The sequence below is a fragment of the Streptomyces sp. NPDC051105 genome, assembly GCF_040682795.1.
Classification (GTDB): domain Bacteria; phylum Actinomycetota; class Actinomycetes; order Streptomycetales; family Streptomycetaceae; genus Streptomyces.
Window position 1 is genome coordinate 1 of record NZ_JBFBBR010000026.1, and the last position, 57671, is coordinate 57671.

47 protein-coding genes and 1 pseudogene (1 of these 48 running past the window's edge) are annotated in these 57671 nt (G+C 71.0%); 22 read left to right on the top strand and 26 right to left on the bottom strand.

Features of this window, described 5'->3' with window-relative positions; genetic code table 11:
- Positions 1-219 (top strand): phosphopantetheine-binding protein (locus AB0N16_RS39260; protein ID WP_365805434.1); only part of this gene is annotated, 219 nt, incomplete at its 5' end.
- A gap of 95 nt (positions 220-314) precedes the next feature.
- Complete coding sequence (locus AB0N16_RS39265) at positions 315-1067, top strand: N-acetyltransferase (RefSeq protein WP_365805436.1); 753 nt, start codon at positions 315-317, stop codon at positions 1065-1067.
- A gap of 72 nt (positions 1068-1139) precedes the next feature.
- Here AB0N16_RS39265 and AB0N16_RS39270 read toward each other — a convergent pair whose 3' ends face one another.
- The 7 genes from AB0N16_RS39270 to AB0N16_RS39300 all read right to left on the bottom strand — a co-directional run bounded on the left by AB0N16_RS39270 (position 1140) and on the right by AB0N16_RS39300 (position 8632).
- Positions 1140-2168 carry a class I SAM-dependent methyltransferase gene (locus tag AB0N16_RS39270; RefSeq protein ID WP_365805438.1) on the bottom strand — a complete coding sequence of 343 codons (1029 nt, stop codon included), beginning with the start codon at positions 2166-2168 and terminating at the stop codon, positions 1140-1142.
- A gap of 29 nt (positions 2169-2197) precedes the next feature.
- The gene (locus AB0N16_RS39275; RefSeq protein WP_365805439.1) at positions 2198-3238 is read right to left on the bottom strand and encodes a TauD/TfdA family dioxygenase; all 1041 of its coding nucleotides are present in this window, start codon (positions 3236-3238) and stop codon (positions 2198-2200) included.
- Positions 3239-3272: 34 nt separating this feature from the next.
- Positions 3273-4112 (bottom strand): DUF6071 family protein, encoded by an 840-nt coding sequence (locus AB0N16_RS39280; protein WP_365805441.1) that lies wholly within the window; start codon positions 4110-4112, stop codon positions 3273-3275.
- Positions 4105-4329, bottom strand: a complete 225-nt coding sequence (locus AB0N16_RS39285) for an MbtH family NRPS accessory protein (protein ID WP_365805443.1) — start codon at positions 4327-4329, stop codon at positions 4105-4107. The genes AB0N16_RS39280 and AB0N16_RS39285 overlap by 8 nt, the downstream gene beginning before the upstream one ends.
- 3 nt (positions 4330-4332) lie before the next feature.
- A complete protein-coding gene (locus AB0N16_RS39290; protein ID WP_365805445.1) occupies positions 4333-6132 on the bottom strand; it encodes a non-ribosomal peptide synthetase in 1800 nt (599 codons plus the stop codon).
- Between the two features lie 85 nt (positions 6133-6217).
- On the bottom strand, positions 6218-7225 hold the full coding sequence (locus tag AB0N16_RS39295) for a cupin-like domain-containing protein (RefSeq protein WP_365805447.1): 1008 nt from the start codon (positions 7223-7225) through the stop codon (positions 6218-6220).
- A gap of 432 nt (positions 7226-7657) precedes the next feature.
- Entirely contained in the window at positions 7658-8632 is a 975-nt protein-coding gene (locus AB0N16_RS39300; protein ID WP_365805449.1) for a beta-ketoacyl-ACP synthase 3, read from the bottom strand.
- Between the two features lie 399 nt (positions 8633-9031).
- Here AB0N16_RS39300 and AB0N16_RS39305 point away from each other — a divergent pair, with 399 nt between their 5' ends.
- Complete coding sequence (locus AB0N16_RS39305; protein ID WP_365805451.1) at positions 9032-9352, top strand: helix-turn-helix transcriptional regulator; 321 nt, start codon at positions 9032-9034, stop codon at positions 9350-9352.
- Positions 9349-10128, top strand: a complete 780-nt coding sequence (locus AB0N16_RS39310; RefSeq protein ID WP_365805453.1) for a 4'-phosphopantetheinyl transferase superfamily protein — start codon at positions 9349-9351, stop codon at positions 10126-10128. Before AB0N16_RS39305 ends, AB0N16_RS39310 begins: the two co-directional genes overlap by 4 nt.
- A 93-nt stretch (positions 10129-10221) precedes the next feature.
- Here AB0N16_RS39310 and AB0N16_RS39315 read toward each other — a convergent pair whose 3' ends face one another.
- The 5 genes from AB0N16_RS39315 to AB0N16_RS39335 all read right to left on the bottom strand — a co-directional run bounded on the left by AB0N16_RS39315 (position 10222) and on the right by AB0N16_RS39335 (position 14725).
- Positions 10222-11142: an SDR family NAD(P)-dependent oxidoreductase gene (locus AB0N16_RS39315; protein WP_365805455.1), complete on the bottom strand. Its 921-nt coding sequence runs from the start codon at positions 11140-11142 to the stop codon at positions 10222-10224.
- 63 nt (positions 11143-11205) lie between these two features.
- Positions 11206-12216, bottom strand: coding sequence for an SDR family oxidoreductase (locus tag AB0N16_RS39320; protein WP_365805457.1), 1011 nt, complete (start codon positions 12214-12216; stop codon positions 11206-11208).
- Positions 12213-13538 (bottom strand): FAD-binding oxidoreductase, encoded by a 1326-nt coding sequence (locus AB0N16_RS39325; RefSeq protein ID WP_365805459.1) that lies wholly within the window; start codon positions 13536-13538, stop codon positions 12213-12215. Before AB0N16_RS39325 ends, AB0N16_RS39320 begins: the two co-directional genes overlap by 4 nt.
- A 63-nt stretch (positions 13539-13601) precedes the next feature.
- Positions 13602-14477 (bottom strand): cyclopropane-fatty-acyl-phospholipid synthase family protein, encoded by an 876-nt coding sequence (locus tag AB0N16_RS39330; protein ID WP_365805461.1) that lies wholly within the window; start codon positions 14475-14477, stop codon positions 13602-13604.
- A complete protein-coding gene (locus AB0N16_RS39335; RefSeq protein ID WP_365805463.1) occupies positions 14474-14725 on the bottom strand; it encodes an acyl carrier protein in 252 nt (83 codons plus the stop codon). Before AB0N16_RS39335 ends, AB0N16_RS39330 begins: the two co-directional genes overlap by 4 nt.
- A gap of 359 nt (positions 14726-15084) precedes the next feature.
- Between AB0N16_RS39335 and AB0N16_RS39340 the strand changes: the two genes are divergently transcribed.
- From AB0N16_RS39340 to AB0N16_RS39395, 12 genes are all read left to right on the top strand, one after another.
- Entirely contained in the window at positions 15085-15933 is an 849-nt protein-coding gene (locus AB0N16_RS39340; RefSeq protein WP_365805465.1) for an alpha/beta hydrolase, read from the top strand.
- Between the two features lie 617 nt (positions 15934-16550).
- Complete coding sequence (locus AB0N16_RS39345; protein ID WP_365805467.1) at positions 16551-22406, top strand: SDR family NAD(P)-dependent oxidoreductase; 5856 nt, start codon at positions 16551-16553, stop codon at positions 22404-22406.
- A 3-nt stretch (positions 22407-22409) separates the two neighbouring features.
- Positions 22410-26438, top strand: a complete 4029-nt coding sequence (locus tag AB0N16_RS39350) for an alpha/beta fold hydrolase (RefSeq protein WP_365805469.1) — start codon at positions 22410-22412, stop codon at positions 26436-26438.
- Positions 26420-27430, top strand: coding sequence for a 3-oxoacyl-[acyl-carrier-protein] synthase III C-terminal domain-containing protein (locus AB0N16_RS39355; protein ID WP_365805471.1), 1011 nt, complete (start codon positions 26420-26422; stop codon positions 27428-27430). Before AB0N16_RS39350 ends, AB0N16_RS39355 begins: the two co-directional genes overlap by 19 nt.
- Positions 27427-28824: an NAD(P)/FAD-dependent oxidoreductase gene (locus AB0N16_RS39360; RefSeq protein ID WP_365805473.1), complete on the top strand. Its 1398-nt coding sequence runs from the start codon at positions 27427-27429 to the stop codon at positions 28822-28824. The genes AB0N16_RS39355 and AB0N16_RS39360 overlap by 4 nt, the downstream gene beginning before the upstream one ends.
- A complete protein-coding gene (locus tag AB0N16_RS39365; protein ID WP_365805475.1) occupies positions 28821-29870 on the top strand; it encodes an AfsA-related hotdog domain-containing protein in 1050 nt (349 codons plus the stop codon). Before AB0N16_RS39360 ends, AB0N16_RS39365 begins: the two co-directional genes overlap by 4 nt.
- 3 nt (positions 29871-29873) lie before the next feature.
- Positions 29874-31205 carry an FAD-dependent oxidoreductase gene (locus AB0N16_RS39370; protein WP_365805477.1) on the top strand — a complete coding sequence of 444 codons (1332 nt, stop codon included), beginning with the start codon at positions 29874-29876 and terminating at the stop codon, positions 31203-31205.
- Positions 31202-32041 (top strand): SDR family oxidoreductase, encoded by an 840-nt coding sequence (locus AB0N16_RS39375; protein WP_365805479.1) that lies wholly within the window; start codon positions 31202-31204, stop codon positions 32039-32041. The genes AB0N16_RS39370 and AB0N16_RS39375 overlap by 4 nt, the downstream gene beginning before the upstream one ends.
- A gap of 7 nt (positions 32042-32048) precedes the next feature.
- Positions 32049-33056 carry an acyl-CoA desaturase gene (locus AB0N16_RS39380; RefSeq protein ID WP_365805481.1) on the top strand — a complete coding sequence of 336 codons (1008 nt, stop codon included), beginning with the start codon at positions 32049-32051 and terminating at the stop codon, positions 33054-33056.
- A gap of 50 nt (positions 33057-33106) precedes the next feature.
- Positions 33107-34732 (top strand): AMP-binding protein, encoded by a 1626-nt coding sequence (locus AB0N16_RS39385; RefSeq protein ID WP_365805483.1) that lies wholly within the window; start codon positions 33107-33109, stop codon positions 34730-34732.
- A 366-nt stretch (positions 34733-35098) separates the two neighbouring features.
- Entirely contained in the window at positions 35099-36136 is a 1038-nt protein-coding gene (locus AB0N16_RS39390) for a phosphatidylinositol-specific phospholipase C domain-containing protein (RefSeq protein WP_365805485.1), read from the top strand.
- 118 nt (positions 36137-36254) lie between these two features.
- The gene (locus tag AB0N16_RS39395; RefSeq protein ID WP_365805487.1) at positions 36255-36815 is read left to right on the top strand and encodes a glycoside hydrolase family 25 protein; all 561 of its coding nucleotides are present in this window, start codon (positions 36255-36257) and stop codon (positions 36813-36815) included.
- 127 nt (positions 36816-36942) lie between these two features.
- On the opposite strand, the gene AB0N16_RS39400 is transcribed toward AB0N16_RS39395, so the two are convergent.
- Together AB0N16_RS39400 and AB0N16_RS39405 are read right to left on the bottom strand one after the other, a co-directional pair.
- Positions 36943-37641 carry an NAD(P)-binding domain-containing protein gene (locus tag AB0N16_RS39400; RefSeq protein ID WP_365805489.1) on the bottom strand — a complete coding sequence of 233 codons (699 nt, stop codon included), beginning with the start codon at positions 37639-37641 and terminating at the stop codon, positions 36943-36945.
- An 81-nt stretch (positions 37642-37722) separates the two neighbouring features.
- The gene (locus AB0N16_RS39405; protein ID WP_365805491.1) at positions 37723-38724 is read right to left on the bottom strand and encodes a zinc-dependent alcohol dehydrogenase family protein; all 1002 of its coding nucleotides are present in this window, start codon (positions 38722-38724) and stop codon (positions 37723-37725) included.
- 101 nt (positions 38725-38825) lie between these two features.
- On the opposite strand from AB0N16_RS39405, the gene AB0N16_RS39410 reads away from it, so the two are divergent.
- Positions 38826-39794 (top strand): AraC family transcriptional regulator, encoded by a 969-nt coding sequence (locus AB0N16_RS39410; RefSeq protein ID WP_365805493.1) that lies wholly within the window; start codon positions 38826-38828, stop codon positions 39792-39794.
- Between the two features lie 153 nt (positions 39795-39947).
- Here the strand turns inward: AB0N16_RS39410 and AB0N16_RS39415 are convergent, their stop codons facing one another.
- Together AB0N16_RS39415 and AB0N16_RS39420 are read right to left on the bottom strand one after the other, a co-directional pair.
- Complete coding sequence (locus tag AB0N16_RS39415) at positions 39948-40160, bottom strand: EF-hand domain-containing protein (RefSeq protein ID WP_365805535.1); 213 nt, start codon at positions 40158-40160, stop codon at positions 39948-39950.
- Between the two features lie 59 nt (positions 40161-40219).
- Positions 40220-41149, bottom strand: a complete 930-nt coding sequence (locus AB0N16_RS39420) for a MerR family transcriptional regulator (protein ID WP_365805495.1) — start codon at positions 41147-41149, stop codon at positions 40220-40222.
- Between the two features lie 53 nt (positions 41150-41202).
- On the opposite strand from AB0N16_RS39420, the gene AB0N16_RS39425 reads away from it, so the two are divergent.
- Positions 41203-41835 carry a GNAT family N-acetyltransferase gene (locus AB0N16_RS39425; protein WP_365805497.1) on the top strand — a complete coding sequence of 211 codons (633 nt, stop codon included), beginning with the start codon at positions 41203-41205 and terminating at the stop codon, positions 41833-41835.
- A 160-nt stretch (positions 41836-41995) separates the two neighbouring features.
- On the opposite strand, the gene AB0N16_RS39430 is transcribed toward AB0N16_RS39425, so the two are convergent.
- The 6 genes from AB0N16_RS39430 to AB0N16_RS39455 form a co-directional block, all read right to left on the bottom strand.
- Positions 41996-43186, bottom strand: coding sequence for a hypothetical protein (locus AB0N16_RS39430; RefSeq protein WP_365805499.1), 1191 nt, complete (start codon positions 43184-43186; stop codon positions 41996-41998).
- A complete protein-coding gene (locus AB0N16_RS39435; RefSeq protein ID WP_365805501.1) occupies positions 43186-43977 on the bottom strand; it encodes a polysaccharide deacetylase family protein in 792 nt (263 codons plus the stop codon). Before AB0N16_RS39435 ends, AB0N16_RS39430 begins: the two co-directional genes overlap by 1 nt.
- A gap of 63 nt (positions 43978-44040) precedes the next feature.
- Positions 44041-44544 (bottom strand): ATP-binding protein, encoded by a 504-nt coding sequence (locus AB0N16_RS39440; RefSeq protein WP_365805503.1) that lies wholly within the window; start codon positions 44542-44544, stop codon positions 44041-44043.
- A gap of 290 nt (positions 44545-44834) precedes the next feature.
- A complete protein-coding gene (locus AB0N16_RS39445) occupies positions 44835-45602 on the bottom strand; it encodes an enoyl-CoA hydratase-related protein (RefSeq protein WP_360484459.1) in 768 nt (255 codons plus the stop codon).
- Positions 45603-45715: 113 nt separating this feature from the next.
- Positions 45716-46867: an Ig-like domain-containing protein gene (locus AB0N16_RS39450; protein WP_365805506.1), complete on the bottom strand. Its 1152-nt coding sequence runs from the start codon at positions 46865-46867 to the stop codon at positions 45716-45718.
- A gap of 255 nt (positions 46868-47122) precedes the next feature.
- Positions 47123-48358 (bottom strand): Ig-like domain-containing protein, encoded by a 1236-nt coding sequence (locus AB0N16_RS39455; protein WP_365805508.1) that lies wholly within the window; start codon positions 48356-48358, stop codon positions 47123-47125.
- Positions 48359-48664: 306 nt separating this feature from the next.
- Between AB0N16_RS39455 and glgX the strand changes: the two genes are divergently transcribed.
- Both glgX and AB0N16_RS39465 read left to right on the top strand, forming a co-directional pair.
- On the top strand, positions 48665-50833 hold the full coding sequence (gene glgX / locus AB0N16_RS39460; RefSeq protein WP_365805537.1) for a glycogen debranching protein GlgX: 2169 nt from the start codon (positions 48665-48667) through the stop codon (positions 50831-50833).
- A 564-nt stretch (positions 50834-51397) separates the two neighbouring features.
- Positions 51398-51520, top strand: a pseudogene (locus tag AB0N16_RS39465) (XRE family transcriptional regulator); the annotation flags it as partial.
- Positions 51521-51621: 101 nt separating this feature from the next.
- Here the strand turns inward: AB0N16_RS39465 and AB0N16_RS39470 are convergent.
- Genes AB0N16_RS39470 through AB0N16_RS39485 form a run of 4 tightly spaced genes read right to left on the bottom strand, consistent with a single transcriptional unit; the run spans position 51622 to position 55168 of the window.
- Positions 51622-52266 (bottom strand): response regulator transcription factor, encoded by a 645-nt coding sequence (locus AB0N16_RS39470; RefSeq protein WP_365805510.1) that lies wholly within the window; start codon positions 52264-52266, stop codon positions 51622-51624.
- Positions 52256-53500: a sensor histidine kinase gene (locus AB0N16_RS39475; protein ID WP_365805512.1), complete on the bottom strand. Its 1245-nt coding sequence runs from the start codon at positions 53498-53500 to the stop codon at positions 52256-52258. Before AB0N16_RS39475 ends, AB0N16_RS39470 begins: the two co-directional genes overlap by 11 nt.
- Before the next feature lie 28 nt (positions 53501-53528).
- Complete coding sequence (locus AB0N16_RS39480) at positions 53529-54263, bottom strand: ABC transporter permease (protein WP_365805514.1); 735 nt, start codon at positions 54261-54263, stop codon at positions 53529-53531.
- On the bottom strand, positions 54260-55168 hold the full coding sequence (locus AB0N16_RS39485) for an ABC transporter ATP-binding protein (RefSeq protein WP_365805516.1): 909 nt from the start codon (positions 55166-55168) through the stop codon (positions 54260-54262). Before AB0N16_RS39485 ends, AB0N16_RS39480 begins: the two co-directional genes overlap by 4 nt.
- A gap of 191 nt (positions 55169-55359) precedes the next feature.
- On the opposite strand from AB0N16_RS39485, the gene AB0N16_RS39490 reads away from it, so the two are divergent.
- Complete coding sequence (locus AB0N16_RS39490) at positions 55360-57261, top strand: ABC transporter ATP-binding protein (protein ID WP_365805518.1); 1902 nt, start codon at positions 55360-55362, stop codon at positions 57259-57261.
- Positions 57258-57671: the start of an ABC transporter ATP-binding protein gene (locus AB0N16_RS39495; protein ID WP_365805519.1), read on the top strand. The gene runs 1482 nt beyond the window's last position; 414 of the gene's 1896 nt are visible here — the first part of the coding sequence; the start codon lies at positions 57258-57260; its stop codon lies off the right edge, out of view. Before AB0N16_RS39490 ends, AB0N16_RS39495 begins: the two co-directional genes overlap by 4 nt.

A 57671-nucleotide genomic window follows, 5' to 3' on the forward strand; every position in this document is an offset into this window, starting at 1 on the left:
ATCGCCCACATCTGGTCCGAACTCCTCGGAGTATCACCCATCGGCACCGACGACGACTTCTTCGAACTCGGCGGACACTCCATGCTCGCCATCCAGGTCATCTCCCGCATCAACGAAGCCCTCGACACCGACATCAACCTGCAGGTGCTCTTCGACACGCCCAGCATCGCGGCGCTGGCCAAGCACGTTCAGCACCTGTCGGGCGGCGAGGGCTCCTGACCCCGTGGGACGCCGTCCCGACAGGCTTACGCCGGGACGGCGTCCCATGCGCTCCACGCAGGCTTGTGGTGATTCACGAGGAGAAGAGGGGGACCATGTCCGAGGACATACGGATAGTGACGCTGGCCGAGCGGCCCGACCTGGCGGGGCGCGTCGAGGCGCTCAAGGGCAACTGGCCGGAGTTCATGCGGCACGAGCCGATCGGCGAGAGGTTCTACCTCGACGCCCCTCAGGATTACGCCGAGTACACGCTCGTCGCCCTGTCGGCGGAGGATCCGGGACACGTGCTCGCGCGGGCGCATTGCGTGCCCATCGGCCTGAACGACACGCCTCCCAAGGGTCTGCCCGACACCGGATGGGACGGCGCGGTGCGTCAGGCCCATCTGGCTCGGCTGGCGGGATACAAGGGGGACGCGGTGTGCGGCCTCGAGGTCATGGTCCGCCAGGAGCTCCGCAGGGCAGGGCTCGGCACGGAAATGCTGCGCGCCATGCACCGGCTGGCCGCGGCCAGGGGCTTCCGTCACTTCGTCGCGCCGGTCAGGCCTCCCGGCAAGGCCGACGTGCCGGACCTGCCGATGAGCGACTACATCGAGCGGACCAGGAACGGACTTCCGGACGACCCCCTGCTGCGCGCACATGTCAGGCTCGGGGCGGAGATCGTGGGGGTGGCCCCCGCGTCGATGATCGTCGTGGGATCGCTCGACGAGTGGCGGGAGTGGACGGGGCTCCCCTTCGGCACGGACGGTCCGACGATCGTCCCCGGTGCTCTGACCCCGGTCCACAGCGACCTTCGCCATGGGACCGCGGTGTACGTCGAGCCCAACGTCTGGGTGCACCGGGCCCTGTGACCACGGTGAAAGCGGTGGCCCCCGGCGCACGGAGCGCGCCGGGGGCCACCGCTTGCTCAGGCTCTGCCGGGCTCACTCCGCCGTCGCGGGGACCAGTTCGAAGAGGTATCCGTTGGGCGGTGTGGTCGTGGGGTGGACCGCCGTGCAGTTCCAGCCGCTCTCGGTGAAGGCCTCCTGCCACTGGTCGTAGGTGGGGAGGTAGTCCCCCATCAGCGCGTGGATCGCCTCGAATCCGAGCGTGAAGATGGTGGTGTCCGGGCCGGGCAGCTCCGTCGTGCGTACGACGTCGCAGATGAAGAGGCGCTCGGCCGCGGGGAAGGCGGTGCGCAGGCCGCGCAGGGTGCGCACGCAGCTCTCGTACGGCCAGAAGTCGTGCCCCATGAAGACGCAGGTGATCGTGTCCACGTCGGCGAACTCGGGGAGCGGCTCCAGCGCCAGGGCATCGCCCTTGAGTACGGTGATCCGGTCGGCGAGTCCGGCCTCGCCGACGGACTCGGCGGCCAGTTGGACGGCCGCGCCGGAGATGTCCACGCCCACGCCGTGGACGCCGGTGTGGTTGCCGGCGATGCGGATCAGCCGCTGTCCGGAACCGCAGCCGAGGTCGGCGACCTTCCCGAGGTCCAGATCGGCGAGCACGGCGTCGAAGAGCTTCTCGACCTCCTCCTCGCCGATGAGGCGCGAGCCTATCGCCACCGCCCGCATGTCGCGGTGGTAGAAGTCGCCGGACCGCTGGTCCTCGTGGGCCACGTCCGGTGCGGTGCTGAACAGCTCGCCGCACCCCTTGACCAGCCAGTAGAAGTAGCCACGCGCAGCGTACGCCTCCTCGAAGCGCGCCCCCGGTACGACCAGGTCGTCCTCCTTTATCTCGACGACCTGAGCCCAGTGCAGGGCGCGGTGGATGGTCCGCACCACGTTCTCGTCGAGCTGCTGGTCGCTGCGGCCGCGGAACGGAGTCTCACCCTTCGAGGACAGCTCGTCGAGGAGACCCAACTGGTGTGCGGCGGACAGAGCCGAGGCAGCGACGTAGGACGAGAAGAGGTCCGCTGCCGGGCCACGGGTCCATTCGACGGGAAGCGGAGCACTGATCCTGGAAGAAGACATCGGGTGTAACCCTTCGGTTCGATCGACGGTCACAGTGCTCGGGCGTTGGCGGCAAACGGCTCGGTCATGCCGACGATGATCTGGCGCGGCGGGATGAACGACTCCCGGCCGTGGGCCACCAGCATGTTGTCGAGCATCAGGATGTCGCCCTCACGCCATGGGACCACGACCTTCTCCGCCAGGTACGCGGCACGCAGCTCTTCCACGATCTCGGGCTCGATGTCGGCGCCGTCGCCGTAGTACGTGTTGTTCGGAAGGCGGTCCTTGCCCATCGACATCAGGGCTTTCACCGTTCCGGGATCAAACAGCTGTACGTTAAAGAAAACCAGGTGGTTGAACCAGGTCGCGTCACCCGTGACGGGATGACGCGCGCTGACCGGACGGATCTGGCGGGTGGTCAGTTCCTCCTTCTCCCCCCAGCTGAAGCTGATGTCGTTGTCACGGCAGTACTTCTCCACCTCGCTCCGCTCCTCCGTCTGGAAGGCCTCGCGCCAGCTGAGCCCGAGCCTTCCTCCGAAGTGGCGTACGTAGGAGTACTTCCGCTCCTCCAGTCGCCGGCGCGTGTCGGCGGAAATGCGCTGGTATATCTTGCGGCAGTCGGCGATCGGCGTCCCGCCGCCGGCACCGGGTGCCTCGACGCAGTGGAAGAAGATGACCTGGGGCCAGGTCTGGTTGTACGACTGCTCGTTGTGCAGGAAGATCTCCTGCGCCGCCGGATAGTCGGTCGAGGTGTAGACCTTGTCACCCACCTCGTGGCGCGGAGAGGTCCGTTCCATGTAGTCGAGCGGCTCACCGGACAGGGCGGTCATGAGCGTGCGGAACGTCTCGGGCGTGGCATCGGCAAAGCCACGGAAGAGGATTCCGCCGTACGCGAGCAGTCGCTGCCGGATCTCCGACCGGTACTGCGTGACGAGTTCGATCAGGTCGGTGTCGGCGGCGCGCGGTTCGAGAATGAGGGGCAACTGCTGTCCGGGGGCCGCCCACTTCTGCACGATGTGCGGCACATCCGGAAGTCCGGCGGCGATGTCCGCCGACAGCGGATCGGTCGGGCGTCCCTTTAATTCTGGCATGCTCAGGTTTCCTCCTTTTGTTCTCGCGTGGGACTCAAAGGATTCCGCTCTCCGTCATCTCCGCGTGGAGCAGCCTCGCCCACTGCTGATGGGCTTCGGAGAGCGGATGCTGTGCGGATGCGCGAGGGGCGCCCGAGCGCACCAGCCACTCCTCGAAGGTGTGTCCGTCCTTGTAGCCCATCTCACCGTTGCCGATGGAGTGGACGGACCGGTGCGCGCCCGGCCGGATGAACTGGAGCAGGTGCTGCGTCAGCAGGGAGAACCGGTTGACGGGCTCGGCGTTCGTGGCCAGTGCGTCGTGGAAATGGAATCGCACCCCGAGTGACGACAGGAAGAACTGGACGTTCAGCAGCTGCTGGACGTAGGTGACCGTGGCCTGCTCCTCGGTGAACAGGTAACGGTAATAGAGCCGATTCGCCTTGAGCGCCCCGCGATCGGCGCCGTGCTTGGCGGTGGACAGGTTGGTCTTCATCAGGCTCCAGCCGTCGTCGAACGGCGCGTCGGACCTGACGTCGACCCCGGGCATGCTGTCGAAACGCTCGGTTCTGACCAGGTCCGTGAACCCGATGCAGACGAGGAGTTCGTCGGCCGAGCCTCCGGCGGCGAGGTAGCTGCACACGTAGTCGTAGGTCATGCGCACCGCGCGGGCGTTCGAGCCGCCGCTGCGTCCGGCGTTGATGACCGTCTCGACGTCCAGAAGTCTGCCCAGATGACTGGGCCACGCCTTTTTGTTCCGATAGGCGCGAACCTGGGTCTGCGTCCGGATGTCCTTGCTGCGTCCGGCCAGGCGCAGCTCAGGATCCTCCTCCTCGAGTTCCTTGCCCTCGGTGAAACTGCATCCGTTCGCATAGAGCGTACGAATAATGTCACTCACCCCCTCGGATCGCCGACGTCTTCGGGGCTCGCAGGCTCAGGGGCCGCATGTCGGTCCAGGTGCGCTCGATGTAGTCGAGGCATCCGGACTTGTCGCCACGGAAGTCGAGGGCCCGCCAGCCCTCGGGAATGTCCCGGTGCGCCGGCCAGATCGAGTACTGTTCCTCGGCGTTGACCACGACGACGTGTTCCATCACAGCTTCCACGGATTCCTCCATGTGTCATGTTCCTTGGACATCGGCGGTACGAAGCCTGGTGACCAGGTCGGTGATCGCGGAGATCGTGCGGCAGTCCAGGATCTCCCGCAAGCGGATCTCCACGCCGAAGGTCTCGTTGATCCGTGCGGCGATGCGCATGCCGGAGAGCGAGTTCCCGCCGAGGGCGAGGAAGTCGTCGTCCGGGTCGCAGGTCGCGATGCCGAGGGCCTGACACCAGATGGCCTGAACGCTGTCGTCGGTGCCGCCCGGCCCAGCCGAAGCCGTGGTGAGGGCGGGGGCGGCGGGCTGCCTGTCCGTCAGGGAACTGACATCGATTTTGCCGTTGGGCAGCACCGGCATGTCGCTGAGCACTTCCAGGGTGTTCGGCACCATGAATTCCGGAAGCCGGCCCTTGAGGAACGCCGTGATGTCCTCGGTGCCGTCCCGCTCGTCGACGAGCTCCACGAAGGCCACCAGTCCGGTGAGACCGGAGGGCTCGGTCCGGGTCACGACACAGGCTTTCCGGACCCGTGGATGGAGCGCGAGGGCTCCCTCCACCTCACTGGGGTTGACGCGGAAGCCCCTGATCTTGGCCTGCCGGTCGGCACGGCCCACGAAGTGCAACAGGCCGGACGGGTCCTGCCGCACCAGGTCCCCGGTCCGGTAGAGACGGCCGTGTCCGTCCGGATCGGGTACGAAGGAGAGCGCTGTCGCCCCGGGATCGCCCCAGTAGCCCCGTGCGACGCCCGGACCGCCTATGCAGAGTTCTCCGGCCTCGCCCGCCGGGACCCTCCGCATCGCGTCGTCGAGTACGGCCACGGTGACGCTCGGGCAGGGTGTTCCCAGCGGCAGACCCCCGAGCGGGTCCACGGGGGACTTCCTGTCGTCGAGGTGGACCGTGGAGGTCACGCAGGTCTCGGTGAGCCCGTAGCAGTTCCACAGGTCGACGTCCTCGGGAACGTACTCACGCCAGGTCGTCAGGTCGGCCGGGGACGCGGCCTCGCCACCGATCAGCACACTGCGCACACAGGACGGAAGCCGCACCGATCCCCGGCCCAGTTCGAGGCAGATCTCGTGCCAGTACGACGTCGGCAGATACAGGTGGGTGACCGACTGGTCCGCCAGCTCCCGCAGGAAGTGCGGTACGCCGTAGTCCGCCTCGTCGGTGCGCATCACCAGGGACGCACCCTTGCACAGGGGGAGGATGACCTCCTCGATGCTGGAGTCCCAGCCGAAGGCCCCGAAGTGCAGCGCCCGGTCCGCGGCCCCGAGGGTGTACGGCTCCGTCACGTTCGTCACGAGGTTGCGCAGCGCGCGATGGTCGATCATCACGCCCTTGGACGGTCCGCTCGAGCCGCTGGTGTGCACCAGGCAGGCGAGCTGGTACCCCTGAGGATCGGGCGGTGGCGCCGCTGCGGAACCGCTCGCCCCGACGGTCTGCTCGATCTCCAGCACCGGGCACTCGCTCCAGGCGCCCTTGAGATGCTCGACGTTGTTCCTGTCCGTCAGCAGCGCGGCCGGGCGGACGCGCCCGAAGATCTCCCGTAAGCGCTCGCGGGGTGTGCCCTCGGCCAGCGGTACGTAGACGCTGTTCGCCCGCCAGACGCCCAGCATCGCGACGACGGCCCACTCACCGCGTCCGGTGATCACGACCACGGGCCGTTCCTCGGAGTGCTCGATGCAGGAGCTCAGGGTCTCGGCCGTGGCGTCGACCAGGGCATCGAGCTCGCCGTAGGTCAGCCAGCGACCGCGGGAGGCGATCGCCTTCGCGTCGGGCCGCGTGACCGCGTGTGCGGCTATGGTCTGGTGGACCCTCTCCAGCACAGTTACTCCCCCGTGAGAAGACATTGGGACGAAGGGCCAGATCACCCAGGCGATCTGGTTCACAACCGCCGAGCCGGCATCAACCTCAGGTGGAGGGATCGTTGCCCTCGGAGAAGTTTCCGGTCCGCAGCGCGTCGTAGAGCCTCTTGCCGGTGGACGGCGGCGAGAAGAAGAACCGGGTCTCCTCACTGCGGCCCCGTAGGCCGTGCTCGATGAAGTCCATGGCGGTGCGGTGCCAGTACGAGGGCCCGAGCCGGCCCAGCAGCGCCAGGTACTCCCCGAAGTTCTGGGACGGGCCGAACCAGTGGTTGACCGAGACCGACGGGGTGTGCGAGCGAATGTCGTGCCAGCAGCCGCGCGGGATGAAGACGATGTCGCCGGGGCCGACCGTGGCGCTGTAGAACGTGACGTCGCGCAGCAGGGGGTGGCGGGCCACGTCCGGATGGGCGACGTCGATCTGGCTGTTGACCAGGTTGTCGGGGAAGGGGTAGGCGGCGCGGCTGTCCCGCCAGGGCAGGAGCGTGACGGTCTTGGTGCCCCAGATCTGGCAGAAGAGGTTGTCCTTGAGGTCGGAGTGCAGCATGGAGCGGGTTCCCGAGGAGCCGATCCACAACCGCGTGTCGCTGCCGTGCCGGTCGGGTGCGCCGAGCAGGGACGTGAAGTCGCAGTCCGAGAGGTCGAGGAGTTCCGACGCTCGCTGATAGGCCAGATAGCAGGGCGAGTCCGCGTCCGCGGCCAGCATGGCGTCGATGAACTCGGCGAAGCTCAGCGTGCGTTCGTAGAGCTTCTGGTCCTTCGGATAGAGCACGCCGTCGGCGGGCAGGCCCATCAGCGCGGTGACCTCGCGCTGTCCGTGGGTTTCCCGCAGGCGCTCGGGAGACCATGCCTGACGAGCGGCCCAGCCGTCGCTCAGACCACTGAAGATCAAGGGCGTTTCCCGCTGTCCGACGCTTCGCCGCAGTCCGGCCGGCGTCTCGTCGGCGGCCCGGGGAATCGGCCGCACATCGATACCGGCCTGCCGGAGTGCCTCTCTCGGATCCGCGTCCGAGGCATTGCGTTGCGCGGGGCCTGCGTTGCTGGCGGTCGTGGTCACCTTGTCCTCCTGGCGCTGCATGGCGAGTTCACCGCACCCGCGCGCGCAGGAAGGCTCTGACGACCGCCTTCTGCGATAACCGGGTATGCGAGCGGGGCGGATTATGAGGGGCGGTTCCGGTAAATCCGTGGACACCATGGCCGGACGGATGCGAGATGACGCGATGCAACAAAGCACTCCAGTCGGTGTTACCTGCGCACACTCCACGGACGAACATCAGCTCTTCGAACATCAAACAGGTGTGGTCGGTGTGCAGCAACCGACATCCCAAGTGGTGTCCATCACAAAATGATGTTGTGGTCTGCGCACCGAAGACGGGTACGTAAAACCTGTTGCGCGCAAGGCAATTGATGTGTTGTCAGTGCCGTTCGGCGGCTTTCTTCGCGGACCTGTCGGCCGTATGCGCGCGGGGCATCCGGGCACCGGCCCAGCTCAGGGGCAGGACACCACCTGCGCCGCAAAACTGAGCCCGGCGCCGAAGCCCATCAGGAGGACCGGGTCGCCGGACCGGATCTGGCCGAGGTCGATGAGGCGGGTCAGGGCGAGCGGGACGGAGGCCGCCGAGGTGTTGCCGGTCTCCACGATGTCGCGGGCGACCGCGGCGTTCGTCGCGCCGAGGCTCGTCGCGAGGCGCGTTATCATCCGCAGGTTGGCCTGGTGGGTGACGAGGCCCTTGAGGTCCTCCGGGGCCAGCCCGGCGCGCGCGCAGGCCGCTCGGGCGACCTGGACCAGCTCGGTGGTGACCCAGCGGTAGACGGCCTGGCCGCTCATCGTCACGCTGCCGTGCCGGTCGGGGATGGCGATCAGGGAAGCCTTCTCGCCGTCGCCTCCCCACACCACCGGGTGGATTCCGGTGTGGTCGGCGGAGACGACGACCGCGGCACCCGCACCGTCCGCGAAGACCGTGGCGGTGTCGACGTCCATGGGGTCCACCCAGTCGGTCATTCGTTCCGCGCCGACGACCAGCGCGCAGCGGCTCGTGCCCGAGCGGACCAGACCGTCGGCGATTCCGAGTCCGTAACAGAAGCCCGCACAGGCCGCGTTGACGTCGAAGGCCGCGACCGTGGGAATGCCGAGCAGCGCGGCGACGGACGCCGCGCCGTTCGGCATGGGCGAGGGCATGGAGCAGGTGGCCAGGACGAGGAGGTCGACATCGGCCGGGGCGAGCCCCGCCGCGGAGAGGGCCTTCGCGGCGGCGGTGGCGCCCATGCCCGTCAGGGAGTCCTCCGGGCCCGCGAAACGCCGCTCGCGGATGCCCACGCGCCGCTCGATCCACTCGGCGGACACGCCGAGTGGATCCCCCAGTTCTGCATTGCCGACGACCCGTCGGGGCCGGACGCCGGCGACGGCGGCGATTCGGGAGCCGGCCCCGGCGCCGGGAACGACCGGTGCAGATGAATTGGACAACTTACTGTCACCTCGGTGTGTCTGCGGCGGCGGACAGGGCGGTGAATGCCGACAATTCACCATTCCGCGGACACGGAATGAGGCTCGGCACAATAAGCGGAATCAGGGATTCTGTCTCTTTCATCAAACTCTTACCGTTCTCCGGAGAAGAGCGGCCCGGGGAAATCGCAGATGAGTGCCGCGCGGTCCGGGCCGCCGGTGCCACTCGGCACCAAACCCACCTGGGGAGATTCCCGATATGCGTTCACGCCGTATTTTGCTGACAGACCCTCAACACCATGGTGGTATATAATCCGCTGAGTTCCGGACATCTAGGGGAGGATGTTCAGTTCGCGGCTTTCGAGGCTCTCACCTGACTCCTCCTCTGGAGGACCAGCACCTCTAGGAGTTGGAGAGAGCATGTACGGGGAAAACCAACCAACTGTCGAAAATGCCGGATCGGGAACGAAGCCCGGGGATGGCGGGGGCTTAGCGCAGGTCACGCGCTCGGCCCTGCAGGAGCTGACGCCGCGTGAACGTGAAGTACTCGGCGCGCTGTCGAACGCCGAGGGGAACAGGGCCCTCGCCCGTCGGCTCGGCATCGCCGAGCGTACGGTGAAGGCCCATCTGACGAGCATCACACGGAAGCTGGGGCTCCGGAACAGGGTGGAGGCCACACTCCTGTCGGTGCAGTGGGCGGACGAGCTCCGGTCGAACCGAACCAGTCCCGAGCACACGTGACCGTCTGTCCGACCGGTCCGCAGAAGGTCGCCGTATGGACCTTGTGGATCCCTGATCACGCGGCGGCGGCGGCCGACAGCGCGTGGATCCTCGACGCCGAGGAGACCGCGCGGGCCGACGGGTTCCAGGATCCGGTGGCACGTGTGCGCTACGTCGCCTCCCATGTGGGCCTCCGCGTACTGCTCGGCGGGTATCTGGGGATGGCACCGCAGGACGTGGAGTTCCTCCGCGAGCCCTGCGGGATGCCGGACTGCGAGGAGCCGCACGGGCGGCCGGTGATCGCCGGCCACCCACAGCCGTGCTTCTCGCTGTCGCATGCCGGTGACGCGGCCCTGTACGCGGTCGCGGACTCCGCCGTAGGAGCGGACATCGAGTCGGCCGAGCTGGTGCGGGACAGCCTCGACAGCGCGGCTCGCCGGCTGCATGTCGAGGAGCGGCGAGCCGTGGCCGCCCTGTCCCCTGCCCTGCGGCACCGGGCCGTGCTCGGCTGCTGGGTGCGCAAGGAGGCGTACCTCAAGGGCATCGGGACCGGACTTCCCGGCGGGCTCGGCCGCCATCATGTGGGCCTCGCCGGGGAGTTGGCGCCCGACTGGGCCCCGCCGGGGCCCGCGGGCTGGTCCATCGCCGACGTGCCCGCACCCGGCGGGTACCAGGCTGCCATCGCCGTACGCAACGCGAACGCCGCGGCGGACGGCCCGCACCCTCTGGTGCGGGTCTCCCCGCTGCGTCTGCCGCAAGGCCGCGTCGGCCCACTTCCGGTGCCCCGGATTCACTGAGACTCACCTCGCGAGGTCGCTCCGGCCGGCCGGCCTGCCCTTCCGGCCGGGGCCCGAGGGCAGTCCAGCCGGGCGGAAACACCCCGCTTCGGCCTACTGGTGTCCACCGTCGCCCGCGCCGACCGCCTTGTTCAGGCGATGCATCCGCGTGGCCAGGCTCATCCGGCCCTCCAGGCGGAACGCCGGCGGGCGGCGCCCGTCCACGTCGTCGAAGCCGTACTCGACCGCCAGGTCGCCGGTACTCAGCACCTTGCCGGTGCGCTCCATGACGTTCGGGTCGGCGAGCAGCTCGGCGATCGCCCGGCCCACGTACTCCGGGGAGTGCACCACCGACGCCGGGCCGCTGCCCATCATCTCCCAAGCCGCCGCCACGCGCTCCGTCCGCACGAAGCCCGGGTGCAGGGAGACCGCCGCGACGCCGCGCTTGCGCAGGTCGGAGGCGAAGCCTCGGCACATGCGGTCGGATGCCGACTTGAAGACGTCATAGCCGACCTGGCCGAGGTAGATGTCCCCGTCGGAGAAGCTGATGCCGACCACCAGGCCGCTCTGCTGCGGGATCATCAGCGGGACCAGCCTGCGCGTCACGTCGTACTGCCCGCGCAGCGAGGCCTCGAACAGGTCGTAGCGCCACATCGGCTGGTCCCAGAAGGGTGCGTCGAAGCGGACCTCGGCGGACCGCTCGTACCCTCCCCAGGCATTGTTGACCAGCAGGTCCAGGCGGCCGCAGTCGGTCTTGATCCGCTCGGCGAGGGCCTCGTTGTCCGCCGCCACCGAGTGGTCGCAGCGCAGGGCGACGGCCGTACCGCCGCGCCGCGTCACCTCGTCCGCAGTGTCCTCGACCGTGCCGGGCAGGTCCTCGGTGCGCCCACCGTCGCGGGTGCTGCGGCCGGTGACGTACACGGTCGCGCCCGCGTCACCGAGCGCGAGCGCGATGCCCCGGCCCACGCCTCGGCTGGCCCCGGTGACCACGGCCACCTTTCCGCCCAGGTGCGGGGCGTTCCACGCGTCGTTCACGCCAGTGTCCTTCCGTCGGTGGCGGGGTGCGCCACTTCTCGTACCAACAACCGCGTCGTCTGCTCAGCCGAGGTGGTCGGCGGCGTACTCCAGGCCGGCCAGATACGCGGCCGTGTCGTCGACGCGAGGGATTCCGTAGCGCTCGCGCAACTCCGGCATGGAGGTGGGCAGGACGCCGCCGCTGCACCGGGTGACCTCGCTGACGTCCCGCAGGACCGAGAGGTACGAGCGGGTCATCGGGGGTGTCCGCGCGATGGTGTCGGGGTCGAGCTCGTCGGCGTTCACCACCGGCGGCGGGGTCAGCGAACGGCCGCGCCCGGCCGCGTGCTTGACCAGGAGCTGGAGGCAGGTCTCGATGTCCATCGCCTCCTCGCCGTAGGTCGCCCAGAACTCCCCCTGGTCGTCGCCGAGTTCGATGGCCCGCAGGACCGCCTTGGACAACAGGTCCTGCGGGAGGAAGTCCATGCGGATGCCCGGGTGGGCGGGGACGAACGGCGCCCGGCCCCGGCCGATCCAGTCCGACATCAGCTGGACGATCTGGCCCTGCGAGGTCCAGCCCGAGGTGGACTCGCCGATGAGGTTGGTGGGCCGGAACACGGTGTGCGGCAGGCCGCTGTCGCGCAGGATCCACTCCGCCCGCTGCTTGGAGCGGATGTAGTGGGTGCAGACGTTCTCCTGGCCGAGGGGGACGGGCGCGTCCTGGGCGAGGGCGGCCACGAAGGCCGTGCTCATGAAGTGGACGGTGGCGCCCGCCTGTTCGGCGAACTCGACGACCCGGCGGGTGCCCTCGACGTTGATCGGCTCATAGCGCTCGGCGGGCAGACCCCACTCGGTCAGGCCCGCCGAGTGGATGACGACGTCGACCTCGGCCGCGAGCGCGGCATGGCTGTCCGCGTCGAGCCCGAAGCGTTCCGCCGTCAGATCCAGGGCGACCGGCGGCTCCTCGGCCTCGGGAATCGGCGTGTGGTGGGCGGCGGGAATGATCCGCGGCCCGTCCGGCGTCCGCTCCCGCAGGATGCTGCGGCCCACGACACCGGAGGCTCCGGTGAGCAGGACCGTGCGGCGGGCGCTCATACGCGGGACTCCTTCCAGTCCATCAGACGGGCCACCGCGCGGGCGCCGACGTAGAGGGCGGGTTCGGGCGGGAAACTGGCGGGGGGCCTGCGTCGTTCGTCGTCCACGAACAGCAGCCGCGAGTAGTCGGTGTCCTTGCCGAGGGCGAGGTCGCGCAGGACCTTGCCGCCGGTGTGGGTCGCGGCGATCCCGTTGCCGCAATAGCCGTATCCGTAGAGGATGCTGCCACCGTTGAGGGAACCGAAGTGGGGCGCGTAGTCACGGACGACGTCGGCGGTCCCGCCGTACGCGTACGTGAACTCGACGTCCGCCCACATCGGGAAGAACCGAAGGAACTCCCGGTGGATCTCGCGGTAGACCTCGGGGCGGTTCATGTTCCGCTGCCGCTTGTCCCGGCCGTAGTAGTAGGGAGCGGGTCCGCCGGCGAACATGACACGGTTGTCGTGCGTGAAACGGGCACAGGTGAGCAGGGACTTGGCCTCGACCAGTCCCTCGCGGCCGGCCCACGCCACGCGGGCGAGCTGCGCGTCGGTGAGGGGAGCGCTCACCATCGCGTACGTCCAGATCGGCACGACCTTCCTGCGGAAGGGGGGGAAGGCGTCCATGTGGACGTTCGTGGCGAGCACGACCTTGTTCGCCTTCACCTGGCCGCCGGCGGTCACGACCGTGGGCCGCACGCCCGGTTCGACACGCAGGCAGGGAGACCGGTCATAGAGGGTGACGCCCTTCTCGCGCACGACGCGGGCGATGCCGCGAGCGAGCTTGAAGGGATTCACCAGGGCGCCGCCGGTACGCATGCTGCCCAGAACCGCGGGCGAGCCGATGATCGCCCGGGACTCCGCGCGCGGCAGGATCTCGGCCTGTGCCGCGCCCATCCGCTCCGCGAGGTCGCGGTCGTGCTCCAGGCGCTTGAGCTGGGCGGCGTCGGTGGCGACCATCAGGTAGTCATTGGCCTCGTACTCCGCGTCGACGCGGTTCTTGCGGGCGAACCGGCCGATCTCCAGTATCGACCGGCCCACGGCCTGCGAGGCCTCGAGGGCCCGCTGCATGCCGAACTCCTTGACCAGGGCCTGGATGTCCTTGCCGATGGTGGGGGTGACGAATCCGTCGGCGCGGCCCGATGCGCCGTATCCGGAATGGTGCGCCTCGACGATACGAATGTCGAGCGCGGGCTCGGCCTCTTTGAGGAAGTAGGCGGTCCAGAGCCCGGTGAATCCGCCCCCGACAATGCAGACATCGCAGTCGACGCTCTCCCGCAGAGGAGCTCCGACGGTGACCGGTTCGGTGTCGTGCCAGTAGACGACATGCTTGTACGCGTTCAATGAGTGCTCCTCAACAGGGCCACCGGTGGAGCTGTCCGCCGCGAGGGCTTCTCGGCCCCCGCCTCACACGGCTTCGAGGATCAGCCGGGACAGGCCGAGGTGGCGGTTCGCGAAGTGACCGACCGTCGAGCCCAAATAGCGCTCATAATTGGCGACATTCTCTTCACCGGCGATTTTCACGGCCTGGTCGCGGTTGGCCCGGAGACGGTTCAGCCACTCCCGGCAAGTGCGGCTGTAATGGTCCGGATCATTGCGCAGATTCACGATGTCGAAGCGCTTCTCGCTCGACTCGATGACCTCTGAAAGGGCCGGAATCTCAGACTCTGGGAAAATGATGTCGATGATGAACATCAGGTCACGGACCGTCTGCTTGTCCATCTGGACGTTATTTCCCTTGATATTGGTCTGCAGCGCGAGCCGGCCGCCCTTCGGGAGCCAGGAACGGCACCGCTCGAAGAACTCCCGGTACGCGTCGACGCGTTCGGCGCGGGACAGGCCGGTACGTGCGAAGTGCTCGAACGCGCCGATGGAGATGATCGCGTCGTAGCGCTCTTCCGGCTCGTGGTCGAGCCAGTTCTCCACCCGCACCTCGGTACGCGGCAGGGCGGCTTCCCGCAGCTTTTCGGCCTGGCTGTCGCTGAGCGTGAGGCCGACGGCGTGCCGCACCCCGTGGGTGTTGACCAGGCGGTCGAGCAGGCTACCCCAGCCACAGCCGACGTCGAGGACCCGGCCCGCGCCGGGTGCCTTGGCGCCCTCGATCAGATAGTCCAGCTTGCGCTTCTGGGCCGTCTCAAGGGTGTCCTTGGCGTTGTTCTCGTCCCAGAGCGCACAGGTGTAGGTGAGGTCCTCGTCCAGCCACAGGGCGAAGAAGTCGTTCGAGACGTCATAGTGGTGGCGAATGGATTCTGCCGATGCGCCACGGTAGTCGATGGCCGTCACGCGACGGCGCTGCCCGGCTTGCTCTCCTCCGCGAGCTTCACAAGGTCCGCCACCGTGGTGACGCTCGCGGCCTTGCTCTCGTCGAACTCGATACCGAGGTCGTCCTCGATGGTGTAGACGAGATCGGCTATCTGGAGGCTCGAAAGACCCACCGAGTCAAAGGACGTGTCGGGGCCGAGGGTGTAGGCATCAGCCTTGCTGCCGAGCTTCTTGGCGATACGGTCGCATACCTCTTCTACAGTGATCACGCGAAGCCTTTCCGGTGTGATTGAGTGATCGCCTAATAATGTCCTGTGGGCTGCGATACAGCCACGCCGCTCAAAAGGGCGGAGGGGGAGGCGAATACGAGGGATCCGGGTGCGAACCGCCCCGGAGAGCACGGCGAGCGGTTCCAGAAGGGGCCAGGAGTTGCGACGGTACCCACACGACCGAGCGGACACCATTGCCCTTTAGGGCGATGATCGTTCTCCGCCGGAATCGCTGCTGGCGAAAATTGAGTTCAGATGTTTTGCTTGCTTCGGGCCACCCGTGGCTCGCCTGGTGTGGTGGCTTGGTCGTCGCCGGCCGCTCCCGTCCCCCGCATCCGATCTGGACCAGGAGATTCGAAATGGCTGAGGTACACCTTGCAGCGGGCACTGTGGAGTACCAGGACACCGGCGGTGACGGGCCGGTGGTGGTCCTGTTGCACGGTGTCGCGATGGACGGCTCCCTGTGGCGGACCGTGGTGGCCCGGCTGGGCTCGGAATTCCGGTGCGTGGTCCCGACGTTGCCGCTCGGCGGGCATCGCACACCGATGAAGGCCGACGCCGATCTGTCGATCCCCGGCGTGGCCCGGCTCGTCGCGGAGTTCCTCGACGAGCTGGACCTGCGGGACGTCACCCTGGTGATGAGCGACTGGGGCGGGGCTCAGGCGCTCGTCGCCCTGGGCCGGGACGAACGGGTCGGCCGGCTCGTCATCACGTCCTGTGAGGCGTTCGACAACTTCCCCCCCGGCGTGCCCGGTTCGAATCTGTACACCTCCGCGAAGATGCCGGGCGGTATCAACTTCGCCTTCAAACTCCTGAAGTGGAAGCCGATGCGGCGACTGCCCATGACCTGGGGGTGGATGAGCAAGCGGCCCGTGCCGCACGAGGTGATGGACGCCTGGTTCGAGCCCCTGTGGACCTCCGCGGAGATCCGCCGGGATCTGCGGAAGTACGTGCTCGGCGTACCTCCCAAGGAAGAACTGCTCGCCTGGGCCGAGAAATTGCGGGACTTCGACCGGCCCGCGCTCGTGGTGTGGGCCGCGGAGGACAAGGTCATGCCACTCGCGCACGGGCGGCGGCTCGCCGAGCTCCTGCCCAAGAGCGAGCTGGTGGAGATCGCGGACAGTTACACCCTCATCCCCGAGGACCAGCCGGAACAACTCGCCACGCACCTCCGGTCGTGGCTGCGTACGGGCAGTGCCGTCGGTTAGGGCCTGACCGGCGGATCAATCGGATCAATCGGATCAAGTCGCGGCAGGGCAAAGGTCACTGACCGGCGCCGGTGAACGGGGGCCGGTGCGTGCAGCCGCACGGCGGAGGAGGGAGTCGAAGCGAGGGGGTCCCCGCTCGGGCAGAGCCGAGAGCGGGAGGGGCGGCGAGTGACGGCGCCGCGACGGATACGGGTGCCGGCCCCGCGACTGCGGCGTGATCCGCCGGACAGACCCCGGGTGCCGCCGTCACCTTCCCGTCGTCCGCGCGAGGGACGCGCCCCGTGGCGGCGAGGGGGAGACCCCCATGCTCGTCGGGAGCATGGCGGAACGCGCGATCGCAAGGTGCGGGAACGACCTGGTGGCGCGGGGCTGCCGGGGCCTTCGGGTCACGGCCGGGCGCCGCGGACGGGGACGCGACGACAGGCTCCGGGGCTGCTGATGGATCTCCGTCGGACGACGAGCGGCGTTGGGTGCGTGCTCTCCGCGTGCCGGGTCGGTGACGCCTCGAAGGTCCGCCGGAAGCCGCCTGGTACCGACGGCGGGACTCCGTGGCCGCTCCCCTCGCCGGGAGCGGTGGGCCGGGCGCGGGGGGCGCAGGTGACGACGTGGAGGATGGCATGGCTGACGCGATGGACTCGACCGGCTCACTGAACGAGCGGGACAACCCCTGGACGGCGCGGCTGACCGCGCTGCCGAAGGACGCCCGGTACCCGGTCATGCTGGATCTGGTGCGGGAGAAGACCGCGGAGCTCCTCGGCTCGGAGCCGGGCGCCGTCGACCCGGAACTCGCCTATCGCGACTTCGGCTACAACTCCCTGGCCGCCGTGGAACTGACGAACAGCATCGGCACGGCCGCCGGGCTCGAACTGCCACTCACGCTGCTGTTCGACCATCCGACGCCGGCGGCCGTGGCACGTCATCTGCTGTCCTTGCTCGGGTTCGCCCCGACGGCCACCGAGTCCTCGCGGGACGTCCCGGAGGCGGCCGACGACCACGAACCCATCGCGATCGTCGGCATGGCCTGCCGTTACCCGGGCGGCATCGCCTCACCCGCCGGCTTGTGGGACGTCGTGGCCGCCGGGCACGACGTCGTCTCGGACTTCCCCTCCGACCGGGGCTGGGACCTCGACGGCCTCTTCTCCGACGACCCGGAGCGTAGCGGTACGAGCTACGCCCGTACCGGCGGCTTCCTGGACGCGGTCGCCGATTTCGACGCCGACTTCTTCGGTGTCGCGCGGCACGAGGCCCTGGCGATGGACCCGCAGCAGCGGTTGCTCCTGCACACCGTGTGGGAAGCCCTGGAGAACGCGGGGATCGACCCCGGCACGCTGCGGAAGTCCCCGACCGGGGTCTACATCGGCAGCAGCGGGCAGGACTACGAACAGGTGGCGCGCTCGGGGCCGCACGAGCTGGAGGGCTACTGGGGCATCGGTTCGGCCGGCAGCGTCCTGTCCGGCCGGACAGCCTACGCCTTCGGCTTCGAAGGACCCGCGCTCACCGTCGACACGGCCTGCTCGTCGTCCCTGGTGAGCGTGCACCTGGCGGCCCAGGCGCTGCGCGCCGGCGAGTGCACGCTCGCCCTCGCCGGCGGCGCCGCCGTGATGGCGACGCCCAAGGTGTTCACGGAGTTCAGCAGGCAGCGGGCGCTTTCGCCGGACGGCAGATGCAGGTCCTACGCCCAGGCGGCCGACGGTACGGGCTGGGCCGAGGGCGTCGGCGTCCTCGTACTGGAACGCCTCGGCGCGGCGCGTCGGCACGGACATCGCGTCCTCGCGCTCATACCCGGCTCGGCCGTCAACCAGGACGGCGCGAGCAATGGTCTGACCGCGCCGAACGGCGCCGCGCAGCAGCGGGTCGTCAGGCAGGCACTGGCGGCGGCCGGGCTTCGGCCCGGCGACATCGACGCGGTGGAGGGCCACGGCACGGGCACGAAGCTCGGCGACCCGATCGAGATCGACTCGCTCACCGCGGTGTTCGCCGAGGACCGTCCCGCCGGGCAGCCGCTGCGACTCGGCTCGTTGAAGTCCAACATCGGGCACAGCCAGGCCGCGGCGGGTGTCGGCGGCATCATCAAGATGATCGAGGCGCTGCGCCATGAGGTCCTGCCCCGGACCCTGCACGTCGACGAGCCGACCCCCAGGGCGGACTGGACGAGCGGTGCGGTGTCGTTGCTGACGGAGTCGACGCCATGGCCGCGGGGCGCGCGGGTGCGGCGGGCCGGTGTGTCGGCGTTCGGGGTCGGCGGGACGAATGCGCACGTCCTCGTGGAGGAGCCGCCCGCCGACGATCCGACGGCCGGACATCCGGGGGACGGGGGCACCTCGGGCGGCGGCGCGGTGGGTGTTCTTCCGGTCGTCCCCTGGGTGCTGTCCGCCAAGACCCCGGGCGCCCTGCGCGAGCAGGCCCACCGGCTGCACACCCGTCTCACCGCCCTGCCCGACGCCTCGCCCGCCGAGGTCGGGGCCGCGCTCGCGCTGACCCGGGCCCGCTTCGACCACCGTGCCGCCGCCGTCGGCGCCACGCGCGACGAACTCCTCGGCGTCGTGGCCGCACTCGCGCGGGGGGAGTCCCCCGAGGGAACCGCCCTCGGTCGAGCCCGTACCGGCGGCAAGGTCGTCTTCGTCTTTCCCGGACAGGGCTCCCAGTGGATCGGCATGAGCCGTGAACTCGCCGCCGCGCACCCGGTGTTCGCCGAGGAGCTGCGCGCCTGTGCCGACGCGCTCGCGCCGTACGTCGACTGGTCGCTCGACGACGTGCTGCGCGGTGCGCCCGGCGCACCCCCGCTGGACCGCGTGGACGTCGTGCAGCCCGCCCTGTTCGCCGTGATGGCCGCGCTCGCCGCGCTCTGGCGACACCACGGGGTGCGCCCCGACGCCGTCGTCGGGCACTCGCAGGGCGAGATCGCCGCCGCGTACGTCGCCGGCGGCCTGTCCCTCGACGACGCCGCGCGCGTCGTGGCGCTGCGGAGCCAGGCCATCGCCACCGCCATGGCCGGGCAGGGCGGGATGGCGTCGGTGACGGCGTCCCCGGAGCGGCTGCTCCCCCTGCTCGAACACTGGGGCGGACGCATATCCGTGGCCGCCGTGAACGGGCCGTCCTCCATGACCGTCTCCGGCACCCCCGACGCCCTCGACGAACTCCTCACCCGCTGTGCCGACGACGGCATCTGGGCCCGCCGCGTTCCCGTCGACTACGCCTCGCACTCCCCCCAGGTCGAATCCGTCAAGGAGCGCCTCGCCGAGGCCCTCGCTCCCCTCGCCCCGCGCTCCGGTGACATCCGTTTCCACTCCACGGTCACCGCGACCGAGTTCGACACGGCAGGGCTGGACGCCGGCTACTGGTACCGGAACCTGCGGCAGACGGTCCGCTTCGACGACGTCGTACGGCATCTCCTCGCCCACGGCCACACGACGTTCATCGAGGTGAGTCCGCATCCGATCCTCACGGTCGCGGTGGAGCAGACGGTGGAGGCGGCGGGTACCGCGGCCGCCGTGTTCGGCTCGGCCCGGCGGGACGGCGAACTGGCGCGCTTCACCACCGCGCTGGCCGACGCCTACGTCCACGGTGTGCCGGTGGCGTGGGACGCGCTGTTCGACGCGGACACCGCGCGCCGGGTCGAACTCCCCACGTACGCCTTCCAGCCGGAGCGGTACTGGGCCACGCCGCGGGCCACCGCGGGTGATGTGACCGGCGCGGGCCTGCGTGCGACGGGGCACCCGCTGCTCACCGCGGCCACCGACCTCGCGGACGGCACGGGCCGGCTGTTCACCGGGCGGGTCTCCCGACTCACGCACGGCTGGCTGGACGACCACGCGGTCTACGACACCGTGCTGCTGCCGGGCACCGCCTTCGTGGACATCGCGGCGTGGGCGGGCGCGCAGGTCGGCTGCGATGTGGTGACCGAGTTGACCCTGGAGGCACCGCTGGCTCTCGCGGACGACGACGCGGTGGATCTGCAGGCGTCGGTGGGGGCGCCGGACGGGGCGGGGCAGCGGTCGATCGCCGTGCATGCGCGTGGCGTCGACGCGGCCGGTGACGGGGCGTGGACCCGGCACGCCGTCGGCTTCCTGGCGGCGGCGCCGCCCGGCGGACGTCCGGCGGGAGCGACGGCTTGGCCGCCGCCCGGCGCCACGGCGGTGGACATCGACGACCTCTACGGCCTCCTCGCGGACCGGGGCTTCGGCTACGGTCCCGCCTTCCAGGGACTGCGGGCCGTCTGGCACCACGACGGCAGCCTCCTGGCGGAGGTGGACGCCACGGCGGACCCGGACGGCTTCGCCGTACACCCGGCGCTGCTGGACGCGGCGTTCCACGCCCAGCTCACCGAACTGACGGGCACGGACGCCGAGTCGGCGCAGGCCTGGCTCCCGTTCACCTGGTCCGGTGTACGGATCACCCGCCCGGGCGCCACGCGTCTGCGGGTGACGCTCACCCCTCAGGGCGAGGGGGCGGTACGGATGTCCGCGACCGACGAGACCGGCACCCCCGCGCTGTCGGTCGACTCGGTGGTGGCCCGTCCGGTGTCCCCGGCCAAGCTGGCGGCGACGGGCCGGGGGACGGACTCGCTGTTCCGCCTGGAGTGGCAGCCGCTGCGGGCTCCGACCCCGCAGGAGCGGCCCGTCGGGTCGTACGCGGTGCTGGGTGGGGACGCCGGCACCTCCGCTCCCTCCGCTCCCTCCTCGTACGGAGCGGACGTTCCCTCCTACACCGATCTGGCCGCCCTCGTCGCGGCTCTCGACGCGGGCGCCCCCGTCCCGGACGCCGTGATCGCCGCCGAGCCCGCTCCGGGCGCGGTGCCGGACGCGGCACAGGCCCGTGCTCTGGCGCATCGCGCCCTCGCCCTGCTCCAGGGGTGGCTCGCCGAGGAGCGCCTCGCCGACTCCCGGCTCGTCCTCGTCACACGGGACGCCGTCGCGGTCACCCCGGACGCCACCGTCGTCCGGCCGGACCTCGCTGCCCTCTGGGGCCTGGTCCGTTCCGCGCAGTCCGAGCACCCGGGACGGTTCACGCTGATCGACCTGGACGGTGCGGAGGGTCCCGCTCCGTCCGCGCTGCTCGCCACGCAGGAGCCCCAACTCGCCGTGCGCGACGGCATCGTGTTCGTACCCCGCGTCGTCCGCGCCCGCGCCGTGGGGGAACCGCTCCCCTTCGACCCGAACGGCACCGTCCTCGTCACCGGCGGCACCAGCGGCATCGGCGCCCAGGTGGCCCGGCACCTGGTCGCCGAGCGCGGTGCCCGGCATCTGCTCCTCGCGAGCCGTCGTGGCCGCGCCGCCGAAGGAGTGGCCGAACTCGCCGCCGAACTGGGCGCTCTCGGAGCCGACGTCACGATCTCGGCCTGCGACATCACCGAGCGGGCGGCCGTGGCCGAGCTCCTCGCCGGAGTGCCGCGGGCGCATCCGCTCACCTCCGTGATCCACTCCGCCGGAGTCCTCGACGACGGGCTCGTCGAGACGCTCACCCCCGAACGCCTCGACCGCGTCATGCGGCCCAAGGCCGACGCCGTGCTCCACCTGCACGAGCTGACCGCCGGTGCCCCGCTCCGCTCCTTCGTGCTCTTCTCCTCCGTGGCCGGGACCATCGGAGGCCCCGGGCAGGGGAACTACGCCGCCGCCAACACCTTCCTCGACGCCTTCGCCCAGTGGCGGCGTGCGCAGGGCCTGCCCGCCGTCTCGCTCGCCTGGGGACTGTGGGACGAGACGAGCGCCATGACCCGGCATCTCGCCGGCGACGGAGTGGCCCAGCTCGGCAGGTCGGGACTCGCCCCGCTCGCGACCGACGAAGGACTCCGGCTCTTCGATGCCGCGCACCACACCGGTGACTCACTGCTTCTGCCCGCCCGGCTCGACATGGCCGCCCTCCGCGCCCAGGGCCGCGACGGCGTGCTTCCCGCGGTCCTGCGCGTCCTCGCCCCGACCGTGGCCCGCCCGGCCGGGGCCCGGGGCGGTGCGCTGCTCACCCGTCTCGCTGCCACGCCGCCGGAGGAACGTGCCGCACTCGTCTCGGGTGTCGTCGCCGCCGAGGTCGCCGCCGTGCTCGGCCATGAGGACGCCGGGGCGGTGGATCCGGAACGGCCCTTCAAGGAGCTGGGGCTGGACTCGCTCGGCGCGGTGCGGCTACGCAACCGGCTCAGCCAGGCCACCGGGCTGACCCTGCCGTCCACGCTCGTCTTCAGCCACCCCTCGGTCCCCGCCCTCGCCGCCCATCTGCGGTCCCTCCTGGAGGAGCGCGGCGAGCCGGAGGAGCGGCCGCCGGCCGCCACCGCCGTGCACGCGGAACTCGAGCGGCTCGCCGCGCTCCTTCCCTCCGTCGACTCGTCCGACATCGGCGCCGTGAGCGCCCGGCTGCGGTCACTCCTCGCCGCCGTGGAGGACCGGGAGTCCGGCCTCGACGGCAACCACAGGCACCTCATCGACGACGCCACCGCCGCCGAGATCTACGACCTGATCGACAACGACCTGGGGGTGGCCTGAGCCATGACGGACGACGACAGGACACTCCAGTACCTCAAGCGGGTGGTCGCCGAACTCCAGAGCACCCGCGAGCAGCTGCGGCGGGCCGAACAGCGCACGAACGAACCGATCGCGGTCGTCGGCATGGCCTGCCACTATCCGGGCGGTGTCACGTCCGCCGATCGGCTGTGGGACGTCGTGGCCCAGGAGCGTGACGTCGTCGGGGACTTCCCCGACGACCGGGGCTGGGACCTCGACCACCTCTTCGACGACGACCCCGACCACCCCGGGACCACGTACACCCGGTTCGGCGGATTCCTGGACTCGGCAACGGAGTTCGACGCGGAGTTCTTCGGCATCGGGCACATCGAGGCACAGGCCATGGATCCGCAGCAGCGGCTGCTTCTGCAGACGGTGTGGGAGTGCCTGGAGGACGCGGGGATCGACCCCGGCACGTTGCGCGGCTCCCGTACGGGCGTGTTCGTGGGGACGACCGGGCAGGACTACGCCCAGCTCGCGCGCTCCGGCCCGAGCGACCTGGAGGGCTACTGGGGGATCGGCTCGGCGGGCAGCGTGCTGTCGGGGCGTGTCTCGTACGTGCTGGGGTTCGAGGGCCCGGCGCTCACCATCGACACGGCGTGTTCCTCGTCGCTGGTCGGTGTGCATCTGGCGGCGCAGGCGCTGCGCCAGGGCGAGTGCTCCCTCGCCCTGGCCGGTGGTGTCACGGTGATGTCCACGCCCGGTGTGTTCACCGAGTTCAGCAGGCAGCGTGCCCTCTCGCCGGACGGCCGATGCCGCTCCTTCGCGCAGGCGGCGGACGGCACCGGCTGGGGCGAGGGTGTCGGTGTCGTCCTGCTGGAGCGGCTCGGCGAGGCCCGGCGCAACGGCCATCGCGTCCTCGCCGTCATCAAGGGCTCGGCCGTCAACCAGGACGGCGCGAGCAACGGTCTCACCGCGCCCAACGGCACCTCCCAGCAGCACGTCATCAGCCAGGCACTGGCCGCCGCGCGCGTCCTTCCCGCCGAGGTCGACGCCGTCGAGGGCCATGGCACCGGCACCACACTCGGCGACCCCATCGAGATCGACGCGCTGAACGCCGTCTACGGCCGGGAGCGCGAAGCTCGGCATCCCCTGCGTCTCGGCTCGTTGAAGTCCAACCTGGGGCACAGCCAGGCGGCCGCCGGTGTCGGCGGCCTCATCAAGATGGTCCAGGCCCTGCGCCACGAGAGACTCCCCCGGACCCTGCATGTCGACCGGCCCACGCCGAGGGCCGACTGGTCCGGCGGCATCTCCCTGCTGACGGAGGCCATGCCCTGGCCGCGTGGGGAGCGCGTCCGGCGCGCCGGCATCTCCTCCTTCGGCATCAGCGGCACCAACGCCCATGTCGTCGTCGAGGAAGCTCCTGACGACCAGCACGACGCGGACGAGGGGGAGCCGGCCGCTCTCCCCGCCGTCCCGTGGGTGCTCTCCGCCAGGACTCCCGCCGCGCTGCGCGACCAGGCCCGCCGCCTCAGCACCCACCTCACCGCACCCGCCGGCACCGCCCACGCCGACACTTCCCAGGCCGACACCGCCGACACCGCCCCCGCCGGCACCACCCCCGCCGGCACCACCCGCCCGGACGTCACGCCCACCGAGGTCGGCGCCGCCCTCGCCCGTACCCGGGCCCGCTTCGAGCACCGGGCGGCCGTCATCGGCGCCGGGCGGGACGAACTCCTCGCCGGTCTCGCGGCGTTCGGCGCGGGCGAACTGCCCGGCAACGTCGTCCAGGGCGTGGCGGCCCGCGAGCCCAGGACCGCCGTCCTCTTCTCCGGGCAGGGCTCCCAGCGTGCCGGAGCAGGACGGGAACTCGCGGCCGTCCACCCGGTGTTCGCGGACGCGCTCGACGCGGCATGCGCCGAACTCGACCGTCTTCTGGAGCGGCCCCTGCGGGAGGTGATGTTCGCCACCGAGGGCACCCCGGAGGCGGAGCTCCTGCACAGCACCGGCTACACCCAGCCGGCCCTCTTCGCCCTGGAGGTCGCCCTCTACCGACTCGTCGAGTCCTGGGGGTTCACCCCCGATTTCCTGATGGGCCATTCGGTCGGCGAGCTGTCCGCGGCCCATGTCGCCGGGGTTCTCTCCCTCGCGGACGCGAGCGCCCTGGTCGCCGCCCGCGGCGCGCTGATGCAGGCGCTGCCGGAGGGGGGCGCGATGATCGCCGTGCAGGCGTCGGAGGACGAGGTCCGCGCGAGCCTGGCGGGGCACGAGCAGATGGCGGTGGCCGCCGTCAACGGGCCGCGCTCCGTGGTGGTGTCCGGAGCCGTGGACGCCCTCGCCGACTGGGAACTCCCCTGGCGGGAGCGGGGCCGGCGCACCCGCCGACTGCGCGTGAGCCACGCCTTCCACTCGCCCCTGATGCGGCCCGCGCTCGGCCGGCTCGCCGAGGTCGCGGGCGGCCTGACGTACCGGGCTCCGCGCATCCCGATCGTCTCCAACGTCACCGGCGCCCTCGCCGACCGGGCCGCGCTGACCACCCCCGGCTACTGGGTGCGCCACGCCGAGCGCCCGGTCCGGTTCCACGACGGCACGCGTGCGCTGGAGAAGGCGGGCGTGACCGCCTTCCTGGAGCTCGGCCCGGCCGGGGTGCTCACCGGCATGGCGCGCGAGTGCCTGGACGCCCCGTCGGCCGCCGTCCTCGCCTCGGCCCTCGGCGGCGGCGGGCCGGAGCCCGTCACTCTCCTGACCGCGCTCGCCGAGCTGCACACCCATGGGGCGGGCGGCGACCTGGCGGCCCTCTTCCCGCCGGCTGCGGAGCGCCGGGTGAGCCTTCCCACGTACGCCTTCCAGCCGCGCCGCCACTGGATCGACGTACCGCAGACCGTACCTGCCCCGCAGCCCGTGGACACCGGCGCGGCCCCCCGGGACAGGACTCCGGAGGAACCCACTCCCTCGGCACCGGACGTCCTCGACCTGGTCCTGGCCCAGACCGCCCTCGTCCTCGGGCTCGACGGCACCACGGCCGTGGACGCGGACCGGACCCTCCTGGAACTCGGCGTCGATTCGCTCGGCGCGGTCCGGCTGCAGCGGCGCCTGTCCACGGCCACCGGGCTGGACCTCCCGGCGACGCTCTTGGTGGACCATCCGACTCCGGGGGCGATCGCGGATCATCTGCGGCCGCTGATCGCACAGACCGCACCTCGGCCGAAGGACACCGCACCCGCCCCCGTCCCTCCGAGTCCTGGCCCGTGCACCGACCTTCTCAGATCCGCCCACGCCCGGGGCGAACTCCCCGCCGCCGTCCCCTGGTTGCGGCGGGCCGCCGCCGCGCTGCCCTCCTTCTCCTCCCCCGACCGGCTCACCGCACCGGTCAGGCCCGTTCTCGTCTCCGACGGACCCGCCGAGCCCGCCGTGGTCTGTGTGCCGTCCTTCCTGGCCGGATCGGGCCCGCACCAGTTCGCGCGGTTCGCCGCGGGCTTCCGGCACCGCCTGCGCATGTCGGCGCTCACCCTGCCCGGCTTCGGCGCCGCCTCACCCCTCGTACCGGGGTCCTGGCGCGCGGCGGTCGACAGCCTGGCCGCCGCGGCCCGCGAGGCAGCGGCCGGCGCCCCGGTCCTGCTCGCCGGGCACTCCATCGGCGGAGCCCTCGCGCACGCCGCCGCGGCGAGCCTGGAGCGTGCCGGGGACAGGGTCGCGGGTGTCGTCCTGATCGACACCTACGAGCCCGAACCCGACCGGCAGAACGAGGTGTTCGGCTGGGCGATGGGACACATCCTCGCCAGGGACCAGGCACCGGCCGACATCGACGAAGCGGGCGTCCTGGCCATGGGCGGCTATCTGCGTCTCTTCGACGACTGGTCCGCCGACCCGCTCGTCGCCCCGGCCCTGCTGCTCACCGCCGAGCGCGGCCCCGACGCACCCGGGAGCGGGAGCTGGCGGCTGTGGCGCGCGGCGGACGTCGTCACGCCGGTCCCCGGCGATCACTTCTCGCTCCTCGAGGAACACGCCGTCGACACCGCGCGGACGGTCGAGGACTGGCTTCGAAAGGAACCGTCATGCAGCCCGTCGGCATAGTCGACTTCGGAAGCTATCTGCCCGAGACCGTCGTGGGGCCCGAGTTCTTCCACGACCCGGACGCCCCGGTGGACATACTCGCCAACGCCCCGCTGTTCAAGGTGCCCGCGACCCGGCACCACGTCGCTCCGGACGAGCGCGCCTCCGACATGATCGCGAAGGCGGCCGCCCCCCTGTTCGACCGGCTCGGCAGGAAGCCCCAGGCCGATGTGTTCCTCACCAACGTCCTGCTTCCGGACGAGCCGTTCATGGGCATCGGCGCCCAGGCCGCGCACGAGCTCGGCATCGACCCCGAGTGGATCGTGGACCTGCACAACGGCGGCTGTGCCTCGTTCATGTACATGATGCAGCTGGCTCAGAAGATCATGGCCGACGGCTCCGCCCGGACCGCTCTGATCGCCAACGTGCAGAACACCGCCGGGCAGATGTTCGCCCAGTCCGAGGTGCGCAAGCACGCCCACGCGGCGGTGCCGGGCGACGGCTGTGGCGTGGCCTACCTGGAGGCGGGCGGCGGTTCCCCGATCCTCGGCGTCGTCAAGCGCAGCACCCCCGAGTACTCGGTCGACCTGGGGCTGTCGGCTCCGGACGGGCGCAAGTACTGGGAGCCGGGCACCGGGCAGACGGACATCTGGTTCGACAGCGAGAAGCAGAAGGAGGTCCTGAACCGCGGCAACTCGCTGGTGCCCGAACTCGTCCGGGAGCTCTGCTCGGAGCTCGGCGAGGAGCCGTCCGACATCGACGTCCTCGTCACCAACCAGCCGAACCGGATCTTCCTGAGGAACTGGCGACAGGCCCTGCGGCTCGACAAGGAGCGTCACTTCGACACCTTCGACCGCTTCGGCAACCTCTACGGCGCCGCCGTGCCCGTCACCCTCGACCAGGCCGCGCGCGCCGGCGAACTGCGCGACGGCGACCTCGTCGTGATGTCCGGGTTCGCGCACGCGGGTGACTTCGCGGCCGCGGCCGCCGTGCGCTGGACCGGCGCGTCGTGAGCGGCGGCACCGGGGACATCCGCACCGAGGACTTCGACGTCGTCATCGTCGGCGCGCGCTGCGCCGGATCCACCCTCGGCACGCTCCTCGCCCGCCGTGGCCTGCGGGTGGCCGTGCTCGACCAGGCGACGCGCATCCGCTCGACCCTGTCCTCCAACATCCTGCAGGCCGATTCGCTGGCATTCCTCGACCGCCTCGGCGTGTGGCCCGAGTTGCGGGCCCGCGGGGTCACCCCGATGAGCCATGTCGACATGCGCCTGGAGGAGTTCCGCTGTCTGACCGCCTTCCCGCTGCGGGACGGCGACGTCGGCGGCGCGGCATGCATCCGCCGGGAGGTCCTCGACCCCGTGCTGGTCGGTGCGGCCGGCGCCTCGGGCGCCGAGGTACGCCTGGGCACCAAGGTCACCGGGGTCGTCCGTGAGGGGGGCCGGGTCGCGGGGGTCGTGGCCGTGTCCGGGGGCACCGAGACCGTTCTGCGCGCCCGGCTCGTCGTAGGCGCCGACGGCCGGACCTCCAAGGTCGCCGAGGCCTGCGATTCCCGGATGTACCACGTCAGCCCCGGTGAACGCAGCTACTACTGGACGTACTTCGAAGGCGCGGACCTCGGTGAGCGCCCCACCTTCGTCTTCCACCGCTGGGGCGACCGGCACCTGCTCGGCGGCCCCGCCGACAACGGCCTCTACATCGTGGGCGTGTCCCCCCAGCGGCACGAACGGGAGTCCTTCCGCGCCGACCTCGAAGGCTCCGTGCACGCCCACGCCATGCGCTGCGCGCCCATCGCCAAGGCGCTCGCGAGCGCCACCCGCGCCGACAAGATCTACGGCATCCGCCGCTTCTTCGGGTACTTCCGCGAGACGGCGGGTCCGGGCTGGGTGCTGCTCGGGGACGCCGGGCACTTCAAGGACCCGGCGGGCGGGCGCGGCATCGGGGACGCCTTCCACCAGGCGGAGCGGCTCGCGCCCGCGATCGTGGCGGCGCTGCCCGACACGGCCCGGCTCGACCGCGCCACCGCCGAGTTCGGCACGTGGCGGGACCGCACCTACGCCGAGTACTACGGACTGGCCGCGGACCTCGGCGTCGCGGGCCCCATCGCGGGCGTCGTTCCCCGGGTCGTCCGTGCACTGCACGCCAAGGGCAAGGTCGACGGCGTACTGGACCTGCTGAGTCACCGCGCCTCCGTCATGGAGGTCCTCACTCCGGGGCGGGTACTCGGCGCCACCGGCAGAGCCGTGCTGAGCGGCCGGGGCCGGCGCCGGGCCGCGGTCGACGAGCTGGTCAGGCTCGCCGGTACGGAGATCAGCCGCCGGAGCGCGATGCGCAGGCCCGTCTACCAGAGCGGCCCCGAGCCGCACCCCGTTCAACAGGACCCCCTGGAACCGGAGCCGAGCAGATGACCAACACCCTCCCGCATCCGACCGCCCCCGGCTCGCTGCCGCCGCCCGGTGTCCGGCTGGGTTTCGAGCAGACCGTGCCGCGCTCGCTCGCGCACCGCAGGCAGATCGGCGAGGTCTTCGTCGCCGACTCCGCACAGGGCTCGGAGGACGATTTCCATCTGTCCTTCCAGATCCCCCGCGCGCACAGCCTGTGGGCCGATCGGCATCCCTCCCACCACGACCCGTTCGCGTCCGCCGAGGCCGCGCGTCAGTCGATCTTCGTGCTGCTGCACCGCCATATGGGCGTGCCGGTGGGGCTGCCCTTCAGCCTCCAGCGGATCGCGCTGCGGGTCGAAGACCCGCAGGCGTACGCGGACGACGGAACCTCCGCTCTTCAGGGCTATCTGCACTACCGCGTCGCCGAACGGCAGGGCAAGGGCTCCGACGTGGTGGGCATGACCCTCGAAGGCGTCATGGAGATCGGCGGCCGCCGGGCGATGACGCTCACCGCGGTCCTCGCCTTCATGTCGCAGGAGGACTACGACGTCTTCCGCGCCTTCCAGCGGGCTCAGAAGCCGGTGGACACCGCCCGGTTGACACCGGCGCACCGGCTCTCGCCCGGCCAGGTCGGCCGGGAGGTGCCCCGCAACGTCGTCATCGGTTCCGCGGACCGGGAGCACCCGGAGTCCGACGACGGCAGGATCCGCTATCTCCTCGCCGCCGACCGGCGGCACCCCGCGTTCTTCGACCACGAGTACGACCACATACCGGGCCCCCTGATGGCCGAGGGCCTGCGCCAGGCGGCCGTCGCCGCGGCCTGCCGCAGCGGGGCCATGGCGTCCCCGCACGCCCTGGCCGTCGGCTGCGAGGCGGCCTTCCTGGACTTCGCCGAGTTCGAGGCGGACCTCGTCCACGAGGCGGAGGTCCAGACGCCCGGCGCCGACGGTCGCCTGCCGGTGGCGGTGCGGCTGCTGCAGTTCGGCAAGACGGTCGTCGAGGGTCGTATCGAGCTGCTGCCCCACACGGGCCCGCATCCCCGTCCGACCGCACCAGTCCATGGAGGCTGATCCATGTCATTCGAACACACACGGCGACGGGTGGCGGTGGTGGGCGGCGGCATCGCGGGACTCACCGCCGCGCTCCGCCTGGACCTGCTCGGCCACGACGTCGAAGTGATCGAGGCCGAGAGCACGTTGGGCGGCCGCTTCGGCCTCGACAAGCTGGGCGACCGGCAGGTCATGACGGGCGGCAAGAACATCGGCCGCCAGTACCACACCTTCCGTTGGTTCACCTCGGAGCTCGGTTCGGACGCGTACGACAGCTTCGGGTACAACGCGTCCCGCATCAAGGACGGCCAGGTGCTCACGCTCGACAGCGAGCGCCGCGGACAGACCTTGAAGAACATCCGGCGCATGGGCTCGTCCCGGGACTTCGCGCGGATGGCGGGCATGGCGGCCCGCATCCGCGCCGACCGGCGCAACCGCTTCCTCGGCTCGCGCTACTTCAGCGGCGTCTCACGCAGGCACGACCACGCCCCGCTCAGCGAGTTCTTCGGTCCCGAGATGACGGACACGCTGGTGCGGCCCATGGTGATCCGCAACAACGGAGCCGAGCCCGACGAGGTATACCCCGGCACCTTCGGCACCAACCTCGCCATGCTGATGGACCACTACGACCAGCTGTCGGGCGGTATCCAGCCCGTCCTGGAGGCGTTCGCCAAGCGCGTGCCGGTACGGCTCGACTCGACCGTCGAAGGCCTGGAGATCCGCGACGGCAGGGTCACGGGCCTGCGGATCTCCACGGAGGGCGCCGAGGCGAAGTCCAGCGACTACGACGGCGTGGTGCTCGCCACCCCCGCCTACGCCACCGCCGAGATCGTCCGCTCGGCCCGGCCCGCGCTCGCCCGCCGCCTCGACGACGTGAACTACTTCCCGTCGACCGTGATTCTCGTCGAGTACGACCGGGACATCTTCACGCACGACGTGCGCGCGCTCGCGATGGACGACGGCCCGTGCAGCAACGCCGGTTCGTACGGCCAGGAGGAGCGCCACATCGTCCGCTACACCTACAGCGGCCGCGAGGGCAGGCTCACCGACCTCAGCCCCGAGAACATCGACCGGCTCACGGGGGAGACCGAGGAGCGCCTGGTGAAGTACCTGGGCGCGCCGCGCGCCGCGCGCGTCAACCTCCTGGTCAGGCACTGGAAGGCCGCCTACAGCGGCTATCTCCCCTACCACGCCGAGTTCCTGGCGGAGGTCCGCCGGAGCGTCACGGACATCGCGGGCCTGGAGCTCGCGGGCGACTACATCCAGGGTGTGTCCATCGAGGCCTGCGCGCGGACGGGCCGCGCGGCGGCCGGCCGGCTCGCCACGCACCTCGGCTCCCCGGGGACCCACCCGTGAGCGCCCCGAAGTGGGCGGTCGTCACCGGTGCCTCCTCCGGCATCGGCGAACACCTCGCCCGGGGCCTGGCCGCACGCGGATACGGCCTGTGGCTGACCGCGCGCACCACCCAGGCCCTGGAACTGCTCGCCAAGGAGCTGCGGGACAGGCACCGGGTGACCGTGCACGTCAGAACCTGCGACCTGGCCGACCCCGCCGCACGCGACGAGCTGGCCAGGGAACTCGCGGACAAGCCGGTGTCGGTGCTCTGCGCCAACGCGGGGTTTCCCACCTGCGGTCCGTTCAGCGAGAACGACCCCGCGCGGGAGACCGCCGAGGTCCAGGTCAACGTCGTCTCGGTGCACGCCCTCACCCAGGCCCTGCTCCCCGGCATGCTGGCCCGACGCCACGGCGGCATCCTGATCACCGGGTCGACCGCGGGCTACCAGCCCGTGCCGACGGCGGCCACCTACTCGGCGACCAAGGCGTTCACCAACACCTTCGCCGAGTCGCTCCACGACGAACTGCGCGGCACCGGCGTGCACTGCACGCTCCTCTCCCCCGGCCCCGTGCGCACCAACTTCTACGCGGTGGGCGGCATATCGGGCCTGCAGAAACACCGGTTCCTCGCCTGGCTCACACCCCAGCGCGTCGCCGAGGCGGGCCTGCGCGGGCTCGCCCAGGGGCGCCGCGTCGTGGTCCCCGGCCCCGTCGCCAAGGCCCAGTACCTCGCGGGCCGCCACACCCCCCGCGCGCTGCTCCTTCCCGTGCTGCGCGTGGCGTTCCTGCCCCTGTTCCGCAAGGCCAGGGGCGCCGGTACCACCAGCAACAGCCAGACAGTCAACTCCCGGAAGTGAGAAGCACATGGACGGCAGGAAGCATCGCTGGTTCATACTCTGGGCGTCGTTGATCCCGCTCCTCGCGGTCTTCGGCTCCATGGCACTGCTGTGGAACGAGATCTTCGGCTGGTCGGACGTCGTCGTCCTGGTCATCATGTACGCCATCTCCGGCTTCGGGATCTCCGCCGGATACCACCGCATGCTGACCCACCGCTCGTTCGAGACCTACAAGCCCATCCGCGTCGCCCTCGCCACCGCCGGTGTGATGGCCGGGCAGGGGCCGCCGCTGATCTGGGCCGCCCACCACCGCAAGCACCACCGCGTCGCCGACAAGGAGGGCGACCCGCACTCCCCGCACCTGGACTTCGAACCCGGCTTCAAGGGCACCATGGCCGGGCTGTGGCACGCCCACCTGGGATGGCTCTTCGACGTCAACCTCAGCTCCGACCCGATGCGCTACTGCCCCGACCTGGTCCGCGAGAAGCCCCTGCGCTGGCTGAGCGAGCACCTGCTCCTGGTCACCGCCTCCAGTGTGGTCCTGCCCGGCGTCATCGCCTACGCGATCACCGGTGGGTCGGTGCGGGCCGGGCTGACGGGCATGCTCTGGGGTGGCCTGGTCCGTATCTTCCTCATCAACCACATGACCTACGCCGTCAACTCCGTCGGGCATGTCTTCGGGCGCCGCCGCTTCGAGACCACCGACCAGTCGCGCAACGTGGCCTGGCTGTCGATCCCCTCGTTCGGGGAGGCCTGGCACAACAACCACCACGCCTTCCCCCGCTCCGCCCGGCACGGCATGAAGTGGTACGAGATCGACCTCTCTGCGGTGCTCATCTGGTCCCTGGAGAAGACCCATCTGGCCTGGAAGGTCGTCCGTATCGACCCCGAGCGCATGACCATGCGCGAGGCCAATATCAGCCGGGTCAGCGCGTCGTCGTCGGACCGTAAGGAGCTCCTGGAGTCGCAGCAGTCCCTCGCCCCGATGGCCGAACGCCCCCGCGACTCCGACGCCTCCCTCGTGGACGTCGAGTAGGCCGACGGGAGACCCGGGGAACGAGAGACACAAGAGACGGGGAAACGTACGTGGAGTTCTTCAACGCTCTGACCAACGGCGCCTCGCACGGCGTACTGCACGAGTGGAACGGCGACGAGTTCGACCACACTCCGTGGCGCGAGGTCGTCAAGGACGCGCACGGGATGGCCGCCGGCCTGCGCACCCTCGGTGTGGGGCCGGGCACCCGGGTCGCCGCCATCCTCACCAACACCCCCGACACCGTCCGCGGGCTGCTCGCCGTCTGGCTGGCGGGGGGCGCGGTGGCCTCGCTTCCGCTCCCGACCCGCGGGCAGAGCCAGGAAGCGTACGGTGAGCAGCTCCTCGCCCTTTCCGCACGGCTGGATCCGACGCTCCTGCTCGTCGACGACTGGCTGACCGGCATGGTCCCGGAGAAGCTCAGCGGGCATCTGCCGATCCGCGGCTGGTCGGCCCTGCGCGGCCCGGGGCACATCGAGCCGAGCCCGCCGGGACGGGACGACCTGGCGTTCATCCAGTACTCGTCCGGCTCCACCAGCATGCCCAAGGGGTGTGCGCTCACCACCCGTGCCATCGAGCAGCAGTTGCAGATCATCCTGCATCTGACGGGCGGCCGGCCGGGCGCGGACACCGTGGCCTCATGGCTGCCCCTCTCGCACGACATGGGCATGTTCGGCTGTCTGCTGTACTCGTGGGCGTACGACTTCGACTTCGTGCTGTCCTCGCCCGACCGGTTCGGGATGGCACCGCGCACCTGGTTCCGCGACATGTCGGAGTACGAGGCGACGATGACGGCCGGCACCAGCACGGCTGTGTATCTCGCGGCGCGGGCGCAGGGGCGGGGCACCCTGCCGAAGGAGCTGAAGCTGCGGGCCGCCGTGATCGGCGCGGAGCGTGTCGACTGGAACACACTCGTCACGGCGACGGAGAAGTTCCGGCCGTTCGGCCTGAGCGACTCCGCTTTCCAGCCGGCGTACGGCATGGCCGAGGCGACGCTCGCGGTGACCGGCAAGCCCTGGGCGCAGGCACCCAAGGCGCTCGCCTTCGACGGGCCCGCGCTCGTCGAGGGCTCGGTGATCGAGGTCGCGCCGGACCACCCGAGGTCCACCCGGCTCGTCTCCAACGGCCCCGCATTGCCCGGGGTCGCCGTGCGGGCCGGGTCGGGCGGTCGGATCGCGGAGATCCAGGTGGCGTCGCCGAGCCTGGCGAACGGCTACCACGCCGACCCGGAGCGCACGGCCGTCCGGTTCAAGGACGGCTGGCTGCAGACCGGCGACCTGGGCTTCGTCCAGGACGACGAACTGTACGTCCTGGGCCGCGCCGACGACATGCTGTCGGTGGGCGGCCGGAAGGTCTATGCCTCCGAGATCGAGTCGGCGATCGACAGCCTGAGGAACGTGCGCAAAGGGTGTGTGGCCGTCGTCGACACCGGCGATTCGGGGATGTCCCGGCTGGTCCTGATGGTGGAGCCGCAGGGCAACCCGCGTGACTACCGGCCCATCGCCGAGGCGGCGGCGGCCCTGGCCATGGAGAAGGCCGGGGTCGCCCTCGCGGAGTGTCTGTTCCTGCCGCGCGGTGTGCTGCCGAAGACACCCAGCGGCAAGATCCAGCGGTTCCGCTGCCGGGTGCTGCTCCACGAGGGGCGGCTCGCCCCCGTGGCCCGGGTGAAGTTCGCCTGACCAGAAGTGTGCGCGGGAGCCCGACAGGCCGTGTCCCGTCGGGCTCCCGCCACGACCTCCCTCGGTCATGAAGCCTCTCGGCCGTGCAGCCCTTCCGGCACCAAGGAGGCGGCACCGCCCCATCTGTTCCCACGCCGCCCGGTGGTCGGCCGGCAGCGTCTCGGCGTGGGCTTCGAACGCCTTCCCTTCCCTGGTGAGGTCACTGCCGGTGGCGGTCTCCCATAAGTTCATCGCCCGCCGTCCCCGAACTCGGCGAGCAGTACGCAAGGGGCATCGGCCCACCCGCGTTCCCCCTGGGACTACCGCGCAGTAACCCCCTGCTTCTACGCTTCCGCCAACTCACCATCAAACCGAGGGAGTTGGGTCATGCGGGTTCTCAGACGGCTGGGGGCGGTCGTCGCCGCCGGGGCGATGTTCCTGGTGGTGCCCGGCACCGCGCACGCGGACACGGGTGCGACGAAGTTCTCCGGAACCACCACCATCGGTACGCACAACGCGTACGAGAAGGACAAGTACACCTACTGGGCGCAGGCCTTGGACTCCGGGGCCTCCCTGCTGGAGCTGGACGTGTACGCGGACAGCCTCACCAAGCGGTGGCGGGTCAGCCACAGCAACCCGCTCGGCAACGACAACAACTGCGAACACGCCGACAAACCCAGCGAGTTGTACAGCCAGAACCGGAACCAGGATCTGGGCAGCTGCCTCGACAACATGGCCGCCTGGGAACAGCTGCACCCGGACCACGCGCCCGTCGTCGTCAAGGTCGAGCTGAAGGTCGGGTTCAACAACAACGTGGGCCTCGGTCCCGACGAATTCGACACGCTCGTCTCGCAGAAGCTGGGCAGCAGCGTGTACAAGCCCGCCGACCTGCTCGGCTCCTCCTACTCCACGCTCGACGCGGCCGCGAAGGCGAACGCCTGGCCCACCCGGGACGCGCTCAAGGGCAAGTTCATCTTCGAGCTGATCCCGGGCACGGTGGAGCAGGCCAACCCGTTCGACCACTACTGGACCGACGAGGAGTACGGCGACCATCTCCGGGACCTGTACGCCGCCGGGCAGATCTCCGCGGCCCAGGCCTTCCCGGCCGTGCTGGGCGCCGAGAACGGGGACCCGCGCACCAGCCGGTACGACGCCGGCATCCGGCCCTGGTTCGTGTTCTTCGACGGCGACGCCGCGACCTACGTCAACAACGGCTACGACACGTCGTTCTACTCCACGAACCACTACATCCTGATCATGACGGACGCCTCCAGCGTCTCACCGGCGATCTCCTCGACCAGCCCGACGGACGCCGAGGTCGCGGCACGGCTCGCGCTGCTCGCGGCCGACCACGCCAGCATCATCACCTCGGACTGGTCGACCAAGTCGGCGTCCGTGCTCGGCGAGGTGGCCGCCCGGAGCTGACAAATCACGCGCCCGCGCGGATCGCCGGTGCCGATCCGGGGAATACGGAATGCACACTTGCAATTCCCGCCCCCCCACTCCGGTCTCCCCCCCACCGGCACCCAGGGAGTTCCCCCACATGCTGCACGGAATCGACGTGAGCGCGTACCAGTCCACCGCCTACGACACGGACGGCCTCTCCTTCGTCTTCATCAAGGCGACGGAGGGGCGTTCGTACGTCAATCCCAAGCTCGCCGCCCAGACCAAGACCGGCCGCGACGCCGGACTGGTCGTCGGCTACTACCACTTCCTCTGGCCCGGCAACCTCACCGCCCAGGCCGAGTACTTCGTCAAGCACGCCCCCGAGAAGGCGGGCGAGATCCTCGCCGTCGACTGGGAGACCACCGGTGACGGCACCCATGCGAGCAACGCCGAGAAGGATCGTTTCATCCGATCAGTGCAGGAACTGCGGCCCAGTCACCGGGTCGTGCTGTACACGAACCGCAACTTCTGGCTGAACGTCGACAGCACCTCGTTCGCCGGCGACGGCCTCTGGATCGCCGACTACGTCAGCGCCGGGCACCCTCGCATCAAGGCGAAGTGGCGTTTCCACCAGTACACCAGCGACCCGCACGACAAGAACGTGGCGGACTTCGCCAGCAAGGCGGCCCTCACCTCCTGGGCGAAGAAGGGGGGTTGAGCGCGGCCGGGGGACGGGAGTCGGGCTGGCACCGTACCGGGGCCGGTACGGTGACCGGCCCCGGGACGGTGTGCCGTGTTCTGGATAGAACCTCTATCCCCCGGAACCCCTCCGCCGTCCCGTCGCTCTATCCCCGGAAACCCTCCGGCCGTTCCGGAGACGCCTCCGCCAGGGCCTTCCGTACGCCCTCGGCGCCGGCCCGCAGGCCGTACACCGGGGTGCCCGGCTGCTGGCGCCAGGAGTCGTCGATGCCGCCGTTGTCGACCGTGTCGAAGCCGAGTTCGTCGATCAGGGCGCGGACGACCCGCTTGGCCGCCTCGTCGTCGCCGGAGACCGGGACGGCCTGCCGGCCGGGGTCGCCGGCGGGGCGGTGCCGGTCCAGGATGTCCTGGGCGTAGGTGCCGTTGAAGGCCTTGATCACGGGGTGCCCGATCTGCCGCTCGGTCCAGCGGCTCTCCGTGATGCCCCCGTCCTCGATCTCGTCGATACGGCCGTCCCGCTCCCGCGGGTAGTAGTTGCCGGTGTCGATCACGGCGACGTTCGCCGCCGCGCCGTCCAGCAGGCCCGCCGGCAGGTTCGGGACCGCCTTCACCGGGACCGTGACGACCACGACCTCGGCGCCGCGCGCGGCCTCCTCGGCCGGTACGGCCGTCGCTCCCGTCTCCTCGGCCAGTTCGCGGAGCGTCTCGGGGCCACGCGAGTTCGCCACGGACACGTCGTGACCGAGGGCGGTGAGCCGTCGGGTGAGGTTGCCGCCGATGTTGCCCGCGCCGATGATGCCGATCTTCATGACACGCCTTTCGAGAGTCGATGCACCTGCGTACACACACTGCTGCGGGACATCAACCGCGGACGTGCCTGACCTGTTCCGACGCTGCGCCGACCGGGTGAGCGCCGGCTCCGGCCCTCAGAGCCGTACGACGATCTTGCCCAGGTGGGCGTTGGACTCCATCAGGCGGTGCGCGTCCCGGATGCGGTCCAGGCCGTCCAGCACCTCACCGACGACCGGGCGGAAGCCGCCGTCGGCCAGGCCCGCGTTGAGGAAGGCGGTGGAGCGGCGACGGCCCTCCGGGGTGGAGGTGAGGGTCTGGTTGGCGTACGTGTGGATGGTGAAGGGCCAGTTCCAGGGGATCTCGGCGGGCCGCCGGTCCAGCCAGCCGTAGACCACCATGGAGCCGCCCGGCGCCAGTCCCTCCGCCAGCGGACGGAAGCCGGGCCCGCCGATCGCGTCGAACATCACCTCCGCTCCCCTGCCGCCGGTGAGCCGCCTGACCTCCTCGGCAACGGCCTCCGGCGTCGACTCCGCCGTGACGATCACCTCGGCCGCGCCCAGTTCCAGCAGCCGCTTCCGCTTGGCCTCGGTGCGGGTGGTGGCGATCGGAGTCGCGCCGATGCGGCGGGCGACCTGGATCGCGGCGGTGCCGACCCCGCTGGACGCCCCGGTGATCAGTACGTGGTCGCCGGGCCGCAGCCCCCCGGTCTCCAGCAGTCCGCCGTACGCCGTCGTGTACGTCAGCCAGGCCGCGGCGCCGGTCACCGCGTCCACGGTGGCGGGGCGCGGTACGACCGAGGCCGCGGGCAGCACCACCCGTTCCGCGTAGACGCCCTGCGCGCTCATCTCGATGCCGGGACCGGTCGTCACCGGGTCGCCGACGGCGAGTTCGGTGACGCCCTCGCCGACCGCTTCGACGACCCCGGAGGCCTCGTAACCGAGCCGGGAGGCGGGCAGGGACGGCTGGTAGTAGTAAGCCCCCGCCCGGAACAGGGCCTCCGCGCGGTTGAGGCCCAACGCCTCAACGCGTACGGCGACCTGACCGGGGCCGGGGTCCGGGACGGGTACGTCCTCGACGGTCAGGACGTCGGGTCCGCCGAGTTCGTGGAAGAGCACGGTACGTGCGGTGTCTGTCATGTGATCGACGCTAGGCGGCACCCACGAGACGAGCCATGTCCTGCCGACTCGCTTTCCTGTCCGTCCGTCTCGTCCGGCGTCACTACGGCTACCGTTCGGGCATGGACGTACTGAGCGACGCGGTCGCCGCGATGCGCACCGGACGGCCGCACTCCTCCCGCCGGGACAAGCACGCGCCCTGGGGGATGCGGTTCGCGGCCTCGGAGGGCGCCGGTTTCCATGTGGTGCTGCGCGGGTCGGCCTGGCTCCTCCCGGCGACGGGCCGGCCGGTGGCGGTGGGACCGGGGGACGTGGTGTTCCTGGCCCACGGCCACGGGCACGCGCTGGCCAGCGGGCCGGACGCCCCGCTGGAGGACGTGCGGCCCGGCCCGGACGGCCGCTGGCCCGAACCACCGCGCCCGGCCCGGGAGTCGGAACCGGACACGGTCCTGCTCTGCGGTGCCTACCGGCTGGACCGCTCCCGCTCCCACCGGCTGCTGTCAGAACTGCCGGAGGTGGTCCACCTGCCCGCCCAGGTGGGCACCCACCGCTCGCTGCGGGCCGCGGTGGAACTGCTCGGTATGGAACTGGAGGACCCGCAGCCGGGCGCGGACGCGATCGTCACCTCACTGCTCGACACCCTGCTGCTCTACATCCTGCGGGCCTGGTGGCAGCGGGAGCGAGGCGCCGGCCAGAACCGGGGCTGGTCCGCCGCGCTGGCCGACCCCGCGGTCTCGGCGGCGCTGCGCGCCATCCACGGCGAGCCGGCGCGCCCCTGGACGGTCGCGGAGCTGGGCGCACGGGGCGGCCTCTCCCGCGCGGCCTTCGCACGCCGCTTCACCGCTCTGGTGGGTGAACCGCCGTCGGCCTATCTGACCTGGTGGCGGATGACCACGGCGGGCCGCCTGTTGCGCGAGGACACTCTCCCGCTCCGGCAGGTGGCCGAACGCACCGGCTACACCTCGGAGTTCGCCTTCGCCAAGGCCTTCAAGCGGGAGTACGGCGTAGCGCCGGGCCGGTACCGCAGGTCCGCCGGCCGACCCGCGAACGGATCCACCGCATCCGCCGACTCCACCCGGCCCACCGCCTAGCCCGCGAACGGGATCCGTCCGTCCCGACCGCGGCGTCAGGGCCCGGCGGCCGCCGGACCGTCCGCGTCGAGTCCCGAGGCGCGCGGACCGGCTCCCGGGCATGAGAAAAGGGGGCCCGGGTTCCGGGCCCCCCGCGCTCTTCGCGCCTGGCGCCTACTTGCTCAGGTGGGCCCAGAACTCGTCGAACGACAGGACCTTGTCGCCGTTCAGGTCGCGGCTGTTGATGATCGCCTGGGCGACCGTCTCGGTGACGTTCCAGTCGCCGCCCTGTGCGAGGGCGGACTTGAACTCGGCGGCGGTGATGAAACCGTCCCCGTCCGCATCGATCCGCTGGAAGTGAGTGCGCGCTTCTTCGATGTCCGCCACCGATCCGCCCCTTTTGTTCGTCATACCTGTGCCGTGTCGGCGTACTGTCGCAGGTCAGATTAACGGTCCACGCGAGCCCGCAGCGCCGCGGCCGTCCACGCGAACTCCTCCGCGTAGACGGTGAGGGGCTGTCCCTTCAGCACGCAGAGCAGTTCGCGGTAGCGGGCGAGCCGGTCGTCGAAGGCGGTCTCCAGCCGTTTCAGCACGGCGGCCGGGTCGGCGTCGCCCAGCAGCCCGCGCAGCACCTCGTCGGCCTCCGGCGCCTCGGGCGCGATGCCCCGCCGACGCGCCTCGCCCACCCGGTCGATGAGCCGTTTCATGAACCACAGGGAGGCCCCGGCGGGCACATCGGGCCCCCGGTCGGCCGCGTTGAACTCGGTCGCCCTGCGCATCTGGGCCCGGAAGTCCGGGTCCTGGACCATCTCGGCCAGCTCCACCCACGCGTCGACCTGCTCGGGCGTCGGGTCCTCCGGCAGCTCCGCCACCGTGGCGAGCATCCGCTTGCGGATCTCCGGATCGACGGTGTCGAGCCCGTGCAGCGTCTCCTCGACGAACTCCTCCAGGATCCGCCGCCGCTCGGCCGCCGACAGCCGGGCCAGTTTGTTCATCAGGGTCGTCTCCTCCGCAGTCGAACCGCGTCGCGCCACCGTCGACAGCACCGCCCGGGTCACCTTCAGCTGGGGGTCCCCCCTCTGGGGGAGGATCTGCGCGTCCAGCGCCGCCACGTGCGCCGCCGCGACCTCCGCCACGGTCTGCTCGCCGGAGAGCACCGCACGCACATGGGCCAGGCCGAGGCCCAGTTCGCGCAGGGTGCGGATCAGCTCCAGCCGGGCGAAGGACTCGGCGTCGTACAGCCGGTAGCCGCCCGCCGAGCGGCCTACCGGCGTGAGCACGCCCTCGTCGGACCAGTAGCGGATGGTGCGCACGGTCAGCCCGGTGGCGCGCGCCAGCTCGCCGATGGTGAGAAGTCCTGTGCTGTTGTCGATCACGTCTGCGAGTGTGGGCCTTCCAGTGGGTGGAGACTCAAGGAGCGGGCGCGGCCATGGAGACCTTGCGGGACATTCTCGACGCGGCGGCCCGCGGTGTCTTCCCGCCCCCCGACGGCCGTACGACCGTCGTCCCGCAGCCGTCCGCCCGGGACGCGGGGGTGCTCTCCTTCACCGCGCACTCGGTCGTCTTCACCGACGAGGACCCGCAGTGGGTGTACGACACCCTGCGCGCGACCCCCTGCGATCCGCTGTGCGCGACCATGAACGCGCGTTTCCTGGTCTCCCTGATGGACCGCACGGGCCGCGAGCAGGAGACCATCGACACGCTGCTGGTCGCCGACCCGCTGCCGGGCCGTCCGGACCTCCCGCTGACCGAACTCACCGGTCCCGACCACTCCCGGGTCACCTACGCCCGCTCCCGCCGTGACGAGGTGCGCGCCTGGGCGGCGGAGGGCGCGGTGGTCGTCCTGGGCCGGGGGGTGGCGGGCCGCCTCGAGGTCTCGGTGGAGGTGGACGAGGGGGTACGGCGGCGGGGGCTGGGCCGAGCCCTGGTGACCGCCGCCCGGCAGCTGGCCGAGGAGCCCCTCTGGGCACAGGTCGCCCCCGGGAACGCCCGCAGCGTACGGGCGTTCCTGGCGGCCGGCTACCTACCGGTCGGCGCCGAGGCACTCCTCCTCAGGACGTGAGCCCCACCGGCCCCTGCCGGCCGGCCGACAGCCGTCGACGGTCAGCCGTCAGCGCTCAGCCGTCAGCGCTCAGCCGTCGACGGTCGGCCGTCGGCCGTCAGCCGTCAGCCGTCAGCCGTCAGCCGTCAGCCGTCAGCCGTCAGCCGTCAGCCGTCAGCCGTCAGCGGAAGATGCCGGTGTGGCCGAGGGAGTAGCGGCCCGGCTGGGGATAGACGGCGAGGCCGTGCGGGCCGCTGCCGACGTGGATGCGGGCCAGTTCGGTGCCGGTGCGGGTGTCGATGGCGTACACCTCGGAGTTGTACCGGCCGGACAGCCACAGGACCTTGCCGTCCGCCGACACCCCGCCCATGTCCGGGCTGCCGCCGCCCGGCAGCCGCCACTTCTTCGTCAGCCGGTTCTGGGCGAAGTCGAAGACGGAGATGGTGCCCTCGCCCCGGTTGGAGACGTACATCTCGCGGGAGTCACGGCTGACGTACAGCCCGTGGGCGCCCTTTCCGGTGGCCAGGAAGGCGGGCTTGGTGAAGTGGTCGCCGTCCAGGATCCACAGCCCGTCGGCCATCATGTCGGCGATGTAGAACAGCTTGCCGTCGGGCGAGACCTTGACGTCCTGCGGCATGGCGCCGTGGAACGGCAGTTTCTCCTGCCGGAGCACCTCCATCCGCTCGGTGTCCACCTTGAGCACCTCCCCGCTGAACTCGCAGGAGACGATGAAGTACCGGCCGTCCAGGGAGAAGTCGGCGTGGTTGACGCCGTAGCAGCTGACCGGGACGGTCTTGACGGTCTTCATGGTGTGCGCGTCCCGGAACACCAGCTGCCGGTCCGCGGAGGCCATCACGATCGCGTACCTGCCGTTGGGCGTGAAGTACAGGTTGTACGGGTCGTGCACGGCGACCGGCCGGCCGGCCCGGCCGGTCCGCGGGTCGATGGGGGTGAGGCTGTTGCCCAGGTCGTTGTTGACCCACAGGGTCTTCAGGTCCCAGGACGGCACGACATGCTGGGGCTGCCGGCCGACCCGGATGGTCTCGGTCACCGTGTAGGTCTTCGGGTCGATGACGGTGACGGTGTCGGAGTTGGTGTTGGGGACGTAGATCCGGGACGGGTAGTCCTTGACGACGGGCGAGAGGTGGCCGGGGCGGTCGGCGGCGTACACGTCGGTCGGGTCGAGGACCGGGGGCATGCCCGGCAGCACGTCGACGACCGGCTCCGCCTTCTTCGCCTGCGGCTGCGCGGGAGCCGTGCTGTGGGCGGCCGGGGTCCCGGGGTCGGATCCGCCGCCGCACGCGGACAGCAGCGCCAGGGCGGCGAGGGCAGCGAGGACGGCGGGCAGCCGGGCGGCTTTCGTGGTTCGCATCAGCTCAGCAGCTCCGTGGTGGTGACCGCGCGCAGTCCGCGGCGGTCGAGTTCTTGGAGTACGGCGGGGAGGGCGGCGGCGGTGTCCGGATACCCGAAGTGCATGCTCACCACCGAGCCGGCCGTGACCTCCGCGAGCACCTTGCGGGTGATGGCGGCCGCGCCGGGCCGGGTGTAGTCGAGCGAATCGACGTCGTAGGACAGCACGTGCGGGTAGCCGGCCTCGGTGGCGAGCCGGGCGACGAGCGGTACGGCGGTGGGCGCCCTGGAGGGGCGGAACCAGCTGCCGATCGACCCGGTGAGCCGTCTGAGGCGGTCCGCGCAGTCGGTGATCTCCGCGCGGGCGCCGGCCTCGGCCATGGCGTTGACGGAGATGTGCCGCTGGGTGTGGTTGCCGAGGTCGTGGCCGCCGTCGAGGATGCGGCGGGCCATGGCGGGATACGCGTCGAGCCAGCTGCCCACGGCGAGGACCGTGAGGCGGGCGCCGTGTTTCTCGGCGGTGGTGAGGAGCCGGGTGGCGAGGGCGGGGTCGCCCTGGCCGTGGAAGGTGAGCGCGACGGAGGCGCTCGTGCGGGGGCCGTGCGTGATCTGGAGCGGCTGTCCGGGGAAGGCGCGGGGCGCGGCGGCGGGCGCGGCCGAGGCGGGGGTGATCGAGGCGAGGTGGGCGGCAGGGTGCGGGGGCGGTGCGTCGGTACCGGTGGTGCCGCAACCGGTGGCGAGTGTGCCTCCGGCGATGAGGCCGGCGCCCGCGCGGAGGACGTCGCGTCGGTTGGAGGTGGTCACCCGTCCCATTTAAGGGGGGTTGGACAGAAAAATTGGTGATTGACCTGATAGGGGACTAGTCAGGCGAGCCCCTCAGCGATCGGCCACCCGCATCTCGAACCATGTCGTCTTCCCTCGCGGCAGCAAATCGACGCCCCACCGGTCCGACAGCTTGTCCACCAGGAACAGGCCCCGCCCGCTGATGTCCAGCTCCTGAACCGGCATCAGACACGGCAGCCCCCGCGAGGGGTCCCGTACCTCCACCCGGATCCATCCCGGGCGGCGGCGCATCCGCAGCCCGAACACGCGGGCGCCGGTGTGTCGTACGGCGTTGCCCACGAGTTCGGAGACGAGTAAGACCGCGTCCTCCGTCATCTTGGGGCTGAGCCGCCACTGACGCAGGACGACGACCTGGGCGAGGCGGCGGGCGGTCGCCGCGGACTCGGGGCGGGACGGCAGCGGAACCTCGGCTTCCGTCGGGTTGCCGAAGAGCTCGATCGCCTTGAGCGCCCGCTCGTCCTCGACCGCAGGCGACCACCGCGCCGCGGTCGCACGGCTGTGTCCCCGCGGCTGTTCGATGCCCTCCAGCCCCGCCATGCCCCCATCATGGCCGCCCGGCGCGCCCTCCGGGGCCGTTCCGGAGGAATACGCCCCCGCGAAGCTCCCGCCCGGCACCGGCCGAACGGCATATGCCGGCGGCATTCCGGAAGCCTCGACGGCCTGCCCGACCTGCGGCGACGTCCCATCTCCGGGCAATCGACAGACTCCCCTCGAAAGGCAGACTTAAGGGTGCCTTAAGGCTCCCATAAACCGCCCCATCGAGGGACCCGGGAATCAGACATCACGTCAATTGCAAGTGGTTCGGGGCTTTCACCACCAGGCGAAGATCACAGGAACTTCGCCTTGCCCGGCCCCTCCTCCACGAAGCTCCGCATACCGCGCTCACGGTCCTCGGTCGCGAACAGCCCTGCGAACCAGTTCCGTTCGACGGCGAGCCCCGTCTCCAGGTCGGTCTCGACGCCGGTGTCGATCGCCTCCTTGGCCGCCCGGAGCGCGATCGCGGGCCCCTGGGCGAGCCGGGCCGCCCAGGCGTGCGCCTCGGTGTAGACGTCGGCGGCGGGTACGACCCGGTCGACCAGACCGATGGCGAGGGCTTCGTCCGCCTTGACCATACGGCCCGTGAAGATCAGGTCCTTGGCCTTGGAGGGCCCGACCAGACGGGGCAGCCGCTGCGTACCGCCGGCCCCCGGGATGAGCCCGAGCAGAATCTCCGGCTGACCGAGCTTGGCGTTGTCGGCGGCGATCCGGTAGTCGGCACAGAGAGCGAGCTCGCAACCGCCGCCCAGGGCATACCCGGTGACGGCGGCCACGACCGGCTTGGGAATCCGGGCGACGGCGGTGAAGGAGTCCTGGAGATCCCGGGAGCGCAGAATCATGGCCGCGTGGTCCATGTTCTGCATCTCCTTGATGTCGGCCCCGGCCGCGAAGACCTTCTCGCCGCCGTAGATGACCACGGCGCGAACGTCCTCGCGGCGGGTGGCCTCTTCCGCCAGTTCCTTGAGCCGGTCCTGGGTGGCGACGTCCAGGGCGTTCATCGGGGGCCGGTCCAGACGCAGAGTGCCGACACCTTCGGCGACTTCGAGGGTTACAGTCATGTCCCGCAGGTTAGCGGGCGTTCACTGTCCCTGTTCCAGGGGCGCGGGGCCGGATCGATACGCGGCTCCGCCGCGTGGGCTCGACCAGCCCCCACCGCCCCGCGGCCGACGAACTACGCCGTCCACTGCTTCCAGGACATGTTCCAGCCGTTGAGGCCGTTGTCGGGAGACACGGTCTCGTCGTTCGAGTTCTTGACCGTCACCACATCACCGATGATCGAGTGGTCGAAGAACCAGGCGGCCGGCACCCCCCGGTCACCCCCACCCCGGATGTCGCGCAGTCCCACGCACCCGTGACTGGCGTTGTAGTTGCCGAAGGCGTCCCCACCCCAGTAGTTGCCGTGGATGAACGTGCCGGAGGTGGTCAGCCGCATCGCGTCCGGCACGTCCTTGATGTCGTACTCGCCGCCGTAGCCGACCGTCTCGCCGTTCATCCGGGTCACCCGCAGCTTCTCGCTGATGACCATCTGGCCGTTCCACGTGTCGTAGCCGGGCTTGCCGGTCGTGACGGCGAGGGTCTTCACGACCTTGCCGTCCTGCATGACCTTCATCGTGTGCTTCTTGGCGTCGACGACGGACACCTGGTTGCGGCCGATCGTGAACTTCACGGTCTTGGCCTGCTGCCCGTACACCCCGTCGCGGCCCTCGACGCCGTTGAGGTCGAGGGTGACGGAGACCTTCGTGCCGGACTTCCAGTAGTTCTCGGGGCGGAAGTCGAGGCGGTCGTTGCCGAACCAGTGGCCCTGGACGTCGACCGCCGGCTCGGTCTTGACGGTGATCGCCTTCTCCACGGCGGCCGGGTCGGTGATGCCCCGGGTGAAACGTATGGAGAACGGCATCCCGACGCCCACCGTCGAGCCGTCCTCCGGCGTGAAGTAGCCGGTGAACGTGTTCTTCGGGGTGAGCGTGGTGAACGTGGAGTCCTCCGCCGACTCACGCCCCTCGGTGTCCTTCGCGACCGCGTGCACCGTGTACTTCGTGGAGTTGGCGAGGTGGCCGGCCGGCGTCCAGCTGGCGCCGCCCGCCGCGATCGCGCCGTCGACCTTGTTGCCCTTGGAGTCCTTGACCTCCACCTCGGTCAGTTTGCCCTTGGCCGCGCTGACCTTGAGCGCCCCGCTGGTGTCCACGCCGGTCGCCCCGGACTTGGGACTGATGCTGACGGTGGCGACGGACTGCTTGCTCGCCTGCGTCGTGGAGTCCTTCGCCTTGCCGTCCCCGCTCCCCTTGTCGGTGGAGCCGCCGCCCCCGCACGCGGTGACTGCCATGAGCAGAACACCGGCCGCGACGGCCAGACCCTTCCTCCGAGCCTGGACCGCCGCCCCCGATATCGGCCGTACGTTCAAAGTCGTTCTCCCCTCCCAGGGCCTGGTCAGGCCCACCCCAGCGCGTTCCGCCCGCGCATTGGCGCATAGTAACCGGACGGTTTTGAGCTTGGTGTTGGGCGAATGTCACCGTTGCGTCGCAACTTCTGTCGCCTCGCACGGCGGCTTGCGCCCGGCCCCGAACCGTTCCCCTCCCGGTTACTTGACCGCGCCGCCCGCCTTCCACTCCTTCCACCGCATGTTCCACCCTCCGAGGCCATTGTCGGGAGCGACCGTTTTGTCGTTGCTGTGGACGACTTCGACGACGTCCCCGATCAGGGAGCGGTCGTAGAACCAGCCCGCGGGCGTGTCCGAGCTGCCGCCCTTCACATCGCGCAGGCCCACGCAGCCGTGACTGACATTGACGCGTCCGGGGGCGTCCGGCGCCCAGTAGTTGCCGTGCAGGAAGGTGCCGGAGTCGGTGAGTTTGAGGGCATGCGGGACGTCGGGGATGTCGTACTCGCCGCCGAAGCCGACCGTGCGGCTGTTCATGCGGGTCACCTCGTGCATCTCCATCACCACCATCTTCCCGTTGTAGGTGGTGTGGGCCGGCGCGCCCGCGGTGATCGGGACGGTGGCGAGCAGGTCGCCGTCGCGGCGGACCTCCATCGTGTGCTGGGACGCGTCGACGAGGGAGACCTGGCTGCGGCCGACGGTGAAGGTGAACGTCTTGTGCTGGAGGCCGTAGACCCCACGGGCCCCTTCGACGTCACGGAGTTCGAGGCCGACGGTGACGACCGTGCCGGGCTGCCAGTAGTGCTCGGGGCGGAAGTCGAGACGGTTCCTGCCGAACCAGTGCGGACGGATCTCGACCGCGGGCCTGGCGGTGACCTGGACGGCGCGCTCGACGGCGGCCCGGTTCTCGATGTCCCGGCTGAAGGCGAGGGAGACGATCATCCCGGTGCCGACGGTGGCACGGTTCTCGGGGGTGACGTACCCGATGAAGCGTTCGTCGGGGACCAGCGTGGTGAAGGTGGTGTGGCGGGCCGAGCGGCGGCCGCGGCCGTCCAGGGCGACCGCGTCGACCGTGTACTTGGCGGCGAGCGCCAGTTTGGGGTCGTCGGGCCGCCAGGTCGTGCCGTCCGCGGCGATGTGCCCGGGGACCGGGGAGTCCTGGGCGTCCTGGGACTTGACGACGCTGACGGATTCCAGGCGGCCGCTGGGCACCCGCACTGTCAGCCGTTCGGCCGGGCGTACGGCCTTGGTGCCGTCGTCCGGGGTGATGCGGATGACGTCCTCGGGGGCCGGGGGCGCGCCTCCGAGGACGTGGTCGATGCCGAGCCCGCCGGTGTCGTCCGAGGAGCAGCCGGCGGCGCCCGCCAGCAGCGCCGCCCATGTCAGTGCCGCGGCCAACGCGGCCCCCGCGCGCCGTGCGCGCCTCTGTGGATGCCTCACGTGGGACTCAACGACCGGGCCCGCCCCGGGGAAACGTGAGTGCGACGCCGGCACTGGGCAGAACAGAGGGAAGGACGACGAGCTGGGGAGCCGCCGCGCCCGTGCGAGAGCCGTCGCGGGCGTGTCCGTAGCGAGCCGCCGAGCGTGCCCGGGACCGGAAGTCCGGGCACGGTCGGCTGCCCGGACACGGACCGGGTGCGCCCCGGGGGTCGGCGAGCCGCGGGACGACAAAGGGGCCGACAGGTGACGAGCGCAGCCGAGCAGCAGGGGGCACGGGCGCGGGCCCCGAGGGCGGAGGCCCCGGCGGTGAACGGGACGGCCCTCCCCGTCCCGGCGGCCTGGCCGGGGTCGTCGACTCCGCTGGGCGCCCGGTTCCGGGTCGGCCCGGACGGGGTGGCCGGCACCAACTTCGCCCTGTGGGCGGCCGGGGCCGAGGCGGTCCGGCTCTGCCTCTTCGACGAGCGGGGCCGGGAGACCAGGATCCCGCTGACCGAACTGACGCACGAGATCTGGCACGGGTTCGTGCCGGGGGTGCTGCCGGGGCAGCGGTACGGCTACCGGGTCGACGGCCGCTGGGACCCGTGGACCGGCGCCCGCTGGAACCCGGCGAAGCTGCTGCTCGACCCGTACGCGCGGGCGGTGGACGGGGAGTTCGCGCTGCCGCCCGAGGTGTACGGGCATGTCCGCGACTGGCCGGACCAGCAGGTCGCCGACACCGTCCGGGACGACCGGGACTCGGCGCCGTACGTTCCGAAGGGCGTGGTCGTCCACGATGACGACGACTGGTCCGACGACCACCGCCCGAAGACCCCGTGGGCGGACTCCGTCATCTACGAGCTGCATGTGCGCGGCTTCACCAAAAGGCACCCGGGCATACCCGAGGAGATCCGCGGCACCTACGCGGGACTGGCCCATCCGGCGGCCGTCGAGCACCTGGTCAACCTGGGCGTGACCGCCGTGGAACTCCTCCCCGTGCACCAGTTCGCGCACGAGGACCACCTGCTGAAGCGTGGCCTCAGGAACTACTGGGGCTACAACTCCATCGGCTACTTCGCCCCGCACGCGGCCTATGCCGCCTCCGGTACGACGGGACAGCAGGTCGGCGAGTTCAAGCGGATGGTGCGCGCGCTGCACGCGGCGGGGATAGAGGTCATCCTCGACGTGGTCTACAACCACACGGCGGAGGCGGGCGAGCTGGGCCCGACGCTGTCCCTCAAGGGCATCGACAACCGGGGCTACTACCGGCTCCAGGACGACGCCCGGCACTTCGCCGACTACACCGGCTGCGGCAACACCCTGCATGTGGTCCGGCCGCACGTCCTGCGCCTGATCACCGACTCACTCCGCTACTGGGTGACCGAGATGGGCGTGGACGGCTTCCGCTTCGACCTGGCGGCCGCGCTGGCCCGCTCGATGCACGACGTCGACATGCTCTCCCCCTTTCTCGCGGTGATCGCCCAGGACCCGGTGCTGCGCCGGGTGAAGCTGATCGCCGAACCGTGGGACGTGGGCTCCGGCGGCTACCAGGTGGGCGCCTTCCCGCCGCTGTGGACGGAGTGGAACGACCGCTACCGGGACGCCGTCCGGGACTTCTGGCGCGGTGCCCTCCCGGACGTCCGCGACCTCGGCTACCGCCTCTCGGGCTCCAGTGACCTCTACGCCTGGGGCGGCCGTCGCCCCTACGCCTCCGTCAACTTCATCACCGCGCACGACGGTTACACCCTGCGCGACCTGGTGTCGTACCAGGCGAAGCACAACGAGGCCAACGGCGAGAACAACCGCGACGGCGCCGGCGACAACCGCTCCTGGAACTGCGGGGTGGAGGGCGAGACGGCCGACGAGGGCGTACGGGCGCTGCGCAGGCGGCAGTTGCGGAACCTCCTGACGACGCTGCTGCTGTCGACGGGCGTTCCGATGCTGGTCGCCGGCGACGAGCTGGGCCGCACCCAGCGCGGCAACAACAACGCCTACTGCCAGGACAACGACATCAGCTGGCTGGACTGGGCGTTGCTGGACGACCCGGCCTGGCGGCCGCTGTTCGACCTCACCTCGCGGCTGATCCGGCTGCGCCACCGCCACCCGGTCCTGCGCCGCCGCGCCTTCTTCTCGGGCCGCGCCCACTCGGCGGACGGACTGCGCGACCTGGCCTGGTTCACGGCACACGGCGAGGAGATGACCGAGGGCGACTGGTACGCGCCCGCCGCCACCCTCGGCATGTATCTCTCCGGGCGGGACATCCCCGGCCGCGACGAGCGCGGGGCGCCGATCCTGGACGACAGCTTCCTGACCGTCCTGCACGCCGGCGACCGCCCGGCGGAGTTCCTGCTGCCGGGGCCGCCGTGGGCGGAACGCTACGAGGTGCTCGTGGACACCTCACGGGAGGAGCAGAGCGAGGCACCGGGCGTGGCGCACGAGGCCGGGACGTCGATCCCGGTGCCCGCGCGGGCGGTGCTGCTGCTGCGGGTGGTCGGGTGACAGAAGCCGGCTCGTGCTCAGGCAGAGCCGGTGCCGTGCCATGCCACGCGGTGGCAAAGTCACCCGGTCGGGTGATGCCTTGCGAACGCACTGGGGGCAGTCGCACGTGTGTGTAGCCGCCGACGGCGACGATCACCTCTACGACCTCGCCGACGACCTCCGCGAACAGGCCGATCTCGCCCCCGGCAAACCGGAGTTGCTGACAGAGCCGAAGGCTTTTTGGGAGAGGATCGCCGCCGGGCGTCCTCCCGTACCCGAGCTAGGCTCTGGGACGAGGTCGAGCCGACCGCTGACCGGCGCGGTGGCCGCCGTACCGAAGAGGGAGCCATGTGGCGAAGGCTGGCGAGTGCGGTGGCCGGTCTGCTCGTGCTGTTCGTCGGCAGTCTTGCCTTCAACGCGGCGTCCGGACAGAGCCGTTGGCCGGGACCGCTGGACTTCGTACGGGTCCATCCGTGGGTGGTACTGCTCCTCCTGATCCCCCCGGCACTGGTCGGGCTGGGTCAGCCCCCGCGGCCCGGCCGCAGGCAGGATCCCCTCCCGCCCACGGCGTACCGGCTGCCGCCCAGGCTTGTGGGCCACGATTCCCCCCTGCTGCATCTACGTCGACGTGACCAGGACGGGCTATTCGAGCGGTTTACTGAGCACGCCGAAGAACTATGGTCGCGCGCGACGCCCGTCAGTATTTGACGGCGCCCCGCGATGCAGAAACGACCCCCATATCTGCCCCGTAAAGCACGGGGAGACACCGGGACTTTCCCTGTGAACAGAACGTCGAGGCGGAATGGGCGCTAGCCCAGAATCCCCCGCTGATACCCCGTCGCCACCGCCGCCGCGCGGTCGTTGACGCCCAGCTTGGCGTAGAGGTGGGTGAGGTGGGTCTTGACCGTGGCCTCGCTGATGAAGAGTTCGCGGGCGATCTCGCGGTTCGGGGTGCCCCGGGCGACCAGGGCCAGCACCTCGCGTTCGCGGGCGGAGGGCGGTTCGTTGCCGGGGGCGCCGGGTGCGCGGACGGCGGAGACGAGGCGGGAGGCGACGGCCGGGGAGAGGACGGTACGGCCCTGGGCGGCGGCGCAGACGGCGTTGAAGAGTTCCTCGCGGGGGGCGTCCTTGAGCAGGTAGCCGGTCGCGCCCGCCTCGATGGCGGGGAGGGTGTCGGAGTCCGTGTCGTAGGTGGTGAGGACCAGGACCTGGGCGCAGGCGCCGCGTCGGGTCAGTTCGCGGATGGCGTCGACTCCGCCGCCGCCCGGCATGCGGAGGTCCATGAGGATCACGTCGGGGTCGAGACGACCGGCAAGGGTGACAGCTTCGGCGCCGTTCGACGCCTCGCCGAGGACCCTGAAGCCGGGGGCGGACTCGAACATGCCGCGCAGGCCGTCGCGGACCACCGGGTGGTCGTCGACGATGAGCAGCGAGATCGGGGACTCAGTTGTCATGACGGACCAACGGTACGCGCGCCGACAGGGCGGTGCCGAGCCCCGGTTCGGACTCCACGGTCAGGGAGCCGGCGATGCGTTCGGCACGGGCCCGCATACCGTCCAGGCCGAAGCCGCCGGCGAAGGTGCGGGCGGGCACCGCGAGCAGGTCGAAGCCGGTGCCGTCGTCGCGGATGTCGACGATGACCTCCTCGCCCAGATAGGAGAGGGTGACGCCGACCCGGGTGGCGTGCGCGTGCCGGGCGGCGTTGGAGAGGGCCTCCTGGACGATGCGCAGCAGGGTGGCCGCGACCTCCTCGTGGAGTTGCTCGGCGGTGCCGGTGAGGGTGAACTCGGCTCGTATGGCGGTCCGTTCGCCCCATTCGGCGACCGTCTTCTGCAGCGCCTCGGGCAGCCCGTCGTGCTCCAGGGCAACCGGGGCCAGGTTGTGCACGGAGCGGCGGGCCTCGCCCAGGCTGTGCCGGGCCAGCGCCAGGGCGCGGCCCACGTGCTCCTCGGCCACCTGCGGGTCGGGGGTGTTGGTGACGACCTGGAGCTGGGCGATGATCCCGGCCAGGCCCTGGGCGATGGTGTCGTGGATCTCGGCGGCCAGCCGACGGCGCTCGTCGGCGACCCCGGCCTCCCGGGCCTGGAGGAGGAGCTGAGCGTGCAGGGCCGCGTTCTCGTCCAGGGCCTGGCGCAGGGCGGCGATCGTCTCGGTGCGCTCGCGGGTCCGCTGTTTCTCCTGCTCGTTGAGATGGGCGATCCCCACCTGGAGTGCGGAGTTGGCGGCAAGCAGCACGGCGAAGAGGAGCCACTGGAGCACGTTTCGGAGCGGCATCCCGCCCGTCTGCGCACCGGCCACGGTGACCGCGCTCGCCAGCAGCCCGAGCCGCCGCCACCGGCGCGGCAGCAGTTCGTCGGCGTCCATGTAGCCGGTGGCCGCGTAGAACGCGAAGAACGGGCTGAGCCAGGTGAGCACGAAGGCGAGGGCCCAGCGGACCACGTAGTACGCCGTCCCGGCCGGGGAGGGCGTACGGCCGCGGTCGGGGCGGCGGAACCCGGTGGCGTGCCACCACAGCTGGAGTACGACCGCGGCGCCTACCAGGGACCAGGCGGTGACCCACTTGGCCTGGGCGGTGTGGGGGTCGGCGGAGACGACCCCGAGGACGATGCTGATGCCGAGGAACCCGTACGGCCCCCAGGTGTGCAATTGCTCCCAGCGCCGTTCGATCTGGCTGTCCTCCACGGTCATGTCCCCAGTCTGCACGGCGGGCCGCCCCCTACTCCCAGCGGAACCAGCGGGCGGCACCCGCCGTCAGCAGGACCGTCCAGAGGGCGAGCACACCCAGGTGCTCCCAGCCGGGCCACTGTCCGGCGGCGGCCCGGTCCAGGGCGCGGGCCGCCGCACCGAACGGGGTCAGCTGCACCACCCGGGCCATGGCGTGCGGCATCTCCCGCACCGGGATCCACACGCCCGCGCAGAACATCATCGGGAAGAACACCGCCGAGCCGACCGCGCCCGCGATCTTCGTGGTGCGGGACAGCGCCGAGACGACGGAGCCGAGGGCGAGGGCGGCCGCGGCCGCGAGCAGCAGGGCCAGCAGGTACCCGCCCGGCTGCTTGGGCAGTCGTACGTCGAAGGCGAGCCGGCCGACGAGGAGCGCGAGCAGTGCCGAACCCAGCGCGACCGTGCCCTGCACCACCATCTGCGCGGACAGCAGCGCGGAGGGCCGTACGGGCGTGAGCCGCATCCGGCGCAGGATGCCCCGCTCCCGGTGGCCGGTGAGCGCCTGGGGCAGGGTCTGCACTCCGGACATGATCAGGGCGATCAGGACGGCGATGGGCACGTAGGCGTCGATGGGCCGCAGCCCGCCCAGGGACTTGTCGGCCTCCCGGAAGGAGGGGATCGAGCCGAGGATCACCAGGAGCAGGGTCGGGAACAGGAAGACCCAGAAGACGGCGCCCGGTTCGCGGCGGAACAGCCGGAACTCGGTGCGCAGGACGGCGGTGTTCATGCTGCTTCCTCCTTCGTCAGGTCCAGGAACGCGTCGTCGAGGGTCGCGTCCACGACCCGGAGCTGGTGGGCGGTGATGCGGTTGCGGGCGAGCAGGGTGATGACGGCGTTGACGGTCTCGTCGGTGCCGGAGAGCGTGATCCGGCCGTCCTTGCGCTCGATGGAGGCGAGGGCCGGGAGGGCGGCGAGGTCGTGGTCGTCCAGGGGGGCGGACGGGGTGAAGGTGATGACGGTGGCGCCGGCGCCGCGGCGGATCAGCCCGGCTGGGGTGTCGAGGGCGGCCACCCGTCCCTTGTCGATCACCGCGATCCGGTCGCAGAGCCGCTGCGCCTCCTCCATGAAGTGGGTGACGAGCAGGACGGTGACCCCGCGGTCCCGGACGTCCTCGATCAGCTTCCAGGTGTCCCGCCGGGCCCGTGGATCCAGCCCGGTGGTCAGCTCGTCGAGGACGACGACCCGCGGGTTCCCGATCAACGCCAGCGCAATGAACAGGCGTTGCTTCTGCCCGCCCGACAGCTTGCCGAACCGGGTGGCGAGCTTGCCGGTGAGCCCGAGGCGCTCGGCGAGCGGCGCCCAGTCGAGCGGGCTCGGGTAGAAGGAGGCGTACAGCTCAAGGGCCTCGCGGACGGTGAGCTTGGGCTGCAGCTCGCTCTCCTGGAGCTGGGCGCCGAGGACGCGGGCGACCTTGTCGTGGTCGGCGACGGGGTCGAGCCCGGTGACCCGCACCCTTCCCCCGTCGGGCACCCGCAGCCCCTCCACGCACTCCACGGTGGTGGTCTTGCCGGCGCCGTTCGGCCCGAGGATCCCGAAGATCTCGCCCTCCTCGACGGCGAGACTCACCCCGTCCACGATGGCCCGGCCGCCGTACGACTTCCGCAGGTCTGTCAGTTCGATGACGGTTGGCATAAGTCGAGGGTCCCGTCCGGCCCGGGTCCGCCACATCGCCCGCCTCGCTCGAACCGGCATCAACCGATCGGCTGATGCGCCGGATCCACCTGTACGCCCCCTCGAACGCCCAGGTCGTAGGACCACCGGCGGATTCCGGTCCGGCCAAAACTCGGTAGGCGTTGTCAGTGCCGGTCCGTAGGCTCGCCCTGATGCCTCCGACACGTGCAACCACCAAGGACCGGTCAGCCGTCCGTGCTCTGCTGCGCCTGTGGCCGTACGTACGGCCGGTGCGGGTGCGGCTGTCCGTCGCCGCGTTCGTGGCGATCATCGCCTCCTGCACGGGGCTCGTGATCCCGCTCGTCCTCAAGTGGATGGTGGACGGCCCGGTGGCCGACCGCGACCCCGGCGGGGTCTGGCTCGGCGCGCTGTACCTGCTGCTGCTCGGGATCGCCGAAGCGGTGCTCTTCGGACTGCGGCGCTGGCTGGTGGCCAGACCTCTCTCGCACGTCGAGGCGGGGATGCGGGCAGACCTCTACGGCCATCTGCAGCGCCTGCCGGTCGCCTTCCACGACCGCTGGGCCTCCGGTCAGCTGCTCTCCCGGGCCACCACCGACCTGATGCTGCTCCGCATGTTCCTCGCCTTTCCCCTGACCTTCCTGCTGGTCAACGGAGTGACGATCGTCGTCGGCGTGATCATCATGCTGCTCCAGGACTGGACGCTGGGTCTGGTCATCCTCGTCCCCACGATCCCCGTGATGTGGACGTGCGTGATCTTCGAGAACCGGTACGCGGCGGTGGCCCGGCTGGCCCAGGACCAGGTGGGCGACCTGACGACGGTGGTCGAGGAGAGCGTGCTCGGCATCCGCATCATCAAGGGGTTCGGCCGGCATCGCAGCCAGGCGCGCGCGTTCCGCGAGCTGGTACGGACCCTGCGGGGCACGGAGCTGCGCAAGGCGCGGATGCTGGCGACGATCTGGGGCGTCATCGTGACCCTCCCGGAGGCGGCCATCGGGGCGGCGCTGCTGTGGGGGTCGATCCAGGTCGCCGAGGGCGACTTGAGCACGGGGACGCTGGTGGCGTTCCTGTCGACGGCACTGGCACTGCGCTGGCCGGTGGAGTCGATCGGCTTCCTGCTGGCGATGAGTCAGGAGGCCGCCACCGCAACGGAGCGGTACTTCGAGGTGCGGGACGCGTTGGAGGAGGGCACCGAATCGTCGTCGGGTGCGGGTGCGCGGGGGCTGGGCGCGCCGTTCCCCGCGCCCCTTACGGGGCGCCTCAGCGCAGCGTCCCAAAGGGGTGCGGGGAACGGCGCGACAAGCCCCCACCGGCCCGCGGCCGACGACGGACCCCTCTCCCCGGCCCCCGAACCCGACGGCATCCGCTTCGAGAACGTGCAGTTCCGTTACCCCGACGCCGCCCCCGATTCCGCCCCCACCCTCGCCGGCATCGACCTGCACATCCGCCCCGGCGAGTCGATGGCCCTGGTCGGCGCCACCGGCAGCGGCAAGACCACTCTCACCGCGCTCATCCCCCGCCTGCACGAGGTGACTTCGGGGCGGATCACCCTCGACGGCGTGGACATCGCCGCCATGCCCCGCGAGGCACTCCGCTCCCTCGTCGCGGTCGCCTTCGAGGAACCCACCCTCTTCTCCGCCTCCGTCGGCGAGAACGTGCTCATGGGAGCCGGCGAGGGCGCCGGGGAGCCGGAGCTTTCCCGCGCCCTCGCCGTCGCACAGGCGGACTTCGTGCACGCTCTCCCCCAGGGCACCGCGACCCAGGTCGGCGAGCAGGGCCTCAGCCTCTCCGGCGGCCAGCGCCAGCGTCTCGCGCTCGCGCGGGCGGTCGTCGGCCGGCCCCGCTTCCTGGTACTGGACGACCCGCTCTCCGCCCTGGACGTCCACACGGAGGCCGCCGTGGAGGCCGCCCTGCGCGACGTACTCGCCGACACCACCGCCCTGATCGTCGCCCACCGCCCCTCCACCGTCCTGCTCGCCGACCGCGTCGCCCTGCTCTCCGACGGCCGTGTCACCGCCGTCGGCACCCACCAGGAACTGCTCGGCAGCAACGCCGAGTACGTCCGTCTGATGTCCGGGGAGGATCACCGCCGATGACCGCCGCCACCTCCCTGCCCGCTCCCGACGAGGACGACGAACTCCCCCGCCCGAAACCGACCGGCGCCGCCGATGCCACGGCCGCCACCGGATCCGGGTCCGGCGACCCCTTCGACCGGGACGTCCTGCCCGTCCCGCCCGGCGCCACGGCCGCTCTCCTGCGCTCCCTCCTCGCGCCGATGAAGGCACGGGTCGCCGTGACCACGCTCCTCCTGCTGCTCCAGCAGGCGGCCGTGCAGGCGGGCCCGCTGCTGGTGGCGTACGCCATCGACCGTGCCGTACCGGCGTTCCGCCACCACGACCACGGCCCGCTGATCGCGGTGGCGGTCGGCTACGGCCTGAGCGCCCTGCTCTCCGGGGGCCTCCAGTACGCGTTCATCGAGGCCTCCGCGCGCGTGAACCAGGACGTG

Bases quoted from the DNA above. Each gene is read 5' to 3' on its own strand.
- AB0N16_RS39485 (WP_365805516.1), bottom strand. From the start codon at position 55,168: ATGCCAACCGTCATCGAACTGACAGACCTGCGGAAGTCGTACGGCGGC.
- AB0N16_RS39475 (WP_365805512.1), bottom strand. From the start codon at position 53,500: ATGACCGTGGAGGACAGCCAGATCGAACGGCGCTGGGAGCAATTGCAC.
- AB0N16_RS39450 (WP_365805506.1), bottom strand. From the start codon at position 46,867: ATGGCAGTCACCGCGTGCGGGGGCGGCGGCTCCACCGACAAGGGGAGC.
- AB0N16_RS39355 (WP_365805471.1), top strand. From the start codon at position 26,420: ATGCAGCCCGTCGGCATAGTCGACTTCGGAAGCTATCTGCCCGAGACC.
- AB0N16_RS39440 (WP_365805503.1), bottom strand. From the start codon at position 44,544: ATGGCGGGGCTGGAGGGCATCGAACAGCCGCGGGGACACAGCCGTGCG.
- AB0N16_RS39395 (WP_365805487.1), top strand. From the start codon at position 36,255: ATGCTGCACGGAATCGACGTGAGCGCGTACCAGTCCACCGCCTACGAC.
- AB0N16_RS39380 (WP_365805481.1), top strand. From the start codon at position 32,049: ATGGACGGCAGGAAGCATCGCTGGTTCATACTCTGGGCGTCGTTGATC.
- AB0N16_RS39410 (WP_365805493.1), top strand. From the start codon at position 38,826: ATGGACGTACTGAGCGACGCGGTCGCCGCGATGCGCACCGGACGGCCG.
- AB0N16_RS39275 (WP_365805439.1), bottom strand. From the start codon at position 3,238: ATGCCAGAATTAAAGGGACGCCCGACCGATCCGCTGTCGGCGGACATC.
- AB0N16_RS39390 (WP_365805485.1), top strand. From the start codon at position 35,099: ATGCGGGTTCTCAGACGGCTGGGGGCGGTCGTCGCCGCCGGGGCGATG.
- AB0N16_RS39480 (WP_365805514.1), bottom strand. From the start codon at position 54,263: ATGAACACCGCCGTCCTGCGCACCGAGTTCCGGCTGTTCCGCCGCGAA.
- AB0N16_RS39305 (WP_365805451.1), top strand. From the start codon at position 9,032: ATGTACGGGGAAAACCAACCAACTGTCGAAAATGCCGGATCGGGAACG.
- AB0N16_RS39425 (WP_365805497.1), top strand. From the start codon at position 41,203: ATGGAGACCTTGCGGGACATTCTCGACGCGGCGGCCCGCGGTGTCTTC.
- AB0N16_RS39470 (WP_365805510.1), bottom strand. From the start codon at position 52,266: ATGACAACTGAGTCCCCGATCTCGCTGCTCATCGTCGACGACCACCCG.
- AB0N16_RS39370 (WP_365805477.1), top strand. From the start codon at position 29,874: ATGTCATTCGAACACACACGGCGACGGGTGGCGGTGGTGGGCGGCGGC.
- AB0N16_RS39285 (WP_365805443.1), bottom strand. From the start codon at position 4,329: ATGGAGGAATCCGTGGAAGCTGTGATGGAACACGTCGTCGTGGTCAAC.
- AB0N16_RS39435 (WP_365805501.1), bottom strand. From the start codon at position 43,977: ATGGGACGGGTGACCACCTCCAACCGACGCGACGTCCTCCGCGCGGGC.
- AB0N16_RS39270 (WP_365805438.1), bottom strand. From the start codon at position 2,168: ATGTCTTCTTCCAGGATCAGTGCTCCGCTTCCCGTCGAATGGACCCGT.
- AB0N16_RS39490 (WP_365805518.1), top strand. From the start codon at position 55,360: ATGCCTCCGACACGTGCAACCACCAAGGACCGGTCAGCCGTCCGTGCT.
- AB0N16_RS39320 (WP_365805457.1), bottom strand. From the start codon at position 12,216: ATGAGCGCCCGCCGCACGGTCCTGCTCACCGGAGCCTCCGGTGTCGTG.
- AB0N16_RS39405 (WP_365805491.1), bottom strand. From the start codon at position 38,724: ATGACAGACACCGCACGTACCGTGCTCTTCCACGAACTCGGCGGACCC.
- AB0N16_RS39365 (WP_365805475.1), top strand. From the start codon at position 28,821: ATGACCAACACCCTCCCGCATCCGACCGCCCCCGGCTCGCTGCCGCCG.
- AB0N16_RS39445 (WP_360484459.1), bottom strand. From the start codon at position 45,602: ATGACTGTAACCCTCGAAGTCGCCGAAGGTGTCGGCACTCTGCGTCTG.
- AB0N16_RS39340 (WP_365805465.1), top strand. From the start codon at position 15,085: ATGGCTGAGGTACACCTTGCAGCGGGCACTGTGGAGTACCAGGACACC.
- AB0N16_RS39345 (WP_365805467.1), top strand. From the start codon at position 16,551: ATGGCTGACGCGATGGACTCGACCGGCTCACTGAACGAGCGGGACAAC.
- AB0N16_RS39265 (WP_365805436.1), top strand. From the start codon at position 315: ATGTCCGAGGACATACGGATAGTGACGCTGGCCGAGCGGCCCGACCTG.
- AB0N16_RS39430 (WP_365805499.1), bottom strand. From the start codon at position 43,186: ATGCGAACCACGAAAGCCGCCCGGCTGCCCGCCGTCCTCGCTGCCCTC.
- AB0N16_RS39350 (WP_365805469.1), top strand. From the start codon at position 22,410: ATGACGGACGACGACAGGACACTCCAGTACCTCAAGCGGGTGGTCGCC.